This is a genomic window from Pseudomonas sp. KH_050 (genome assembly GCF_057838875.1).
Map to the genome: position 1 here is coordinate 6,495,472 of NZ_CM174478.1, position 56,940 is coordinate 6,552,411.

The following is a 56,940-nucleotide window of genomic DNA, read 5'->3' on the forward strand; positions in this document are numbered from 1 at the left end:
TGTGGCGAGGGGGCTTGCCCCCTCGCCACAAGAGCCTTTTGCATATCCATCCCCGCCAAACATGCATTGCAGAGTGTCGTAGTCACCTCTCTCTCTGATAACGTGCGTCTATCGATTGCAGCCGGTATGCTTGGCCTGCAACCTCATGGACGCCGCTATGACTCTCACAGAATTACGTTACATCGTTACCCTCGCTCAAGAGCAGCACTTCGGCCACGCGGCCGAGCGTTGCCATGTCAGCCAGCCGACCCTGTCGGTCGGCGTGAAAAAGCTTGAAGACGAACTCGGTGTGCTGATTTTCGAGCGCAGCAAAAGTGCGGTGCGCCTGACGCCCGTCGGCGAAGGCATCGTCGCCCAGGCCCAGAAGGTTCTTGAACAGGCCCAAGGCATCCGCGAATTGGCCCAGGCCGGCAAAAACCAACTGACCGCGCCGCTGAAAGTCGGTGCAATCTACACAGTCGGGCCGTATCTGTTCCCGCATCTGATTCCGCAACTGCACCGGGTCGCCCCGCAGATGCCGTTGTACATCGAAGAAAACTTTACCCACGTATTGCGTGACAAACTGCGCAACGGCGAGCTGGACGCGATCATCATCGCCCTGCCGTTCAACGAAGCGGACGTGCTGACCCTGCAGCTGTACGACGAGCCGTTCTACGTACTGATGCCAAGCGGGCACCCCTGGACCCAGAAGAACACCATCGACGCCAGCCTGCTCAACGACAAGAGCCTGCTGCTGCTCGGCGAAGGTCACTGCTTCCGCGATCAGGTACTCGAGGCTTGCCCGACCCTGGCCAAAGGCAGCGACGGCGCCAAGCACACCACGGTCGAGTCCAGCTCCCTGGAAACCATTCGGCACATGGTCGCTTCCGGCCTCGGCATCTCGATCCTGCCACTCTCGGCGGTGGACAGCCATCACTACTCTCCAGGCGTGATCGAAGTTCGCCCGCTGACGCCGCCAGCGCCGTTCCGCACTGTAGCGATCGCCTGGCGCGCCAGCTTCCCACGGCCCAAAGCCATTGAAATCCTCGCCGACTCGATCCGCCTGTGCTCGGTGGCCAAGCCGCCAGCAGCGGCCTGAGCAGGCGCAATGACTGAGCTGTCGAAGGTGCCGGTCACGGCGCTCAAGGGCGTCGGTGAAGCCATGGCCGAGAAACTGGCCAAGGTCGGCCTGGAGAATCTCCAGGACGTCCTGTTTCACCTGCCATTGCGCTATCAGGACCGCACCCGCGTGGTGCCGATCGGCCAATTGCGGCCGGGCCAGGATGCCGTCATCGAAGGTACCGTCAGCGGCGCCGACGTGGTCATGGGCAAGCGTCGCAGCTTGCTGGTGCGCCTGCAGGACGGTACCGGCGGGCTCAGTCTGCGCTTCTATCATTTCAGCAACGCGCAAAAGGAAGGCCTCAAACGCGGTACCCGTGTGCGCTGTTATGGCGAGGCCCGGCCCGGCGCCTCGGGCCTGGAAATCTATCACCCGGAATACCGCGCCATTAACGGCGACGAGCCACCACCGGTTGACCAGACCCTGACGCCGATCTACCCGCTCACCGAAGGCCTGACCCAGCAGCGGCTGCGCCAGCTGTGTCAGCAAACCCTGGCCCTGCTGGGCCCGCAAAGCCTGCCCGACTGGCTGCCGGAAGAACTGGCGCGTGACTACCAGCTGGCGCCGCTGGACGACGCCATTCGTTACCTGCACCACCCACCGGCGGATGCCGACGTCGACGAACTCGCCCTGGGTCATCACTGGGCGCAGCACCGCCTGGCGTTTGAAGAGCTGTTAACCCATCAGCTGTCCCAACAGCGCCTGCGCGAGAGCCTGCGCTCCCAGCGAGCGCCGGCCTTGCCGAAAGCCACAGTGCTGCCCGCAAAATACCTGGCCAACCTGGGCTTCCCGCCGACCGGCGCGCAGCACCGGGTGGGCAACGAAATCGCTTACGACCTCAGTCAGCCCGAGCCGATGCTGCGGCTGATCCAGGGCGATGTCGGCGCCGGCAAAACCGTGGTCGCCGCCCTCGCCGCCCTGCAAGCGCTGGAGGCTGGCTATCAGGTCGCACTGATGGCGCCGACCGAGATTCTCGCCGAACAGCACTTCATCAACTTCTCCCGCTGGCTCGAACCGCTGGGCATCGAAACTGCCTGGCTGGCCGGCAAACTCAAAGGCAAAAACCGCGTAGCGGCGCTGGAGCAGATTGCCAACGGCACACCTATGGTGGTCGGCACCCATGCGCTGTTCCAGGACGAAGTGCAGTTCAAGAGCCTGGCCCTGGCAATCATTGACGAGCAGCACCGCTTTGGCGTGCAGCAACGCCTGGCGTTGCGTCAAAAGGGTGTGGGTGGGCGGATGTGTCCGCATCAGCTGATCATGACCGCCACGCCGATTCCGCGCACCCTGGCCATGAGCGCCTACGCCGACCTCGACACCTCGATCCTCGACGAACTGCCGCCCGGCCGGACTCCGGTGAACACCGTGCTGATCACCGATACCAGGCGCATTGAAGTCATCGAACGGGTACGCGCTGCCTGCGCCGAGGGGCGCCAGGCTTACTGGGTGTGCACGCTGATTGAAGAGTCCGAAGAGCTTACCTGCCAGGCCGCCGAAACCACCTATGAAGACCTCACCAGTGCGCTTGGTGAATTGCGGGTTGGACTGATTCACGGGCGGATGAAGCCCGCCGAAAAGGCCGCAGTCATGGCCGAGTTCAAGGCCGGCGCCCTGCAACTGCTGGTGGCGACCACGGTGATCGAAGTCGGCGTCGACGTGCCCAATGCCAGCCTGATGATCATCGAAAACCCCGAACGCCTGGGCCTTGCCCAACTGCACCAGTTGCGCGGGCGGGTGGGCCGCGGCAGCGCCGCCAGTCACTGCGTGCTGCTCTACCATCCTCCACTGTCGCAGATCGGTCGCCAACGCCTGGGCATCATGCGCGAGACCAACGACGGCTTCATCATCGCCGAGAAAGACCTCGAACTGCGCGGCCCCGGCGAGATGCTCGGCACCCGGCAAACCGGTCTGTTGCAGTTCAAGGTCGCCGACCTGATGCGCGACGCCGATCTGCTTCCGGCAGTGCGCGATGCTGCGCAAGCCTTGCTCGAGCGCTGGCCGCAACACGTGAGCCCGCTGCTGGAACGCTGGCTACGACATGGGCAGCAATACGGCCAAGTGTGAGCAGCGTTTCAGTTTTTGAACCAATGGCGTAACCAAGCTGGTTATACTCTTGAAATTGTTCGAAAACGGATACAGGCCATGACTGCCCTCGCTCCAGCAACCCCGCACACTCCGTCTGTTATCCGGCTGCTGCTCGGCAAGCTGGCCATCAGCTACACCGAAGTGCTCGACCATCCCGGCCTTCCCGTCGCGCGCAAGGTTCAGGCGGTTCTGCTGGACGACGCCGTCGGCACCATGATGGTGCTGTTTCCACAAAGCCAATTGCTCGATCTCAACCGTCTCGCCGAGCTGACCGGCCGACGTTTGACAGCGGTGCCGCAGGATCGCCTGGAGCGCATGCTCGGCAAACATAACCTGAGCCTGCTGCCGGGCTTGCCGAGTCTCGCCAGTTCACCGTGCCTGTATGAAGAAAGCCTGCTGCGTGAACCGAGCCTGCTGATCAACTCCGGCGAGCCAGAGTTGCTGCTGGAAGTTTCCCGGCAAGACTTCAAAAACATGCTGAACAAGGCCAGCGCCGCGAACTTCGGCGAAGCCTTGCACAGCATCCGCCCGAACCTCGATCGCCCCCACGATGACCGCGAGGAAATCACCCAGGCGGTGCAGGCCTTTACCGCCAGAAGGATTCAGCAGCGCCTCGAAGAGACCATCGAGATCCCACCGCTGGCCGAAACTGCGCAAAAAATCATCAAACTGCGAGTCGACCCCAACGCCACCATCGACGACATTACCGGTGTGGTGGAAACCGATCCGGCCCTGGCCGCGCAAGTGGTGAGCTGGGCGGCGTCACCGTACTACGCCTCGCCGGGCAAGATTCGCTCAGTGGAAGATGCAATCGTTCGCGTGCTCGGTTTCGATCTGGTGATCAACCTGGCGCTGGGCCTGGCGCTGGGTAAAACCCTGAGTCTGCCCAAGGACCGTCCGCAACACACCACGCCCTACTGGCAGCAGTCGATCTACACGGCCGCAGTCATTGAAGGCCTGACCCGCGCCATGCCCCGGGCCCAGCGTCCGGAAGCCGGCCTGACCTACCTGGCAGGCCTGCTGCACAACTTCGGCTATCTGCTGCTGGCCCACGTCTTTCCGCCGCACTTCTCGCTGATCTGCCGCCACCTGGAAGTCAATCCGCACCTGTGCCACAGCTATGTCGAACAACACCTGCTGGGCATCACCCGTGAACAGATCGGTGCCTGGCTGATGCGCTACTGGGACATGCCGGAAGAACTGTCCGCCGCCCTGCGCTTCCAGCACGACCCGGGCTACGACGGCGACTACGCCGCCTATCCGAACCTGGTGTGCCTGGCCGTACGCCTGCTGCGCAGTCGCGGCATCGGCTCCGGCCCCGAGGAAGAAATCCCCGACGCTCTGCTCGAACGCCTGGGCATGAGCCGCGACAAAGCCGAAGACGTGGTCGGCAAAGTGCTCGAAGCCGAGGTGATGCTGCGCGAACTGGCTTCGCAGTTCAGCCAGCACTGATGCGGCGCCGGTAATACCACTATCGCGAGCAAGCCCGCTCCCACCGTGCAGAACCTGTGGGAGCGGGGCTTGCCCGCGAAGAAATCGATACAGTCTAAACCCTCAAACCTTCGGCTTTTTCTTCGGCTTCAAGTACTTGGTCAACCCCTGGAACCAGATCACCAGCGCCGGGTTGCCCTTGATCTGGATCGACTTGTCCTGAATCCCGGTCATGAATGCCAGTTGCTTGTTCTTCGCCTGCATCGTCGCAAAACCGTATGCAGCGTCTTTAAAGGCAATGGCAAACGCCGGCGTTGGGTAAACACCCGAACTGCTGGTAATTCGCTGGTTTTTGACGAAGAAGTGACGAGCAACCTTGCCGTCCAGGGTCTGCAACTGGAATACCAGTTCTTTATCAGCCAACTGTTGCTGAAACGCCGGGTTGTTACGACTGGCTTTGCCCATTAGCAAGCCCAGCATCCAGAGAAGAAAACGAAATTTCATGCACACGGCCTCAGTGGAGTTTTTGGATGACCCTGGGAGTTTAACGATTTAAAAGTTGAACGCCACCGTTTGAAGGAGATCGACCGTCTTTTACTGCTTATAGCAACAAATTACTACAAACCGGAACGCTTGGAGATTCGGGCAAGGCACCGGCGCCCAAGCGAAACAATGGCTGGATCACTGTGTCGGTGTAGCGCGTACCGGTCACCCGGGTGTCGATGTCCCTTTTCGCATAATTGCCAAGCCCATCGAATACGGGTGCGGGCCTTGCCAGAGCATCGAGCACAAAAGGTTATAAAGTCAGACCACATCGATATAAGTGGTTATAAAAAAAATCGTTATGCTGCCGGCCTCGTGTTTGTGTGGTCACGCTTGATTTGCAGGTCTTGATAATGGATTTCGGTAATTTGGGTTTTGTCGTTGCAGGCTTGATTGTCGGGTTTATTGTCGGCATGACCGGCATAGGGGGTGGTTCTTTAATGACGCCCATTCTTTTATGGTTTGGCATTAATCCAGCCACTGCCGTCGGCACAGACTTGCTGTATGCAGCAATCACCAAATCTGGCGGTGTTTTGGTTCATAAAAAGAACGACAACATTGACTGGAAAATTACTGGCTGGCTAACACTGGGCAGTGTGCCGGCGGTTCTGCTTACATTGTGGTTTTTGAAAAATCTGGACACTGACCCCCAAGCGATGAATTCAGTTATCAAACAGGCATTAGGCTTTGTTTTGTTGCTGACCGCACTGGCCATTTTTTTCAAGAAGCAATTGCTGGCATTTGCCCACAAGCATGCGGGCGACCACTATAAGCTCAGTGACTCGAGCCTGAACATGCTGACGGTAGTCACTGGCGCGATACTCGGCACAATGGTGGCACTCACCTCCATCGGTGCCGGCGCATTGGGTACTGTGGCGCTTTTTGTCTTGTACCCTTTTCTTGCGACCAAGCGTTTAGTCGGGACAGAAATCGCCCACGCAGTGCCCCTGACATTAGTCGCCGGTTTGGGCCATGCGAGCATGGGCAATATGGATTGGCATTTATTAGGCTACTTACTGATAGGATCACTGCCAGGAATTTACGTTGGCAGTCATTTATCCGGCCGCGTTTCTGACGAAATATTGCGTCCTTGCCTGGCCGTAATGCTGATTTTCATTGGTTCCAGGTTGGCGTTTTGATCCAGCTGTAATACCACTACGAACATCGCCCAGGCGCCTGCTCTTCATTCATAACTTGTAGCCGATCTGTCGCAGGAAATTCTTGCGCCACACAATGTCTTCATCACCTTCAATCTCAGTCGCACACAAGCCATCCACCACGCCAAGCACAGCCCGCCCCTGCGCGGTCTCAGACAGAATCACTTCAGTGGGGTTGGCTGTTGCACAAAAGATCCGGCAGACCTCTGGAACCATCTTGATGGTGTTGAGCAGGTTCAACGGATAAAAACCGTCCCCGAGAAAAATAATGAAGCTATGCCCGGCGGCAATGGCTTTCGCATTCTTCTGGGCCAGTTCGATCATGGCCATATCGGTGCCGGACCAGCGCACCAGACATTTGCCAGAGGCTTCGCAGAAGGCCACGCCAAACTTGATGCCCGGCACGGCACCGACCAACGCTTCGTGGATGTCCTCGACGGATTTGATGAAGTGCGTCTGACCGAAAATGAAGTTCGTCTCTTGCGGCTTATCGATTCTCACAGTGAAAAGTTGCATCTCATTCTCCTTTCCCGAAGTTGCCTGATGGTGCAGAGGCCAAGTGACGTTTTCCGGGTCTGGCGCCTTGAAAAAGAGGCAGAGTTATTCCGCGAAAATAAGCCTGCCCCTTTTTCCTCAGCGCTATTGGGGTGCCGACTATTGCTTGCCGACCGCGGCCGCCAGTAGCGGTCCTAGCTGTTCATCGGTCATCGCCGGGTGAATCTCCATACTCATGAGGTCACTCCAGTCGAGCACCCATTTCTGGATCAGTGCCACATCACTGGCCTCTGCGACACCAAAGCCGCTTATGCGTCCTACCGCATGCCAGCGTCCCAGCATCTTCACACCTGCGGGTGGGGCTCCACCGGTCTTGAGAAAACGCTCGATCGCGCTGTTACGCCGCTCGGGACTGATTGACCAACTGACAATGAATAACATCTGCCACCTCCAAAGAGGAATGGGCACCTGCTGTTCTTTTCGCGCACCTGGCTGGCGCCGCGGCCACGGCCACGCGTCTGTTCCGGTCCGCCTGCTGGCCGGCCGCAAACGACTTCACCCAAGGGAAGGAATAGCAGCCTCCTGCCCCTCGCGTATGACCACTGATCACGTTTTCGCCACCTATACTCAAGACAATATCGTCGGATTCGCCGGACGTTCCGTTCGGATAGGAGCGGGAAAAGCTGCAACAGCACCACACGCCGCTCCTGGGGAGGAAGCGAGCAGCCCATTGAGATTCGCGGGGCCAACAAACCGGTATGAGCAGTGTGAAGCGCTTGGTTGGAACCTATCCGATGCCGGGTGGGCGAGCACTGTCGAATCTTTTTTAGGGGGGACTGCGATCGTGAGTCTGCGCTCCCTGATCGTTACCCTGCTCGTCGCCTTGACGGTGGCGTTGAGTGGTTGTGCCACGAAAGAGCGCCCCCCCGAGCCGAAGCCGCAGGTGCTGATCTCGGAAAACACCTGGCGGCGGGTCGATCAGGACCTGGTCGCCGCCTCCAAAGACGCGACAGACCAAGCCAGGATCTACACACGCGGCTCCATGGACCATTGGCGGCTGCGCGTCTACCAGCGCACCGAGGAAGACTTCATTCCGTGGTTCAGCAACTACTGGACCCAGGAATGGCTGTCCATGAAGGTGACCTGGTACACCATAAGCGCTGGAAAAGATGAAAAAGACCGTTCGACAAAACGATTGGCGGCCTATCTGCAGGAGCAATACCACGATCGAGTGCTCGCCCCCGTCGCCGTGGAGATCGATCCCGATGCGATCATGGGGCAGGCGGCGGAGTTCTACGTTCAACTCCTGAGCACCCAACTTCAGGCTATAGCCCGGCGCTATGGTGTCCCCGCGGAACAACTCAATCGCCGGCTCAAGGACATTCCAGCGATCACCCTCGCGCCGCCACCCGCCAACAACGCTTCGCTCTACCAAGTGCTCCACACTGAGCCCATCGCCACGCTGCCAGCCTATGCGGCCCTGACCGATCAGATCCATACTGTCGCGGCCAAAACCGGCGCCAACACATCGGATGCAGCCATATCGACAGTGGCGAAACGCACCAGCGAAAAATTCGAGGCCCAATTCGCCAGCCGAGGGATCGCCAGCGCCGCCGCCGCGGCGGCCGGTCGGGTGGCTGGCATGATGATCTCCATGGGCGCGGCAGGGTTTCGCGCCATGGCCCACGAGAGCGACCGGCCGGAAATGGAAGCGCAGGTTCGGCAAAACCTCGGCACAGCCTTTGACCAGGCGTGGCTCAAGCTGGTCAAGAGTCCCACCACCGGGGTCATGGCACCGGTCCTTTACCTGGCCGGGCAAATCGAAGGCAGCCTCACCAAAGCCATTGAAATGCCGGTCAGGTTCGGACCGGTGCCGCGAGAAGTTCCCTTGCCGGGCCAGGAGTCCGTGCAGGACGAAAGAACTGACGAACCAGTTCCTGTCGACGATGGGAACGCACCTGAACAACCCGACATGGGCGCTGACAGCATGGATCACGCCGCAGGTGAATGATGAGTGAGCAGCCTGGCGGCGGTGTTTTAACGGATCGGGCAAGCGAAAACTGTCCTACAGTCTAGTGGCAGTCGGCCATCTGACACGACTCTCCCCCGACCTTAAAACAAGAGACTCGACCCATGACCTTCGAACCCCTTGCCAAATCGCTTCTTGCGACGGTATTCGTCCTTGGTTTCACCTGCGCGCAGGCGGCTTCGCAAGCTCCGGCGGCTGCCGAAAACGGCATGGTAGTCACGGCACAGCATATTGCCACCCGCATCGGTGTCGATATCCTCAAGGACGGCGGCAACGCCATCGATGCCGCGGTGGCAGTCGGCTATGCGCTGGCCGTGGTCTACCCCGCAGCAGGCAACATTGGCGGCGGCGGTTTCATGACGATCCAGTTGGCCGATGGCCGCAAGACCTTCCTCGACTTCCGTGAAAAGGCGCCCCTGGCCGCCACCGCGAACATGTACCTCGACAAGGATGGCAATGTCGTTCCGGAGTTGAGCTCCAGAGGGCAGCTGGCAGTCGGCGTCCCGGGGACCGTGTCCGGCATGGAGCTGGCGCTGGAGAAGTACGGCACGATGAGGCGCGGCCACGTCATCGCGCCAGCCATCAGGTACGCCGAGGACGGCTTCGTGCTGGATCAGGGCGACGTCGACCTGCTCGGACCCGCGACCGAGGTGTTCAAGAAAGACATGAACGACTCGGGCTCGATCTTTTTGAGCAACGGCGAGCCGCTCCAGGTCGGCCAGAAACTGGTGCAAAAGGACCTGGCCAAGACACTGCGGGAAATTTCCAGCAAAGGTGCTGACGGTTTCTACAAGGGCTGGGTCGCCGAGGCCATCGTCGCCTCAAGTCAGGCCGGCAAGGGCATCATCACTCAGGCCGATCTCGACAAGTACAAGACCCGCGAGCTTACGCCGATCGAGTGCGACTACCGTGGCTACCACATCATTTCTGCTCCGCCGCCGAGTTCGGGAGGGGTGATTATTTGCGAAATCATGAACATCCTCGAAGGCTATCCGATGCCAAGCCTGGGTTATCACTCGGCTCAGGGGCTGCACTATCAGATCGAAGCCATGCGCCACGCCTATGTCGACCGCAATAGCTACCTGGGCGACCCGGACTTCGTCAAAAACCCGGTGGAGCATCTGCTGAACAAGGATTACGCGGCCAAGCTGCGCGCAGCCATCGACCCGCAAAAGGCCGGCGTTTCCCAAGAAATCAAACCCGGGGTCGCGCCTCACGAGGGCAGCAACACCACCCACTACTCGATCGTCGACAAATGGGGCAATGCGGTGTCGGTGACCTACACCCTCAACGATTGGTTTGGTGCCGGGGTCATGGCCAGCAAGACCGGCATCATCCTCAACGACGAAATGGACGACTTCACCGCCAAGGTCGGTGCGCCCAACATGTACGGGCTGGTGCAAGGGGAAGCAAACGCCATCGCCCCGGGCAAAGCCCCGCTGTCGTCAATGAGCCCGACCATCGTCACCAAGGACGGCAAAACCGTGATGGTCCTGGGCACGCCAGGCGGCAGCCGGATTATCACCGCGACCTTGCTGACCATGCTCAACGTCATCGATTACGGCATGAACATCCAGGAAGCGGTCGATGCACCGCGATTCCACCAACAGTGGATGCCGGAAGAGACCAACCTCGAAACCTTCGCCGTCAGCCCCGACACCCAGAAAATCCTCGAGAGCTGGGGCCAGAAATTCACCGGCCCACAGGACGCCAACCACCTCGCGGCAATTCTGGTCGGAGCACCGTCGCTCGGCGGCAAACCAGTGGGTAAAAACCGCTACTACGGCGCGAACGATCCGCGGCGTGGGTCGGGGTTGTCGCTGGGGTATTGAGTGAGGTGAGGGCCTGTTTCAGGGCTTCGTTGAGCGGCGCAGGTTCATCCTGACGCGTTGAAACTGCGCCGTGCAATAGCGAAAAAAAGGCGGCGAAACAGGCCCTTTTCTTCTTGTATCGAGTCTTAGAAAGGTCGTGCTGCAATAACCGCACGTGCCTGCTGCTCAGCCATCAGCCCTCTTACTGAAAAACCCGCATCGCTGCGGGCGTCTTATTCCAGATCTTCAGGCCTCCCCCATCAACCAGGCACTAGGCGGCGCTGTTCCCTGTGGCGAGGGGGCTTGCCCCCGTTGGGTCGCGCAGCGGCCCTAATTCGGTCACTGCGCTGTATCTGGAAGAACGCACCTTCAGGTTTTACGACTGCTTCGCAGCCGAGCGGGGGCAAGCCCCTCGCCACAAATGCATCATTCCCACAGGTATTGCGGATACGGGGAAATGTGCAAAGCCAGAAACTCATTCAGTAAAACCCACGCCCACAAAAAATGGGCACCCAACCTGGTTGGCGTGCCCATCTTAAATACCGCTCTCCCCACTATCCGGGGAGTCCGCATCCGTTACGGATTGACGCTATCTTTAAGCGATTTGCCCGGTTTGAAGGCAACGGTGTTGCTTGCCTTGATTTTCACAGGCTCACCGGTCTGCGGGTTTTTGCCGGTACGGGCGCCACGATGGCGTTGCAGGAAGGTGCCGAAGCCCACCAGGGTGACACTGTCTTTACGGTGCAGAGCGCCGGTGATTTCTTCGAGAACGGCGTTGAGAACGCGATTGGCCTGTTCTTTAGTGAGATCAGCTTTTTCAGCAATGGCAGCTGCGAGATCTGGTTTACGCATAGTGAAGCCTCTTTGACGGTTTTTTGTTGTTATGTCCGTGCTGTTCTTCCGGAACAGCGCCCAAGGCGCCGCAGGCTCTACTCTGCGGCAGACGGGAGTGAGGATGGCACGCCGACAGCAGTGACGCCAGTCTCCCCGCGACCTTTGTAGGGCCAAAAGCGTGGTGTATCCGACAGAACGACCAGCATTTATGCCAGCAGTGCTGGAAGCTCCCTGTTTAGAGCGAGTTTTTCCATAACGGCGCTGCCGGTAAGGGCATAACCCAGCAGTTTGCCGTTGGCGTCACGGCACAGCGCCTTGATATCGCCGCCCTCGCCTTCGACCGTCCAGAGACCCTCCGAACCCCGTGGTGGCGGGGAGACAACCAGTGGGCAGACCGGCGTTTTCACGGTGATCGGCATGGGGCCATAGTTGACGATCGTCGGCTTGCCGGCCAGGGTCTGGGCCAACGCCCGGGCGCAGCTCATCAATGGCATGACGTACAGCAGGTTCAGCCCGTCGACTTCGGCGCAGTCGCCCAGGGCATAGATATTGGCGTGGGAGGTCTGCAGATGACGATCGACCACCACCCCGCGATTGACCACCAAACCGGCCGCTGCCGCCAGGTCGATGCGCGGGCGCAGGCCGATGGCTGAAACCACCACATCGCAAGGGATGACCTGACCGTTGGAAAGGTGAGCCTCAAGCCCGTCTGCGGTGTGCTGCAAACTATTGAGCACCGGCCCGAGGTGGAAACGTGCGCCGAGGCTTTCCAGCCCGGCCTGGACAGCCGCGGCGGCAGCCGGATGCAGCAAGGTCGGCATCACCTGCTCGCACGGCGCCACCAGTTGCACTTCATAGCCGCCGAGGATCAGGTCATTGGCGAATTCACAGCCAATCAGCCCGGCGCCAAGCAGCAGCACCCGGTGCTTATCGGCGGCCGCTGCGCGAAAGCGCGCGTAGTCTTCAAGATCGTTGATCGGGAAGATTGCCTCGGGCGCATCGCCTTGCACCGGCACCCGCACGGTTTCCGCGCCCCAGGCCAGGATCAAGTCACGATAAGTCACCGCCTCTTCGCCGATCCACAGGCGCTTGTGGCCCGGATCGATGCCGCTGATGCGGGTATGAGTGCGGATCTCGGCCTTGAGTTGCTCGGCCATGGCCCCGGGTTCGGCCATGCTCAGGCCGTCGGCGTCCTTGTTTTTGCCGAAGCCGGTGGACAGCATCGGCTTGGAGTAGGAGCGACCATCATCTGCGGTAATCAGCAGCAGCGGAGTTTCGCCATCAAGTTTGCGAAACTCCCGGGCCAGGTTGTAGCCAGCCAGGCCGGTGCCGACGATCACGACAGGTGTGTTCATGCCTTTGTCCTTTTTTAAAGTGATTCGAAAAGCTGCAATTAACCGATTTCGATCATTTCGAAATCCATTTTGCCCACGCCGCAGTCCGGGCACAGCCAGTCTTCGGGAACATCTTGCCACAGGGTACCGGGCGCGATGCCCTCGTCTGGCCAGCCGTCAGCCTCGTTGTAAATCAGGCCGCAGACCACACATTGCCACTTCTTCATTACGTGTTTCCTCAGGTTCTCAGGCTATCGCTGGCGCGGACGGTCGATGGGGTCATCACAGAGACACTTTGGTTGCCGTCCGGCTCAGGGGCGTTTTGTACTGATCGGGATCGCCAGATGCAAGCTCGTTCGATACCTGGACCGCAGCCGATCAGGCTAAATCGCCTGTCGACATGGTAAGCTCGCCGCCTCATTTGCTGCCAATAATGACTCACTGTGCCGCACTCAATACCCCTCCCCCCTGCTCCCGTCTGGTTGCCGCAAAGCCGGTTGACGCCCCTCCCCGACGCGAAAACCCTCGACTGGCTGTTCGATGAAGGCTCACTGACCCGCCGCCTGACTCGGCTGTCGAATGACGGCTTCAGTGTTACTCCGCTGTTCGAAGGCTGGCAAACCTTGCGTGACGACGAATGCGCTGCGCTGGATCTGCCCGCCAAGAGCGAGGGCTGGGTCCGTGAAGTGTATTTGCGCGGTCATGGCCAGGCCTGGGTGTATGCCCGCAGTGTGGCGGCGCGCAGCGCCTTGCAGGATGGCGGATTAAACATGGATGAACTCGGCAGCCGCTCGCTGGGCGAGCTGTTGTTCTGCGACCAGGCGTTTCAACGCCGCGCCATCGAGGTCTGTCACTACCCGCTGCAATGGTTACCCGTCGAATCCCGGGCCCCCGGGCTTTGGGGGCGGCGCTCACGTTTTGACCGAGGGGCCTTGAGCGTGCTGGTGGCCGAGATATTCCTCCCGACCCTTTGGCTCGCCGCGAGCGCACATTCGGAGAACCGTTGATGTACCTGAGCCTGCTCAAATCGCTGAATCGCCTGAACCCACGGGCCTGGGACTTCATTCAGCTGACCCGGATGGACAAGCCGATCGGCATTTACCTGCTGCTGTGGCCGACTCTCTGGGCGCTATGGATTGCCGGCAAGGGTTCGCCATCACTGAGTAACATTGTGATTTTCGTTCTCGGTGTGGTGCTGACCCGTGCCGGTGGTTGCGTAATCAACGATTGGGCCGACCGCAAGGTCGACGGCCACGTCAAACGCACCGCGCAGCGTCCGCTGGTCAGCGGCAAGATCAGCTCCAAAGAGGCGCTGGTGTTCTTTGCCGTGCTGATGAGCCTGAGCTTTTTGCTGGTGCTGTGCACCAACTCGACGACCATCTGGCTGTCGTTCGGCGGGCTGGCGCTGGCGTCCTGCTACCCCTTCATGAAGCGTTACACCTACTACCCGCAAGTGGTGCTGGGCGCGGCGTTCTCCTGGGGCATGCCGATGGCGTTCACCGCCGAGACCGGTGACCTGCCGGCTGCCGCGTGGCTGCTGTATATCGCCAACCTGCTGTGGACCGTGGGTTACGACACCTATTACGCCATGACCGATCGCGACGATGACCTGAAGATCGGCGTGAAGTCCACGGCGATCCTGTTTGGCGATGCGGATCGGGTGATCATCCTCACCCTGCAGGGGCTGGCCCTGGGTTGCCTGTTGCTGGCGGGGGCGCGCTTCGAGCTGGGCGGCTGGTTCCACCTTGGGCTTGTGGCGGCCGCGGCGTGTTTTGTCTGGGAATACTGGTACACCCGCGGGAAAGATCCGCAGCGCTGCTTCAAGGCGTTTTTGCACAACCATTGGGCAGGGTTGGCGATCTTTGTCGGGATCGTGCTGGATTACGCGGTGCGCTAACCGCGCCGGACAACAACCCTGTGGGAGCGGCGGTGCGACGATCCGACTTGCCCGCGAAGCGAACACCGCGGTTACAGGCATTACGCATTCTTCGCAGGCAAGTCACGCGCCCACAGACGGCTTGAGTCGGCTATTTCTGCGACTCGCGCATCACGTGCCAGACGCTCTTCATGCCGTCGCCCTTCATCTCTCCCGGTTTTTCGTCCTTCACGAAGGTGTACAACGGCTTGCCGTCGTAAGCCCATTGCATCATGCCGTCATCACGCTTGATGGTGGTCCACTTGCCTTCGGCTTTGGCGCCCGCCGGGGCCATCAATGGTGGCCAGTTCTTGGCACAGTCATCGTTACACATCGACTTGCCAGCACTGTCTTTGTCGAACGTGTATACCGCCATGCCTTTATGGTCGACCCCTATGCCGTCTTTCATCGTTACTGGCTCTGCGGCAAACGTCAGCCCCGGCAGGGCCAGTGCGGCAGTGACCAATAGCGCTTTCCAGGAAATAGTGCTGTGAGACATGGAAACCTTCCTTTTGTGGTTGTCAGGATTCGGACTTAGAGCTTAGTTCAGGAACACGCGGATCGCCGGGGCGCTAAAATACTGTCACACGACTGCAATAATTCCGTTATCTAATGCGGCGCAAGACAGTTAAATGACAAGAGGACTGAGCATGGTTGGCAGGAGCATTCTGATAGTCGACGACGAAGCGCCCATCCGCGAGATGATCGCCGTTGCGTTGGAAATGGCCGGCTACGACTGCATGGAGGCGGAAAACTCCCAGCAGGCCCATGCCATCATCGTCGACCGCAAGCCCGACCTGATTCTGCTCGACTGGATGCTACCCGGCACCTCGGGCATCGAATTGGCCCGACGCCTCAAGCGCGATGAGCTGACCGGGGATATCCCGATCATCATGCTCACCGCCAAGGGCGAAGAGGACAACAAGATCCAGGGCCTGGAAGTCGGCGCCGATGACTACATCACCAAACCCTTCTCTCCGCGCGAACTGGTCGCCCGCCTCAAGGCCGTACTGCGCCGCGCCGGCCCGACCGAAGGCGAATCGCCGATCGAAGTCGGCGGCCTGCTGCTCGACCCGATCAGCCACCGCGTGACCATCGACGGCAAACCGGCCGAGATGGGGCCCACCGAATACCGCCTGCTGCAGTTTTTCATGACTCACCAGGAACGCGCCTATACCCGCGGGCAACTGCTCGACCAGGTCTGGGGCGGCAACGTGTACGTCGAGGAGCGCACCGTTGACGTGCATATTCGTCGGCTGCGCAAAGCCCTCGGAGAGGCTTATGAGAATCTGGTACAAACCGTGCGCGGCACCGGCTATCGCTTTTCCACCAAAGCCTGAGCTGCTTTTCACCCCGCCAGACAAGCTGACAAGGACGCGTGTTTAAGTGAACCAAAACTGGCATGGCACCCTGATTCGCCACATGCTGCTCCTGGTCACCGGCTGTTTGCTGGTCGGCTTGATCAGCGGCTACTACGGCTGGAGCCTGGCCATTGGCCTGGCGATTTATCTGGCCTGGACTCTCAAGCAGTTGCTGCGCCTGCACGAATGGCTACGCCTGCATAAACCCGACGAAGCACCACCCGATGGCTATGGCCTGTGGGGTGAAGTGTTCGACAGCATTTACCACTTGCAACGCCGCGACCAGCGGGTACGCGGGCGGCTGCAAGCGGTCATCGACCGGGTCCAGGAGTCCACTGCCGCGTTGAAAGACGCAGTGATCATGCTCGACACCGACGGCAACCTGGAATGGTGGAACCGCGCCGCGGAAACCCTGCTCGGCCTGAAAACCCCGCAAGACAGCGGCCAACCGGTGACCAACCTGGTGCGTCACCCACGCTTCAAGGAATATTTCGAACAGGACAGCTACGCCGAACCACTGGAAATCCCTTCGCCGATCAACGATCGGCTGCGCATCCAGTTGTACATCACCCGCTACGGCAACAATGAACACTTGATGCTGGTGCGCGATGTCACGCGCATTCATCAGCTCGAACAGATGCGCAAAGACTTCATCGCCAACGTCTCCCATGAGCTGCGCACGCCGCTGACGGTGATCTGCGGTTACCTGGAAACCCTGCTCGACAACGCCGAAGAAGTGAACCCGCGCTGGGTCCGCGCCTTGCAGCAAATGCAGCAGCAAGGCGGACGGATGCAGACCCTGCTCAATGACTTGTTGCTGCTGGCCAAGCTGGAAGCCACCGATTACCCGTCGGACAACCAGCCAGTGGCGATCGACAGCCTGCTGCAATCGATCAAGAATGATGCTCAGGCATTGTCCGGGCAACGCAATCAACGGATCACGCTGGAAGCCGACCCGTCGATTCTGCTCAAGGGCAGCGAGGCCGAATTGCGCAGTGCGTTCTCTAATCTGGTGTTCAACGCCGTGAAGTACACCCCGGCCGAAGGCAACATCCATATTCGCTGGTGGGGTGATGAGCAAGGCGCGCACCTCAGCGTGCAGGATTCCGGCATCGGCATCGACAGTAAACACTTGCCACGTCTGACCGAGCGCTTCTACCGCGTCGACTCCAGCCGCAACTCCAATACCGGCGGGACCGGCCTGGGCCTGGCCATCGTCAAACACGTGCTGCTGCGCCACCGCGCACGGATGGAGATCAGCAGCGTGCTGGGTCATGGCAGTACCTTCACCTGCCATTTCGTACCCGCCCAGGTAACGAAATCCAGGGCCAGTAGCCTGACCGACTAGCCACACAGACCACTACCCACTAGGCAATCGCCCTGTCAGCCGCTACATTGGCTGACTTGGGCCTGCCTTTGAGGCACAGTAATCCTCCTTCCTTTCGAATATACGGAACCCGCAAAACTCCACCATGGACCCTTCCCCTAGTTTCACCCTCGCGACACTCTTCGCCGATTTCGGCATGATCCTTTTTGCACTGGTCCTGGTTTTGCTCAACGGCTTTTTCGTTGCGGCCGAATTCGCGATGGTCAAACTGCGCTCGACCCGGGTCGAGGCCATCGCTGATACCAATGGCTGGCGCGGGCAGATCCTGCGCACCGTACACAGCAAGCTCGACGCCTATCTGTCCGCCTGTCAGCTGGGTATTACCCTCGCTTCCCTGGGCCTGGGCTGGGTCGGTGAGCCCGCGTTCGCGCACCTGCTGGCGCCGCTGCTCAGCGCAGTCGGAGTGGATTCCGACGAAGTCGTCAAAGGCGTGTCGTTCTTTACCGCCTTCTTCATCATTTCCTACCTGCACATTGTGGTGGGTGAACTGGCGCCGAAATCCTGGGCGATTCGCAAGCCCGAGCTGCTGTCGCTGTGGACCGCGGTGCCGCTGTACCTGTTCTATTGGGCGATGTACCCGGCCATTTACCTGCTCAACGCCAGCGCCAACACCATCCTGCGGATCGCCGGCCAAGGCGAACCCGGCCCCCATCACGATCATCATTACAGCCGTGAAGAACTGAAACTGATCCTGCACTCCAGCCGCGGCCAGGACCCGAGTGACCAAGGTATGCGTGTACTGGCCTCGGCCGTGGAAATGGGTGAGCTGGAAGTGGTCGACTGGGCCAACTCCCGCGAAGACCTGGTGACCATCGAGTTCAATGCACCGCTCAAGGAAATCCTTGCACAGTTCCGCCGTCACAAATTCAGCCGCTATCCGGTCTACGACACCGAGCGCAATGAGTTCGTCGGCCTGCTGCACATCAAGGATCTGCTGCTGGAACTGGCGGCGCTGGACCATATCCCCGAGTCGTTCAACCTCGCCGAACTGACCCGGCCGCTGGAGCGCGTATCCCGGCACATGCCGCTGTCGCAATTGCTCGAGCAGTTCCGCAAGGGCGGTTCACACTTCGCCCTGGTGGAAGAAGCCGACGGCAACATCATCGGCTACCTGACCATGGAAGACGTGCTGGAAGTACTGGTCGGCGACATTCAGGACGAACACCGCAAGGCCGAACGCGGCATCCTCGCCTACCAGCCGGGCAAACTGCTGGTACGCGGCGACACACCGCTGTTCAAGGTCGAGCGCCTGCTGGGCATCGACCTGGACCACATTGAAGCCGAAACCCTCGCCGGGCTGATCTATGAAACCCTGAAACGGGTGCCGGAAGAAGAGGAAGTGCTGGAAGTCGAAGGCCTGCGGATCATCATCAAAAAAATGAAAGGCCCGAAAATCGTGCTGGCCAAGGTGTTGATGCTGGATTAAGCAAAAGGCGGGCGACCGGTATGTGCATCCGAAAGATCGCAGCCTCGCTTCTAAAAGATCGCAGCCTCGCTCTGCTCGACAGCTCCTACGGGGGGGATCGCGTTCACCTTGATCACGGGTGCGTAGGAGCTGCCGCAGGCTGCGATTTTTTGCTTTTCAGCATCACTGCTTGCCCAATGCAAAATTCGGCAGGTTGCCCACTGGCTGATTGAACTGGTACGGAATCGACACCAACCCCAACCCGGTATTGCGCTGCACCACGAAGTGCAGATGCGGGCCGCTGCTGTTGCCGGTGTTGCCCGACAGCGCCAGCGGACTGCCCACTGCCACCCGTTGCCCTTCCCGAACACTCACCGAACCTCGCTTGAGGTGCAGATAGACGCCCATGGTGCCGTCGTCGTGCAGAACCCGAACGAAATTGCCGGACGGGTCGGTACCGCGCCCGGTCTGGGCATTCTCGGTCTTCACCACCACCCCGCCACGGGCAGCGATGATCGGTGTGCCTACCGGCATGGCGATGTCCATGGCGTAACGATTCTTGACCCCGAAATGGCTGTACTTGCCATTCGCGCCTTGCGTCAGGCGAAACGGCCCACCTTGCCAGGGTAACGGATAACGATAGGCCCGGGCAGCTCCTGAAGGGTCTCCCAGCGAATAACGGAAGCTTGGGGTATAGGCCAGCGGTTTGCCGGCTCGCGTTGCCGTGAGCAGCGCCAGACGCAAGTTGCTGCGCGCCGGCAAAACCCGGCGGATCGGCCGACTCGGCGCGCCGCTGACATTCTTCAGCCCGGCGAAACTCAGCTCGATCTCCACCGGGGCATATAAATCGTTGCGCACAAAGACGCTATCCGCACCCTTGTGCTTCTTGATATCGAGACGTACCTGACGATCCAGTTGCTCGACCATTCGATCGCGAAACACGAACACCTTCGAGGCGCCGTTGGGGCGGTCACTGTAGGAGACCGCACCATTGATATCGATGGTTTTGTAGATCGTCGCAGCCACGGTCGCAGTGGCGACCATGAAAAGGCCACAGAAAAGCAGTAATCGCGCAAGCATAGGCAAGAATCTGTCGTGTAAGGCGTGGAAGGCAGACTAGCAGCTGAAATGGACCCTCGTAGTCGCGAGATGTTTCAAAAAGCGGGAAGTGATAGGCCAGATTCAAAGAGGGCAAGATCAAAAGATCGCAGCCTGCGTAGGAGCTGCCGCAGGCTGCGATCTTTTAAAAGCGACGCTTATGCACCTGGGACAAAATGCTTCTGCGCCGTCCCACGCGCAATCAACCGGGAGATGTAGTCGAGTTTCTGCGTGTCCTGATCGACGAAGCGGAAGGTCAGTTGCAGCCAGTCACTGTCCGGCTTCGGCTCATAGGCCACGACCGCGTGCAGGTAACCATTAAGGCGTGCGATTTCGGCGTTGTCGCCCTGCTCCAGGTCGAGCACGGCGCTGTCGAGTACCTGTGGCAGGATTTCAGTGCGACGGACCACCAACAACGCCTCCTTGAGGCTCAGGGCTTTGATCGCGCATTGTTGAATGCCATTGGGCAGGCGCAATTGACCTTGGCCACGGCCACCCGTCGACGAGGCCGCAGTCTTGATCGGCGGGCTGTTGAGCAGGCCGTGGGAAGGTGCGGCAGGCGCCGCGACGGGCTTGACCACTTCGGCCTTGCCGCCGGTCAGGGCGTTGAGGGAATCATTGCCGAACGCCGGGTTCATTTTGGTCGGGGCGCTGGCGAGCAAAGTCTCGAGTTTACCGACCTTGTGCAGGGCCTGTTTGACCTTGGTCAGCAACTGCTCGTTGGTGAAGGGCTTGCTGACGTAGCCGGAAACCCCGGCCTGAATCGCCTGAACCACATTTTCCTTGTCGCCACGGCTGGTGACCATGACAAACGGCATGCTCTTGAGGTGATCTTGTTCGCGGCACCAGGTCAAGAGTTCGAGGCCGGACAATTCCGGCATTTCCCAGTCGCACAGGACCAGGTCGAAGGCTTCACGCACGAGCAAGGTCTGAGCCTTCTTGCCGTTGACCGCCTCTTCAATCTTGATACCCGGAAAGTAGTTGCGCAGGCACTTCTTCATCAGGTCGCGAATGAACGAAGCGTCATCTACCACCAACACACTGACCTTACTCATCGACCACCCCTTCAAAAATCCCGGCAAGCATAATGCTTGGCTGATGGCAATTTGCCAAAACTCTTCAATCACTCCGGGACTTTTTTCGTTCGCGGGTGCTATGAATTCGAAAACCACAAACAAAAACGCCCGGCCACAAGGCCAGGCGTTTTTCTCGGGGCAATCTTACTTATCGTCAGCTTTACCCGGAACATTAGCGCTTTCGGCGCTGGTGCCTTCAACTTCTTCTTTCATGCGCTTGAGGCCAAGGTGCCGCACGTCGGTGCCGCGCACCAGGTAAATCACCAGTTCCGAAATGTTGCGGGCGTGATCGCCGATCCGTTCCAGCGAACGCAGGACCCAGATGATGCTCAAGACCCGCGAGATAGAGCGCGGGTCTTCCATCATGTAGGTGGCCAGCTCACGCAGTGCGGTCTTGTACTCGCGGTCGATGATCTTGTCGTACTGCGCCACCGACAGCGCCAGGTCGGCGTCGAAGCGGGCAAACGCGTCCAGTGCGTCGCGGACCATGTTGCGCACCTGGTCACCAATGTGCCGGACCTCGACGTAGCCGCGTGGGGCTTCGCCTTCTTCGCACAACTGGATGGCACGACGGGCAATTTTGGTCGCTTCGTCGCCGATGCGCTCCAGGTCGATCACCGACTTGGAGATGCTGATGATCAAGCGCAAATCGGACGCGGCAGGCTGACGACGGGCCAGAATACGCAGGCACTCCTCGTCGATGTTGCGCTCCATCTGATTGATCTGGTCGTCGATCTCACGCACTTGCTGGGCCAGACCCGAGTCGGCTTCGATCAGCGCGGTCACCGAGTCGTTGACCTGTTTCTCTACCAGACCGCCCATGGCCAAAAGGTGGCTGCGCACCTCCTCGAGCTCGGCATTGAACTGCTGGGAGATGTGGTGGGTTAAGCCTTCCTTCGAAATCATGATTTGCTCCGCAAAAGCTGTGAGCTGCAAGCTACAAGCTGCAAGCTATCTGTGTCATTACGCTGAACCGCTCCTGTTTGCCGCGTGAAGCGTGCGACTTGCAGCTGCTTCCTAGCCATACCGACCAGTGATGTAGTCTTCTGTCTGTTTTTTGGCCGGATTGGTGAACAGGGTATCGGTATCGCCGAACTCCACCAGTTTGCCCATGTACATGAACGCCGTGTAGTCGGAAACCCGGGCGGCCTGTTGCATGTTGTGGGTAACGATGACGATGGTGAACTTGGACTTCAATTCGTAGATCAGCTCTTCGACCTTCAGTGTCGAGATCGGGTCCAGCGCCGAGCACGGTTCATCGAGCAGCAGGACTTCCGGCTCCACGGCAATCGTGCGGGCAATCACCAGACGCTGCTGCTGACCACCGGACAGGCCGAGTGCCGACTCATGCAGGCGGTCCTTGACCTCATCCCACAGGGCTGCGCCCTTCAACGCCCATTCGACCGCTTCGTCGAGCACGCGTTTCTTGTTGATGCCTTGAATACGCAGACCGTAGACCACGTTTTCATAGATGGTTTTCGGGAACGGGTTGGGCTTCTGGAACACCATCCCGACCCGGCGACGCAGCTCGGCGACATCCTCGCCCTTGCGGTAGATGTTATTACCGTACAGATTGATTTCGCCTTCCACGCGGCAACCGTCGACCAGATCGTTCATCCGGTTGAACGTGCGCAGCAGGGTCGACTTGCCACAGCCCGACGGACCGATAAAGGCGGTCACACGCTGCTTGGGAATGTTCAGGCTGACATCGAACAACGCTTGCTTGTCACCGTAGTACAGGCTCAGGCCAGGGACTTCGATGGCAACGGTTTCTTGCGCCAGGCTCAGGCTTTGCTTGTCGCGACCCAGGGCGGACATGTTGATGCCGTGGCTATGTGCTTCGTGCTGCATGGGAGGCTCCCTGTGCTAACAAATTCGTTTCGGTTGTGTGGGAGCGGGTTTGCCCGCGATTCACCGACTCGGTTTAGCTTGAAACCGCGGTGATGCCATCGCGAGCAAGCTCGCTCCCACAAAAAAATCAGTACCGCATGAAAATCAGCTATCCAAAGCTTTGTACTTCTCGCGCAGGTGGTTACGAATCCACACTGCCGACAGGTTGAGCGTGGCGATCACCACTACCAGCAGCAGTGCCGTGGCGTATACCAGCGGTCGCGCGGCTTCAACGTTCGGGCTCTGGAAGCCGACGTCGTAGATGTGGAAGCCCAGGTGCATGATTTTCTGGTCCAGGTGCAGGTACGGGTAGTTGCCATCCACCGGCAGCGACGGCGCCAGTTTCACCACACCCACCAGCATCAGCGGTGCCACTTCACCGGCGGCGCGAGCCACGGCGAGGATCATGCCGGTCATCATCGCCGGGCTGGCCATCGGCAGGACGATCTTCCACAGCGTTTCCGCCTTGGTCGCGCCGAGCGCCAACGAACCTTCACGCACGGTGCGAGGAATCCGCGCCAGGCCTTCTTCTGTGGCGACGATCACCACCGGCACCGCCAGCAATGCCAGCGTCAGAGATGCCCAAAGCAGGCCCGGAGTACCGAAGGTCGGTGCCGGCAAGGCCTCAGGGAAGAACAACCGGTCGACCGAGCCACCCAGTACGTAGACGAAGAATCCCAGACCGAATACCCCGTAAACGATTGCCGGAACACCCGCGAGGTTGTTCACGGCAATACGGATCAACCGGGTCATCGGACCCTGGCGGGCATATTCACGCAAGTAGACCGCCGCCAGCACGCCGAACGGGGTGACGATCATCGCCATGATCAGGGTCATCATCACGGTGCCGAAAATGGCCGGGAAGATCCCGCCTTCGGTGTTGGCTTCACGTGGATCGTCGCTGAGGAATTCCCAGACCTTGCTGAAGTAGAAGCCGACCTTGGTCGGGGTGCCCATGGCGTTCGGCTGATAGGCATGCACCACTTTGCCGATGCTGATTTCCACTTCTTTGCCGTTGGCATCACGGGCCGTAAGGCTGTCGCGGTTGAACTGGGCATGCAGGTCATCGAGCTGTGCTTCGATCGCCTTGTAGCGATTGTTCAGTTCGGCGCGTTCGCCGTCCATATCCGCCTGAGCAGCGGCATCGAGTGTGCCGGCCAGCTCCAGTTTGCGGGCATGCAGACGCAGACGTTCGAGGCCGGCGTTGATGGCACCGATATCGGATTTTTCGAGGGTTTTCAGTTGCGCGGCGAGCTGGTTGACGCGCTCGACCCGGGCTTGCAGCTCCGGCCAGGCCGCTTCGCCTTCAGCGATGACCTTGCCGTCCTGTTTGACGTTGACCAGGTAGCCGTAAAAGTTACCCCACTCACGCCGTTCAATGGCCATCAGTTCTGGCGGCGTGGTCTGGTTGGTCAGCCACTCGCCGACGATCCAGGTGAAGTCGGTGCCGTTCAGGTCACGGTTGCCGACCTTGATCAGCTCGCGGGTCATGAACTCCGGGCCTTGATCGGGTACTGGCAAGCCAGCACTTTTCAAGCGCTCACGGGGTACTTGTTCTTTCTGCACCACTTCGCCGACGACCAGCTGATTGGCCTGGCCAGGAACGTTGTAATGGGCGTGCACCAGGTCCGCCGGCCAAAAGTGGCCCAAACCGCGCACGGCAATCACGGCCAGCAGGCCAATGGTCATGATGACCGCGATGGACACCGCGCCACCGCTGATCCAGACGCCTGGGGCGCCGCTCTTGAACCATCCTTTCAGGGAGTTCTGTTTCACAGACTTCTACCTTTCTTAAAGCGACGAGTATTTCTTGCGCAGACGCTGACGGATCAGCTCGGCGAGGGTGTTCATGACGAAGGTGAACAACAGCAGCACCAGCGCCGAGAGGAACAGCACGCGGTAGTGGCTGCCGCCGACTTCCGACTCGGGCATTTCCACTGCAACGTTGGCGGCCAGGGTGCGCAGGCCTTCGAACAGGTTCATTTCCATGACCGGGGTGTTACCCGTGGCCATCAGCACGATCATGGTTTCACCCACCGCGCGGCCCATGCCAATCATCAACGCCGAGAAAATGCCCGGGCTGGCGGTAAGGATCACCACGCGAGTCATGGTCTGCCATGGCGTGGCGCCGAGGGCCAGCGACCCGAGGGTCAGGCCACGCGGCACGCTGAACACGGCGTCCTCGGCGATCGAGTAGATGTTCGGGATCACCGCAAAACCCATTGCCAGACCGACCACCAGAGCGTTGCGCTGGTCGTAGGTGATGCCCAGGTCGTGGGAAATCCACATGCGCATGTCGCCGCCGAAGAACCAGGCCTCCATGTACGGGCTCATGTACAGCGAGAGCCAGCCGACGAACATAATCACCGGAATCAGGATCGCGCTCTCCCAGCCGTCCGGTACCCGCAGGCGCAGCGACTCAGGCAGGCGACTGAAGGTGAAGCCGGCGACCAGGATGCCGATTGGCATCAACAGCAGCAGACTGAAAATCCCCGGCAAATGCCCTTCCACGTACGGTGCCAGGAACAAACCGGCGAAGAAACCGAGGATCACCGTCGGCATCGCTTCCATCAACTCGATCACCGGCTTGACCTTGCGGCGCATGCCCGGGGCCATGAAGTAAGCGGTGTAGATCGCGGCGGCAACGGCCAGCGGGGCGGCCAGCAGCATGGCGTAGAACGCGGCCTTGAGCGTACCGAACGTCAGCGGCGAGAGGCTCAGCTTGGGTTCGAAGTCGGTATTGGCGGCGGTCGATTGCCAGACGAATTTAGGTTCGTCGTAGTTCTCGTACCAAACCTTGTTCCACAACGCGCTCCAGGACACTTCCGGGTGCGGGTTTTCCAGCAGCAGCGGTTGCAGTTTGCCGCCCTCTTCGACGATCACCCGGTTGGCCCGTGGCGACAGACCGAAGATGCCGGTGCCCTCGACCACTTGATCAACCAGCAAGGTGCGGTGTGCGGTGCTGTGGAATACCCCGAGCTTGCCCGAGGCGTCCAGGGCGACGAAGCCTTTGCGGCGCTCTTCGGCGGTGATCTCGATGATCGGCGTGGTGCCCATCTGGAAGGTGCGGATCTGTTTCAGACGCTGCTCGCCATCCGGGTCGCGGGCCATGAACCACTGGGCCAGGCCGCCCTTGGAGTCACCGATAATCAGCGAGATACCGCCCACCAGCTGGGTGCTGGCGGTCACTTCGGTTTCGCCGTTGTCGAGCAGTTTGTAGCGACCGTTGAGGCTTTTTTCGCGCAGACTGAAGACGTCGGCCTGGGCACGACCATTGAGCACGTACAGCCATTGCTGGCGCGGGTCGATGAAGATGGCTTTGACCGGTTCGGTCATTTGCGGCAGATCGATACGCACCTGATCACTGGTGATCTCACCGGTCATCAGGTTTTCTTCGCGGGTCAGCGACATAACATGCAGTTGCGGCCCCGTGGAACCGGCGACCACCAGGGCCGAATCGGTAGCATTGAGGCTGACGTGCTCCAGGGCACGACCTTGCTCATCGAGAGCGATCGGCGTTTCGCCGTAAGGGTATTCGATGGCCGGAGAGATGGTTTTCTTGCCGTCCGGGTAACTGACCTTATAGGTGTGGCGGAACATCAGCGCCTGGCCATTGGACAGGCCGACGATCACCAGCGGGCTGCCAGGTTGATCTTCACCGATGGAGGAAACACTGACACCGGCCGGGATCGGCAGGTCGACGCGGCGCAGTTCGGCGCCACTGTCGATGTCGAAGAACAGCGCCTGGCCTTTGTCGGAAACCCGCATGGCGACCTGGTTCTGTTCTTCAAGGGAAATCATCAGCGGCTTGCCGGCATCCTGCATCCAGGCCGGCGTGACGGCGTCTTTCGCGGTCAGGTCTGCGCCCTGGAACAGCGGCATCACCACGTAACCGAGGAAGAAGAAGATCAAGGTGATTGCGCCGAGGACGGCGAGACCGCCGATCAGCACGTACCAGCGGGTCAGGCGGTCTTTGAGCGCGCGGATGCGACGCTTGCGTTGCAGCTCAGGCGTATTGAAGTCAATTCGCTTGGGGGGATTTGTAGTCATGGTGGAATTGGCCAGATCATTCATTCGCACACCCTAGCGATCCTGTATGACAGAAAGATGACAATGCAGTGACGCAACTAATCCGCCGCCGAGCAAAGCTGGCAGCGGACCGAAAATGAGTGGCTGGGGTCCTGGTCGATCAGACCCCGCCGAAGTGGTGCAGCCTGGGTCAGGACCCAGGCTCAGGTGTTACTTTTTTACGACTGCAGCGCCTTCCTGCAGACCGAGGTCAGCCAGTGCTTTTGCAGCAACCTTGGCTGGCAGCGGGATGTAGCCGTCTTTCACCACCACTTCCTGACCCTGTTTGGACAGAATCAGTTTCACGAACTCGGCTTCCAGCGGGGCCAGAGGCTTGTTCGGGGCTTTGTTGACGTAGACGTAGAGGAAACGCGACAGCGGGTATTTGCCGTTCAGCGCGTTTTCTTCGGTGTCTTCGATAAACTCGCCACCTTCCTTCTTGGCCAGAGCGACAGTTTTCACACTTGCTGTCTTGTAACCGATACCCGAGTAGCCGACGCCATTGAGCGAGCTGCTGATCGATTGTACGACCGAAGCCGAGCCTGGCTGTTCGTTCACGTTAGCCTTGAAGTCGCCTTTGCACAGAGCTTCTTCCTTGAAGTAACCGTAAGTACCGGATACCGAGTTGCGACCGAACAGCTGGACCGGTTTGTTGGCCAGGTCACCGGTCACGCCCAACTCACCCCAGGTTTTCACGTCAGCTTTGGCGCCGCACAGACGAGTCGAGGAGAAAATCGCATCGACTTGCGCCATGGTCAGACCCTTGATCGGGTTGTCCTTGTGCACGAATACCGCCAAGGCATCGACCGCAACCGGAATAGCGGTTGGCTTATAGCCGTATTTGGTTTCGAAGGCCTGCAGCTCGTTGTCCTTCATCTTCCGGCTCATCGGGCCCAGGTTAGCGGTGCCTTCAGTCAGCGCAGGTGGCGCAGTAGAGGAGCCGGCAGCCTGAATCTGGATGTTGACGTTCGGGTATTCTTTTTTGTAGTTCTCGGCCCACAAGGTCATGAGGTTGGCCAGAGTATCGGAGCCGACGCTGGACAAGTTGCCCGACACACCGGTGGTCTTGGCGTAGCTCGGGATAGCAGGGTCAACAGCGGCAACCGCATTGGCAGTCGCAACGCCAGCAGCGACAAACGTCATTGCCGCCATCAAACGCTTCAGTTTCATGCCTTACTCCTAGCAGATAGGTGTGTTAAGTCGGGCCAAGTATCTTTGGGCCGTGTGAACACTCTATGACTGGAATATGACAATTAGATGAAAGGCCAGCATTTGGTTAGATGGCTGGCCTTTGAGGGAGAAGTTGATAGTGAAATAGCCAAGATCGCAACCTTCGGCAGCTCCTGCCCAGAGCGGTGTACACCCTGTAGGAGCTGCCGCAGACTGCGATCTTTTAAGGCCAGCCAATAGTTAAATCAACGCCCCTTCTTCCACAAATACAGCCCCACCAACAGCCCCATGCTGCAAATAATCGCTACATAGTAGGCCGGGCCCAACGGGCTTTCCTTGAGCATCCAGGTGACGACCATCGGCGTCAGGCCACCGAAGATTGCATAGGCCAGATTGTAGGAAAACGACAAGCCGCTGAAACGCACGACGGCCGGGAAGGCCTTGACCATCACGTACGGCACCGCGCCGATGGTACCGACGAACAGACCGGTCAACGCGTACAGCGGGAACAGCCAGTCGGGGTGGTTGAACAGACTATGGTAGAAGGTCCAGGAGGTCAGCAACAGCGCGCCGCTGCCAAACACGAACACCCGGCCCGCGCCAAAACGGTCAGCCAGTGCGCCGGCAGCCACGCAGCCCAGGCTCAGGAAGACGATCGCCAGGCTGTTGGCCTGGAGCGCAGTGGTTGGCGAGAAATGATAGATAGTCTGCAGCACCGTCGGGGTCATCAGAATGACCACGATGACACCTGCGGAAAGCAACCAGGTCAGCAGCATGGAGATCGCGATCGCCCCGCGATGATCGCGCAGCACCGCACGCAACGGCACTTCCTCGGCCAGGGCTTTGCGCAGTTGCAGTTCGGCGAACACCGGGGTTTCGTGCAGCCAGCGACGCAGGTACACCGAAAACAGGCCGAATACCCCACCCAGCAGGAACGGGATACGCCAGGCGTAATCCGACACTTGTTCAGGGGTGTAAATGCTGTTGATCGCGGTGGCGACCAGCGAGCCGAGGAGGATCCCGGCAGTCAGGCCGCAGGTCAGCGTGCCGCAGGCGTAGCCGATATGACGTTGCGGCACATGCTCGGATACGAATACCCAGGCGCCAGGCACCTCACCGCCAATGGCCGCGCCCTGGATCACCCGCATCAGCAGCAGGAGAATGGGCGCCCACATGCCGATCTGCGCGTAGGTCGGCAGCAACCCCATGATCAACGTGGGCACGGCCATCATGAAGATGCTCAGGGTGAACATCTTCTTGCGCCCCAGCAAGTCACCAAAGTGCGCCATGACAATGCCGCCCAGTGGCCGCGCCAGATACCCGGCAGCGAAAATCCCGAAGGTCTGCATCAGGCGCAGCCATTCCGGCATGTCCGCCGGGAAGAACAACTTACCGACCACCGTGGCGAAGAACACGAAGATAATGAAGTCGTAAAACTCCAGCGCCCCACCCAGGGCGGACAGCGACAAAGTCTTGTAATCGTTATGGGTCAACGGACGTGCGGTTTGCGCTGGCGGCGCAATGCTCGAGGGCACTGTGGTCATGGCAAGGGCTTCTCTTATAGTCGGATCTGGAAGCCGCAACAGCGCTGGTTGAGGCCTGGCAGGTTCGGCACCATAGCAAATTGTTCGAAAAAGCACATAGATGTGTGTAATAGGCAGTCAAAATGAGAACCGGACGGTCGTCGCGGGGTCTACCGATCGATATACTCGCAGCCTGCAACGACTTGAAAGGGTTGCTGTGCGAAAACGCCGTTGGGCGCCAACCAGCCGGTTTCGCAGAGTTTCCCTTTAGTACGCCTTATGGAAAACGCGACGAACGTAGTATGTTCGGGCTGAATCGTTTTTCCCAAGACGGCTATTCACCTGAAGTACCAGAGAGAGTCACGGGTCAGAGGCACCCCCGGCATGATAGAGCTCGAACAAGAAGATCCTATTCCGCAAGGCGACCTGGCCCTGCAAATCACCGCGCTTCCTCGCGAGACCAATGGTTTCGGCGATATTTTCGGCGGCTGGCTGGTGGCGCAGATGGACCTCGCTGGCACGGCTATGGCCAGTAAAGTGGCCGGTGGGCGCGTAGCCACCGTTGCCATCGACCGCATGGCTTTCCTCGTGCCGGTCGCGGTCGGCGCGCAACTGTCGTTCTATACTCAGGCCCTGGAAATCGGCCGCAGCTCGATTCAGATGATGGTCGAGGTCTGGAGCGACGATCCCTTGTCCAGCGAATGGCGTAAAGTGACTGAAGCGGTATTTGTCTTCGTCGCCATCGATGGCAGCGGACGCACCCGTTCGGTGCCGCCACGACGTTAAACTCCCGGGCCCTTTGCGGGTCCATTGCAGTCAATGTTCCCGAGTGAGATTGCAGCATGCCAACGCCCAACGTTGAAGCCGTGAAAATGGATGAGCTGAACTGCTGGCGCATCCGCCATGGTCAGGCCGAATTGCTGGTGGCCCAGCAAGGCGCGCATATACTCAGCTATCAGTTGAACGGGCAACCGCCGCTGATCTGGCTCAACGATGAGGCCGTGTTCAATACCGGCAAAAGCATTCGTGCCGGGGTTCCGGTGTGCTGGCCGTGGTTTGGCAATCTGGCGCGCAATCCGCAAAGCGTTCAGGACATGCACCAGAGCACTGAACCCGCCACTGCCCACGGCTTGGTCCGGGCGATAGATTGGGAGTTGACCGGGATCGAAGCCGAGGGCGAAAGCCTGAACGTCGAATTCGTCCTGCCACGGCCTGAAGAGGGTTTGCCAGGCTGGCCGCACAAGGTCGAGTTGAAGCTGAATATTCGCCTGGATGAGCAACTGCACATCAGCCTCACCAGCCTCAACCTGAGTACTGAAAGCGTGAGCATCAGCCAGGCGCTGCACAGTTACTTCGCCGTCAGCGATGTGCGCAACGTGCACGTCGAAGGGTTGGACGGGCTGAGCTATATCGAGACCCTGGACGACTGGAAAACCTGCACTCAAGCCGGTGATCTGCGATTTGTCGGGGAAACCGACCGCATCTATCTGGATACGCCCGAACAGCTGAGCATTGTGGACCCGGCCTGGGAACGGCGTATTCAGCTGACCAGCCGTGGTTCACGCTCGGCGGTAATCTGGAACCCCTGGATCGATCGCGCCGCACGCTTCGGCGACATGGCCGACGACGGCTGGCAGCACATGTTATGCATCGAGACGGCGAATGTAATGGATGACGTGGTGACGCTGGTGCCGGGGGCGAGTCATACCTTGGGTGTGAGTGTTGCCAGCAAGGCTCTATAAAGCACCGCAGACAATTTGTGGCGAGGGAGCAAGCTCCCTCGCCACAGGGGTCTGGCGCATGACCTCAGACCTACAAATCCGCCTCTTGCACCACCCTCACCTTCGCCGCATCCAGCGCATAGGCCGCATCAGCCAGGTCGTTGCTGACCTGCTCCACCTTCAGGGTGCCGGTCACCCACAGCGGCGTGTAGATATCGTCCAGCTTCAACCCCTTCGGATAACGCACCAGCACCAGTTGATTGGGCGGTGGTGGCGGTACGTGGATGCAGGCACCCGGGTAAGGCACCAGGAAAAACAGCGTGCTGCGACCCTTGGCATCGGTTTCCAGCGGTACCGGGTAACCACCGAGACGGATGTGCTTGTCGTTCATCGCGACCACGGTTTTGCTCGAGTACATCACCGCGGGCAGGCCTTTGCTCTGCTTCAGGCCACCCTTGTCGGTGAATGTCCCGTTGGCCTCAGGCGAGTCATGGTCGATTTCCGGCATTTGCTCGAGGGCTTTCTGGTCCGACTTGGGCATTAGTTCGAGCCAGTCGGTTTCCGGCAGTTCTGCGGCATGGGCCAAGCCACTGCCCAGCAAGAGGAAAGTCAACAGAAGACGGCGCATGATGTACTCGGCAAAGAGGGGACGGTGGGACGCCGAGCATTCTAGTGCCCTGCCCCGGAAATGCGGAACAGTCATTTTCGAGACAAGGCACCCTTCTCGGCGTGCGGCGCAGAGAGGGCTTGGTCGCTAAATCAGTTCTTTTTGATCAGGCCGTAGATCACCAGCAACACCACGGCGCCTATCAATGCACCGATGAAGCCCGCGCCCTGGCCCGCCTGATAAAAGCCCAATGCCTGGCCACCATAGGTCGCCGCCAGCGAACCGCCGATACCGAGCAGAATGGTCATGATCCAACCCATGCTGTCATCGCCAGGTTTCAGGAAGCGTGCCAGCAGACCCACGATCAAGCCGATAAAGATGGTTCCGATAATACCCATGACATTTCCCTCTGTATGAATTGGCTATGCCAAAGCCTAGACAGACTTTGGCATCCTGCCATCAGAGAACGGCGAGGAACCAAGGTTCCCGCCAGTCATGGAGACTGTTACTCGGCGATCAGCGCTTCGACCTTGAGAATTTGCTGCTCAAGGGTGGCCTTGTCGGCGCAGCGCAGGTTGGCGTGACCGACCTTGCGACCGACCTTGAATGCCTTGCCATAGTGATGCAGATGGCAATCGGCGATGGCCAGGACCTTCTCGACCTCCGGCACCTTGCCGATGAAGTTGATCATCGCGCTTTCACCGACCTTGGCGGTCGAGCCCAGCGGCAGACCGGCTACCGCCCGCAGGTGGTTTTCGAACTGGCTGCACTCGGTGCCTTCGGTGGTCCAGTGACCGGAGTTGTGGACCCGCGGGGCGATTTCGTTGGCCTTGAGGCCGCCGTCGACTTCAAAGAACTCGAACGCCATCACGCCGACGTATTCCAGCTGCTTGAGCACTCGGCTCGAATAGTCCTCGGCCAATGCTTGCAACGGATGCTCGGTACTGGCCACGGACAGACGCAGAATGCCGTTGTCGTGGGTGTTGTGAACCAGCGGGTAAAACCTGGTTTCGCCATCACGGGCACGCACGGCGATCAACGAGACTTCGCCGGTGAACGGCACAAAACCTTCCAGCAGGCAGGCAACGCTGCCCAGTTCGGCGAAAGTGCCAACCACGTCGGCCGGGGTGCGCAGGACTTTCTGGCCCTTGCCGTCGTAGCCCAGGGTGCGGGTTTTCAGCACGGCCGGCAGGCCGATGCTGAGCACGGCCGCATCCAGGTCGGCTTGCGACTGGATGTCGGCGAAGGCCGGGGTGGGGATGCCGAGGTCCTTGAACAGGCTCTTTTCGAACCAGCGATCGCGGGCGATGCGCAGGGCTTCGGCGCTCGGGTAGACCGGCACGAACTGCGACAGGAAGGCCACGGTTTCAGCCGGGACGCTTTCGAACTCGAAGGTCACCAGATCGACTTCATCGGCCAATTGGCGCAAATGATCCTGATCGCCGTAATCGGCCCGCAGGTGTTCGCCCAATGCCGCTGCGCAGGCATCCGGCGCAGGGTCAAGGAAAGCGAAGTTCATCCCCAGCGGTGTACCCGCCAGAGCCAACATGCGACCCAACTGGCCGCCACCGATTACACCGATCTTCATCGTCAACAACCTCAGGCGATGCGTGGGTCTGGATTTTCCAGGACGCTGTCTGTCTGCTCAGCGCGGAATTTTTTCAGCACCGTATGAAATTGCGGGTGCTTGGCGCCGAGGATGCTCGCGGACAACAACGCGGCATTGATTGCACCGGCTTTGCCGATCGCCAGAGTCGCCACCGGAATGCCCGCGGGCATCTGCACGATGGACAGCAGCGAGTCGACGCCCGAAAGCATCGCCGACTGCACCGGCACGCCCAGTACCGGCAGGTGGGTTTTGGCCGCACACATGCCTGGCAAGTGCGCCGCGCCACCGGCGCCAGCAATGATCACCTCGATGCCGCGCTCTTCGGCCTCTTCGGCGTACTGGAACAGCAGGTCCGGGGTGCGGTGGGCAGAGACCACTTTCACCTCGTAAGGGATGCCGAGCTTTTCCAGCATATCGGCGGTGTGGCTAAGGGTGGACCAATCGGACTTCGAGCCCATGATCACGCCAACCAGTGCACTCATCGTCGTGCCTCTTCTCTCTGGGCGCCCGCGGGCGCGTCAAAAAACAACAAGCCACGCGGGAGGACCGGCGTGGCTTGTTGTACGAATTCAAGGCCGGTCGAACCGGCCAAAGGCCGCGCAGTATACCGCAATGGGGCAGATAAACAGCCCCTTGGGCGACCATCTGTCATCAGAGGCGTTCCGGACGCAACCAAAGGGTTTTACTGACTTTCAGGTCAAGCTTGGGGTAGAACACAATTGAGATAACTATCTACTCTGGACAGTGCCCGCGCACCGGTAAAAAGCAGACCCCTCTTCATTTTTGCGTTTGTGCACGACGGCTATAAAGGTAAGGATGGGGTTTCATACAATCGATGGGTTGACCTTGTTTATATTTGCATTGCCGCTCGCCGCCCCACCCTCCAGCTTGCGCCACAGCAACCGCACATTCGCCTTGCGCACCAACGCGCAGCGGTACAAGCGAATCTCCAACGGCACATGCCATTGCGGACCGCCACAGACCACCAGTTCACCGCGGGCGAGTTCGGCCCGCACGCTCAATTGCGGTACCCAGGCGATGCCCAGACCCTCCAGCGCCATGCTTTTCAGGCTGTCGGCCATGGCGGTTTCATAGACAGTGGTGAACCGCAGGGCACGCTGACGCAGCAGCATATTCACCGAACGCCCGAGAAAGGCGCCGGCGCTGTAAGCCAGCAACGGCACGCTGGCTTCGCCTTCCAGATCGAACAACGGCTTGCCGTCCGCGTCGGCGGCACAGACCGGGAGCATTTCGGTATGCCCAAGGTGCAGCGAAGGGAAGATTTCCGGGTCCATCTGCAGCGCCGCATCCGGGTCGTAGAAGGCCAGCATCAGATCGCAACCACCTTCACGCAGCGCATGCACCGCATCGCCGACGTTGGTTGCCACCAGTCGTGTGGCAATGTTCAGACCTTCGTTGCGCAATTGCGCGATCCAGCGCGGGAAGAAGCCCAGCGCCAGCGAATGCGCGGCGGCGACCTGCATTACTTCGCCCTGCCCACCTTCCAGGTGATGCAAATGCCGCAGCACTTCGCCGAGCTGTTCAACCACGGTGCGTGCGGTCACCAGAAACAGTTGCCCTGCCGCCGTCAGCTCGATCGGCGTGCGGGAACGGTTGACCAGGGTCAGGCCTAGCGCGGCTTCGAGACTACGGATCCGCCGACTGAACGCCGGCTGAGTGACAAAGCGTCGCTCGGCAGCCTGGGAGAAGCTGCGGGTGGCGGCCAAAGCACTAAAGTCCTCGAGCCATTTGCTTTCCAGATTCATCACGTCCTCCCGGACACGCACCATTTTAGGTCATACGCTCGACGCCCAAGCGGCGTCACATCGACATTATGCCGTTTATGCATGGGCCAGTGTTTAACAGCATTGGCCCTAAATTGCCCGCAAGCCTAGCATTGCCAGTGTTCCGGCATAGCCCGGGTCCATATCGAGATGATTCCTATCATGTCCTCCGCTGCATCTTTCCGCACAGAAAAAGACCTGCTTGGCGTACTCGAAGTACCTGCTCAAGCGTATTACGGCATCCAGACCCTGCGAGCGGTGAACAACTTCCGTCTCTCCGGCGTTCCGATTTCGCATTACCCGAAGTTGGTTGTCGGCCTGGCAATGGTCAAACAGGCCGCCGCTGACGCCAACCGCGAGCTGGGTCACCTGAGCGAAGCCAAGCACGCAGCCATCAGCGAAGCCTGTGCACGTCTGATTCGCGGCGATTTCCACGAAGAGTTCGTGGTGGACATGATTCAGGGCGGCGCTGGCACTTCAACCAACATGAATGCCAACGAAGTCATCGCCAACATCGCGCTGGAGGCCATGGGCCACAGCAAGGGCGAGTACCAGTACCTGCACCCGAACAACGACGTGAACATGGCGCAGTCGACCAACGACGCTTACCCGACGGCCATCCGCCTGGGTCTGCTGCTGGGTCACGACGCGCTGCTTGCCAGTCTCGACAGCCTGATCCAGGCGTTCGCCGCCAAGGGCACCGAGTTCAGCCACGTCCTGAAGATGGGCCGTACCCAGCTGCAAGACGCCGTGCCGATGACACTGGGCCAAGAATTCCGCGCCTTCGCCACGACTTTGAGCGAAGACCTGGCACGCCTGAAAACCCTCGCCCCCGAGTTGCTGACCGAAGTGAACCTGGGCGGCACCGCGATCGGCACCGGCATCAACGCCGACCCGCGTTACCAGCACCTGGCTGTATCGCGTCTGGCAATCATCAGCGGTCAACCGCTGGTACCGGCCGCCGACCTGATCGAAGCCACGTCCGACATGGGCGCCTTCGTACTGTTCTCCGGCATGCTCAAGCGTACCGCGGTCAAGCTGTCGAAGATCTGCAACGACCTGCGCTTACTGTCTAGCGGTCCACGCACCGGCATCAACGAAATCAACCTGCCAGCGCGTCAGCCAGGCAGCTCGATCATGCCCGGCAAGGTCAACCCGGTCATCCCGGAAGCGGTCAACCAGGTAGCCTTCCAGATCATCGGCAACGACCTGGCGCTGACCATCGCGGCCGAAGGCGGCCAGCTGCAACTGAACGTGATGGAGCCTTTGATCGCCTTCAAGATCTTCGACTCGATCCGCCTGCTGCAACGTGCCATGGACATGCTGCGCGAACACTGCATCGTCGGCATCACCGCCAACGAAGAGCGCTGCCGCGAACTGGTCGAGCACTCGATCGGCCTGGTGACCGCGCTGAACCCGTACATCGGCTATGAAAACGCCACCCGCATCGCCCGCATCGCCCTTGAAAGCGGCCGCGGCGTGCTGGAACTGGTGCGCGAAGAAGGCTTGCTCGACGACGCCATGCTCGCCGACATCCTGCGCCCGGAAAACATGATTGCTCCGCGTCTGGTGCCTCTGAAGGCTTAACCGAACGCCGGCTCTTTTAACCAAGAGCCACGCTCACCAGGTCGAGGGACTAGACACCTCTCACCTTTTGAGGGCTTGGGGATCACTCTCCAGGCCCTTTTTTTTGGATTTTTCGGATACCACCGAACATGTTCAGCGTGTTCAATGCCGCCAAGATCGCAGCCTTCGGCAGCTCCTTGTATCTCGACTATCGCTCCGCCAGGAGCGATAGTCGAGATACAAGATACCGTCTTAACCCTCACCGGCCACGCAAGCCGAGGCCACACCTGCAGTCGCGAGCGCAGCGCAACGCTGATCGCCAAACCGGGCGCAATTCGTTGCGCCCGACGTGACACACCGCACGGTCAGCGTCATGCTCGACCCCACGGTGTACTCGTCCAGGAGATTCCCACATGAACCCCGAAACTTATCCCGCCGCGCAACGCGTCATGGTGCTCTACACCGGCGGTACCATCGGCATGCAAGCCAGTGCCCACGGCCTGGCCCCGGCGTCCGGTTTTGACGCGCGGATGCGCGACTACCTGCACAGCCAGCCAGAGCTGGTGGTACCGGACTGGCGCTTCCGCGAAATGGCTCCGCTGATCGACAGCGCCAACATGACCCCCGCTTACTGGCAGCGCCTGCGTGAAGCGGTCATCGACGCCGTCGACGTTCAGGGCTGCGACAGTGTGCTGATCCTCCACGGCACCGACACCCTCGCCTACAGCGCCGCGGCCATGAGCTTCCAGTTGCTCGGTTTGCATGCGCGCGTGGTGTTTACCGGCTCGATGCTGCCAGCCGGCGTTACCGACAGCGATGCCTGGGAAAACCTTGGCGGCGCGCTGGTTGCCTTGGGCCAGGGCATGGCGCCAGGCGTGCATTTGTACTTCCACGGCGAACTGCTGGAACCGAGCCGTTGCGCGAAAATCCGCAGCTTTGGGCGTCATCCGTTTGCCCGCCTGCAACGTCAGGGTGGCGGAGCCAAGGCGCCTTCGCTTCCGGCCGAGCTGAATTACCATCAAAGCAAGCAACTGGCAAAAGTCGGCGTACTGCCCCTGTTCCCCGGCATTGGTGCAGAGCAACTCGATGGTTTGTTGAATAGCGGCATCCAGGCGCTGGTGCTTGAATGCTTCGGCAGCGGCACCGGGCCAAGCGACAACCCCGAATTCCTCGCCAGCCTGCAACGGGCGCAGGACAGAGGCATCGTGGTCGTGGCGATCACTCAGTGCCATGAAGGCGGGGTGGCGCTGGACGTCTACGAAGCGGGTAGCCGTTTGCGTGGCGTTGGCGTGTTGTCGGGTGGCGGTATGACTCGCGAGGCGGCGTTCGGCAAGTTGCACGCGTTGCTGGGGGCGGGGCTTGAGACGGCTGAGGTTCGGCGGTTGGTTGAGTTGGATCTTTGTGGGGAGTTGAGCTGAGTCTTCGGCTTTAGATCCACCCCACAACCCAACGGCACACAACTTGCTCCCGATCCAGCACTCCCACGCTGGAACCGAGCATGCTCCACTCCCACCTCACCACACTCAATGCGGTCTCCCTGGTACTCAGCACCTTCAAGGATGAAGGTCTGTCCAGTGAAGCGTTGTTGGCCGGCAGCGGTATCAGCGCGGCGGATCTGAGCCGTGCCGACACGCGTATCACCACCCATCAGGAGATGCAGGTCTGCATCAATGCCGTCGCCTTAAAGCGCGAAATTGGCTTGGAACTGGGCAGGCGCATGCACGTTTCCTCCTACGGCATGCTCGGTTATGCCCTGCTCACCAGTGCCACCTTAGGTGACGCTTTGCGTCTTGCGTTGCGTTATCCGGCGCTGTTGGGAACACTTTTCGAGCTGAGCCTCGAGGAGGATGGCGAGCGCATCTGGCTCACGGCCAGCGACTATCGGGAAAACCCGGCGCTGACGGTGTTCAACATCGAGTTCTGCCTGGTCTCGATGAAAGTCATCTGCGACGACCTGCTGGGTCACCCCTTGCCATTGCTCGGTGCCCGCTTCGAGTACTCCGCGCCGGACTACCAGTCCCGCTACAGCGAGCGCTTCGACTGCCCCTTGCAGTTCAATGCCCCGGCCAATGCCTTCGCCTTCGACAAACACTGGCTCGACCAACCCTTGCCACTGGCCGACACGATTACCTATCAGGCCATTGCCGAGCGCTGCCGCAAGCAGAACACCGAGTTCACCGGGCGTCAGGCCTGGCTGGGGCGAATCCGCCAACTGCTTGCCGCACAACTCAACGCCGCACCCGGGCTTGAGGGTCTTGCCGAGCAACTGAACTGTTCGGCGCGCACCCTGCGGCGGCACCTCAAGAACCTGGGTTGCAGTTATCAGGAATTGCTCGACGAACTGCGTTTCGAGCGGGCCAAACAGATGCTTTGCGAGGATCAACTACCGATTTACCAGATCGCCGAAGCCCTGGGTTTCAGCGAAACCGCGAGCTTCCGCCATGCCTTCGTGCGCTGGAGTGGCGTGGCGCCGAGCCAGTTCCGGCCGTAGCAACTGCCGAAGGCTGCGTCCGCCTGCGCAGCAGGCGCAACACGGTGGATGCGTACTCTCTGAACTATCGCGTTTGAAGTGTTTACGTCCGCTACGCGGCCGGAGGCAGCCTTGCGCTTTTCAGGGGCGAATTTCGGACAAACAATTTGGCCATATCGATCCCCTTTTGGCCTTTCCTGCCGTTCTCCCAAACGCCCTGCGCCGCAAGACTGTAAGCAACCGAATCAGCCTGCGGAGAATAAGAAATGCTGACGATTTACTCTGACGACCACCACCTGCACCACGGCCGCTGCGAGTTGATGGATGGGCAATTGATGCCCTGCTTCGAGATGCCTTCACGGGCCGATCACGTTCTGCAGCGGGTTCAGGACCGCAGTCTGGGCCCAGTGCAAGCACCACAGGACTTTGGTCTCGAACCGGTTGCGCGCATCCACAGTCGTGATTATCTGGAGTTCTTCAAAGGCGCCTGGCAGCGCTGGACCGAGTTCGGTCGCGAGGGAGACTTGCTGCCCTACACCTGGCCGGCCCGCACCCTGCGCTCGGTCATGCCGAAAAGTCTCCATGGTCAGCTCGGCTATTACAGCTTTGACGGCGGCGCACCCATTACTGCCGGAACCTGGCAAGCGGCCTACAGCGCAGCGCAAGTCGCACTCACTGCTCAGGCCGTTATCCAACAGGGCGCCCGCAGTGCCTTCGCCCTGTGCCGACCACCAGGACATCATGCCGCCAGCGATTTGATGGGTGGCTATTGCTACCTGAACAACGCCGCCATCGCCGCCCAGGCATTCCTCGATCAAGGCCATAAAAAGGTTGCGATTCTCGACGTCGACTATCACCACGGTAACGGCACTCAATCGATTTTCTACGGGCGTAGCGACGTGCTGTTCGCCTCGATCCACGGCCATCCGGAAGCCGAGTTTCCATTCTTCCTCGGTTACGAGGACGAGCATGGCGAAGGCGCTGGCGAAGGTTTCAACTTCAACTACCCTCTGGCCGCAGGCTCAGGCTGGGACGCCTGGAGCGCGGCACTGGAACTGGCCTGTGAAGAGATCGAACGCTACGGCGCCGATGTCGTGGTGGTTTCCCTGGGCGTCGACACCTTCAAGGACGACCCGATCTCTCAGTTCAAACTCGACAGCCCGGATTACCTGAGCATGGGCGAACGCATCGCACGTCTGGGCAAGCCGACACTGTTCGTGATGGAAGGCGGTTACGCGGTCGAAGAAATCGGCATCAACGCGGTGAACGTTCTCGAAGGTTTCCAGAGCGCCAATGAGGAATCAGCACAATGAACAGTCTCAAGGGATGTATCGCTTCAGCCTTGTGCGCCACGCTGCTCAGCGGCGCTGCCCAGGCGCAAGAGCGCACGTTGCGGGTCTACAACTGGTTCGACTACATCACCCCCAAAGCCCTGGAGGATTTCAAGTCCGAGAACACCCAGGTGAAACTGGTCTACGACATCTTCGATACCAACGAAGCCCTTGAGGCCAAGCTGCTCACCGGCAACTCGGGCTATGACGTCGTTGTGCCGTCCAACGTGTTCCTCGCCAAGCAGATCGAAGCCGGCGTGTTCCAGCCGCTGGACCGCAGCAAGCTGCCGAACTGGAACCACCTCGATCCCAAGCTGATGAAGCTGATCGAAGCCAACGACCCTGGCAACAAACACGCCGTGCCCTATATGTACGGCACCATCCTGATCGGCTTCAACCCGGACAAGGTCAAGGCCGCGCTGGGCGAAAACGCGCCGGTGGACAGCTGGGAGCTGATTTTCAAGGAAGAGAACATCAGCAAGCTCAAACAGTGTGGCGTCGCCCTGCTCGACTCGCCGTCGGAGATCCTGCCGCTGGCTCTGCAACACCTCGGCCTTGACCCCAACAGCAGCAAACCTGCGGACTACGCCAAGGCTGAAGCGCTGCTGTTGAAGATCCGCCCGTACATCACCTACTTCCACTCCTCAAAGTACATGGCCGATATCGCCAACGGTGACATCTGCGTCGCGGTCGGTTATTCCGGCAGCTTCTCCCAGGCCGCCAACCGCGCCAAGGAAGCCAGGAACGGCGTGATCGTCGATATGCGCCTGCCCAAGGAAGGCGCGCCGATCTGGTTCGACATGCTGGCGATCCCCAAAGGCGCCAAGGACCCCGAGGACGCCTACACCTTTATCAACTACCTGTTGCAACCGAAAGTAATCGCGCCGATCAGCGACTTCGTCGGCTACCCGAACCCGAACAAAGACGCCACCGAAATGGTCGACCCGGCGATCCGCAACAACCCCAACCTGTATCCGACCGAAGCGGCGATGAGCACGCTCTATACGCTGCAGCCGTTGCCGCGCGATGCCGAGCGGGCACGGACACGGGCCTGGACCAAGATCAAGTCCGGGACGTGATATGCATGATTGACGAGTTACATCTGTGGTCCAGTGCCCACTGAACAAAACCAGGGCCCGCCATTGTGCGGGTCTTTCACTTCCATACACCCCGCAACCTCATCAACGCCGCTTCAATCGCCACCTCCGGTACCGCGGCAAACCCGAGCACCAATCCCGCTCGCTGGTTTTGCGGGGTACTGGAGTCCGGCAACCAGTAACTGCTCAACCCGTTAACCTCCACATCGACACTCGCGGCTTGTTCGACCAGTTCGCGTTCACGGGCCAGGCTGTCTACCCGTACCGTCAGGTGCAGGCCGGCCGCCACACTCGGCAAACTGCCGACTCCAGGGATATTCTCCGGCCAACCGGCCATCAAGGTATTGCGCCGGCTCAGCGCCGCCCGACGCATGCGGCGGATATGCCGCTGAAAATGCCCGGCCGCGATAAACTCGGCCATCACCGCCTGAGTGCTGACCTCCGAGTGTCGCACATCCACCGCACGGCGCCGGGAGAAGGCCTCGACCAGCCCGATTGGCAATACCAGGTAACCGAGTCTCAGCGCGGGGAATGCAACCTTGCCGAACGTCCCGACATACAGCACTCGCCCCTGCCGATCCAGCGCCGCCAAGGGTGCCAGCGGTGCGCCGCTGTAACGGTATTCGCCGTCATAGTCGTCCTCGACGATCCAGCCTTGGCTGCGCTCGGCCCAGGCCAGCAATTCCAGGCGCCGCGCCAGGCTCATGATCACCCCGGTCGGGTACTGATGAGACGGCGTGACATAGGCCAGTCGGCAATCACTGAAGGTCGCCAGTTCAGCGCAGTCCATGCCCTCGCTGTCCACCGTCACGCCGCGCAACTTCGCCCCCGCCACGGCAAAGGCATGTCCGGCGGCGCGATAGCCGGGGTTCTCCACAGCCACCCCATCACCGGGCTCCACCAGCAGCTGTGCACAAAGGCTGATTCCCTGTTGCGCGCCACTGGTGATCACTATTTGTTCAGCGCTGCACTGCATGCCCCGCGAACTGCGCAAATAGGCCGCGATCAAACCACGCAACCGCTCGTCGCCCTCAGGTGCGCCATAACACAGCTGCTGTAAATCCGGCTTGCGCCAGAAAGCCGCATTCAGCTTGGCCCAAACCTCAAACGGGAACAGATCAAAGGCCGGTACTCCAACCCGAAAAGCCCTTGGTGGACCAGTCGGTGGCTTGGGCAAATGATGCTTCTCGACCCGATCGAGTGCACCGCTGTGGATAACTTTACTGGATGTAATTACAGGTAAATCAAGTTGTTTTGTGGATAACCCTGTGGGTAAGCCTGTTGAAAAGCCTGTGGATACTTTTGTGGATAGTTTTTTCGGCGCCAGAGTATTTTCCGGCAATTGCGCCACATAAGTGCCGTCTCCCACCCGCCCCTCGATAAACCCTTCGGCATACAGCTGATCGTAGGCTCGAACTACGCTGTTACGAGAAATCGACAACGCCGCAGCCAAATCCCGGCTGGCCGGCAAACGCGTGCCGCCGGCCAGACGCCCATCGAGTACCCGCACCCGTAGCGCTTGATACAGCTGACGGCTCAAGCCCTGACGACGATCCAGCTCAATCCCGGCAGGGTTGAACGACAAGGACAGCGGTGAGTTGCTCATCACAATGGCCCTATGAAATTGGCTATTAATGGCTCTTACAACAGACCAATAGCCTGCCTAGGATGCAGGCATTCGCCAAGGAAAATTTCCCATGTACACACCCAGCGCTTTTGCCGACCAAGACCTGCCACACCTTCACCAGCAGATCCTCAGCACTCGTCTGGCGACGCTGGTCACCTATGGCGAGCAAGGCTTGCAGGCCAGCCACCTGCCGTTGCTGCTGAACCCCGGTCAAGGACCCAATGGCACCCTCTACGGACATCTGGCCAAGGCCAATCCACAGTGGCGGGAGCTGGAGACCGGGGCCCAAGCGCTGGTGATCTTTGCCGGTGCCGACGCCTATGTCAGCCCGTCGTTCTATCCGAGCAAAGCCGAGCATGGCAAAGTCGTACCCACCTGGAACTACCTCGCCGTGCATGCCTATGGCAGCGCCGAAGTGTTCAGCGATGCACAGCGTTTGCGCGACCTGGTCAGCGCCCTGACCGATCGCCACGAAGCCGGCCGCGCCCAACCGTGGAAAGTTGCCGACGCACCTGCCCACTACATCGACGGTATGCTCAAGGCTATCGTCGGCTTCGCCCTGCCAATCCAGCGCCTGGAAGGCAAACGCAAGCTCAGCCAGAACCGCAGTACCGCAGACATCGCCGGTGTTCGTGAAGGGCTGGCAGCCAGCCCCGACATCCACGACCAGGCCCTCGCCCACTTGATGCGTTAAGGAATGACCATGAGTCAGATTGAGATCCGCCGAGTCACCGCCGACGACCACGTCGCCTGGCTGCCGTTGTGGCAAGCCTACCTGCGGTTTTACAACACCGAACTGGCCGACGCTGTCACCCAAAGCACCTGGCAGCGTTTTCTCGACCCGAGCGAGCCGACCCACGCGGCCCTCGCCTGGGACGGTGAAAAAGCCGTGGGCATGGTGCATTTCATCTACCACCGCTCCAACTGGAGCATCGAGAATTCCTGCTACCTGCAAGACCTGTTGGTAGTCCCCGAAACACGCGGCACCGGCGTCGGTCGGCAGCTGATCGAGTTTGTCTACGACACCGCCCGCAAAGACGGCTGCGCCAAGGTTCATTGGCTGACCCACGAAACCAACGCCACGGCCATCCAGCTCTACGAGCGCATCGCCGAACGCCCTGGTTTCATCCAGTTTCGCAAAGGCCTTCTTTAAGGTTCAAGGAGAACAGCATGTCGACCTCACTCGCCGACTGGAAAGGCGTCCCGGCGCCCTCGGTCAAACTCATCGAAGGGCGTTTCATACGCCTGGAAAAACTCGACCCGGCACGCCACGGCGATGGCCTGTGGCAAGCCCTTGAAGGGCCCGATGCCGACCCGAAACTCTGGGACTATCTGCCTTATGGGCCGTTCACCGAGCGCAATGCGTTCAATGACTGGCTGAACAACCACGCAGCCAATAGCGACCCGTACTTCTTCAGCGTCATCGACCGTGCCAGCGGCGAGGTTCAGGGCCTTCTCAGCCTGATGTCGATCGTGCCAGCCCAAGGCCGGATCGAAATCGGCCACGTCACCTTCGGCGCGCCGATGCAACGCTCGCCGAAAAGTACCGAGGCGGTTTACCTGCTGGCCAAAGAGTCTTTTGCCTTGGGCTACCGTCGCCTGGAGTGGAAATGCAACAACGACAACGCCCGCTCCAAATACGCGGCTGAGCGCCTGGGCTTCAGCTTTGAAGGCGTGTTCCGCCAGCACATGGTGGTCAAGGGTCAGAACCGTGACACGGCGTGGTACTCGATTCTGGATTCGGAGTGGCCGGCAATTGGCGCGGGGTTTGAAGAGTGGTTGAGCGAGGAAAATCAAACGGGGTCTGGCCAGGTGAAGACATTGGTTGAGTGTCGGGGATAAACCATCGGTTCATCGGCGCCTGGCAGGCCGCCTTCGCAGGCAAGCCCCAAAGCCGGTCAGTTAATCGCACCTGTGGCGAGGGAGCCTGCTCCCGCTCGGCTGCGCAGCAGTCGTAAATCCAGCAAATGCATTCTCCCTGTCACAATGCGGTGCCCGGCTTTTAGGGCCGCTGCTTACCAGCGGGAGCAAGCTCCCTCGCCACAATTGATCGCCAGTCTCCGGATGTTGATCGCTCCCACGCTCAACTAATGTTCCTGCGAATCCTCACCACCCCCATCTGCAACCCGAACGGTCGAAACACCGCGTTCAGCGACTTGAGGGTCTGATTCCCTTCCCCATGCTCGATATGCACCAGGGTTCGCACCGAGATTTTGCACATCTTGGCGAACTGGCTTTGATGCAGGCCGGTGACCTCCACCCGCAACCGGCGGACGGCTTCGCCGATTTCCAGAGTACCGTGGGCGAGCCCCTCTTGAATGCTTTCAATCAGCTGAGCGCGAACATCAATGGAAAGCGTCATTTCAGCCCCCAGTTTTTCAAGCGCTGCTCAAGGTTTTTCAAAGCGATACTCGGGTGGTTCAGGGTGACGTCGGGTAAGCCGCTGGCGACCAGAATGTCCGGCAACGCCAGTAAAGGGTCGGCGTCTTGTCGAAGACGCTCGAATGCGTCCGCTGGATTGATAATCCCCACCAACGCACCACACACACCACGCCAATCAATCTCCTCCGCCACCTCCAACTCTTTAGGCCATTTTGTGGTACGCGTAACACCCTCTTCGTCCATCACCATCGGCGTTCTTGTTTCTGTGTTTCCCGGGATTCCGTGAAGAACCAAAAAAAAAAGGGGAGCACATGCCCCCCCGAGGTTTAAAGCGTTTCAGTCAAAGGCTGTAGATCAGCCCTCGATCTCGATCAGGACTTCACCCGGGTTGACCCGGTCGCCTTTGGCCACGTGGATGGCGGTAACTTTGCCGGCGATGGCCGATTGAACTTCGGTTTCCATCTTCATCGCTTCGGTGATCAGCACAGCCTGGCCGGCTTTCACGATGTCGCCTTCCTTGACCAGCACATCGACGATGTTGCCCGGCATGTTGGTGCTGACGTGGCCTGGAGCAGTAGCTTGCTTGCGCTTGCTGCTACCGCCGCTGACGAATTCGTTGAGCGGCTCGAACACCACTTCTTCCGGCATGCCATCAATGGACAGGTAGAAGTGACGCTTGCCTTCGGCCTTGACGCCGACACCGGTGATGTCGACGCGGTAGGTTTCGCCGTGGACGTCGATAACAAATTCGGTCGGTACGCCTTCGCCACCGGCCGAGGTCACACCACCCGCTTCCGGAATCGGCAGCAGCACTTCTGGAGTCAAGGTGCCGGCTTCACGCTCTTCGAGGAATTTACGGCCGATGTCCGGGAACATGGCGTAAGTCAGCACGTCCTCTTCAGACTTGGCCAGCGCACCGATATCGCTACGCAGCTTGGTCATTTCCGGTTTGAGCAAGTCGGCCGGACGCACGTCGATCACGTCTTCGCTGCCGATGGCCTGGCGACGCAGGTTCTCGTCAACCTGGCCCGGCGCCTTGCCATAGCCGCCTTGCAGGTACAGCTTCACTTCGTTGGTGATGGTCTTGTAACGCTCGCCGGCGAGCACGTTGAAGAACGCCTGGGTGCCGACGATCTGCGAGGTCGGGGTGACCAGCGGCGGGTAGCCGAGGTCTTTACGGACCCGCGGGATCTCCGCCAGCACTTCGGCCATGCGATTCAGCGCGCCCTGCTCCTTCAACTGGTTGGCCAGGTTGGAAATCATCCCGCCCGGCACCTGGTTGACTTGTACACGGGTGTCGACCGCGGTGAATTCGCTTTCGAACTGGTGATACTTCTTACGCACTGCGTAGAAGTACAGGCCGATTTCCTGCAACAGCTCCAGGCTCAGTCCGGTATCGAATTCGCTGCCTTTAAGCGCGGCGACCATCGACTCGGTACCCGGGTGGCTGGTGCCCCAGGCGAAGCTGGAGATCGTGGTGTCGATATGGTCGGCACCGTTCTCGATGGCCTTGAGTTGGCACATGGATGCCAGGCCAGCCGTGTCATGGGAGTGGATGAACACTGGCAGCGACTGCTCGCTTTTCAGTGCCTTGACCAGCTCGCCAGTGGCGTACGGGGTCAGCAGGCCGGCCATGTCCTTGATCGCAACGGAGTCGCAACCCATGGCTTCCATCTGCTTGGCCTGGGCCACAAACGCCTCGATGGTATGCACCGGGCTAGTGGTGTAGGCGATGGTGCCCTGTGCGTGCTTGCCGGCAGCTTTCACCGCTTCAATGGCCACACGCAGGTTACGTACGTCGTTCATCGCGTCGAAGATGCGGAACACGTCGATACCATTGACCGCCGCCTTGGCGACGAAGGCCCGGACCACGTCATCGCTGTAGTGGCGATAACCCAGCAGGTTCTGCCCGCGCAGGAGCATTTGCAGACGGGTGTTAGGCAAAGCGGCGCGCAGTTTGCGCAGACGCTCCCACGGATCTTCCTTGAGGAAACGCACGCAGGCGTCGAAGGTCGCGCCGCCCCAGACTTCCAGCGACCAGTAGCCGACTTTGTCGAGCTTGTCGCAGATCGGCAGCATGTCGTCGGTGCGCATGCGGGTCGCCAGCAGCGATTGGTGGGCGTCACGCAGGATGGTGTCAGTTACATGGATCTTGGACATTGTTGTATTCCTCACAGGCCTGCGTGGGCGGCAATGGCGGCGGCGATGGCCAGAGCCAGCTCTTCGGGTTTGCGCTTGATCGAGTAATTGGTCAGTTCCGGATGGCTTTCAACGAAACTGGTGTTGAACTGACCACTACGGAATTCCGGGTTACGCAGAATTTCCTGGTAATAGGCGGCAGTGGTCTTGACCCCTTGCAGACGCATGTCGTCCAGGGCGCGCAAGCCACGGTCCATCGCTTCTTCCCAGGTCAACGCCCACACCACCAGTTTCAGGCACATCGAATCGTAGTACGGCGGAATGGTGTAACCGGTGTAGATCGCCGTGTCGGTACGAACGCCGGGGCCGCCGGGTGCGTAGTAACGGGTGATCTTGCCGAAGCTCGGCAGGAAGTTGTTTTTCGGGTCTTCGGCGTTGATCCGGAATTGCAGCGCGAAACCGCGATGCTGGATATCTTCCTGCTTGACCGAAAGCGGCAGACCGGAGGCGATGCGGATCTGCTCGCGAACGATGTCGATGCCGGTGATTTCTTCGGTGATGGTGTGCTCCACCTGCACCCGGGTGTTCATCTCCATGAAGTACACCTCGCCCTCGGCGAGCAGGAACTCCACAGTACCGGCGTTCTCGTAACCCACGGCCTTGGCTGCGCGCACCGACAGGTCACCGATATAAGCGCGCTGTTCGGGGGTCAGTTGCGGGCTTGGAGCAATTTCGATGAGCTTCTGGTTGCGGCGCTGGATCGAGCAATCACGCTCGAACAAGTGCACGACGTTGCCAAAGCTGTCGCCGAGGATCTGCGCTTCGATATGCTTGGGATCGACGATGCATTTTTCCAGGAACACTTCCGCCGAGCCAAAGGCCTTGGTCGCTTCGGAGATCACCCTTGGGAAAGCTTGTTCCAGCTCTTCGCGGCTGTTGCAGCGGCGAATACCGCGGCCGCCACCACCGGAAGTGGCCTTGAGCATCACCGGGTAACCGATGCGCTCGCCTTCGACCAAGGCTTCGGCGATGTCCGCGACGTTGCCTTCGGTGCCCGGAGTCACCGGCACACCGGCCTTGATCATGCTGCGGCGGGCTTCGGTCTTGTCGCCCATGCGGCGAATCACTTCAGCCGATGGACCAATGAATTTGATTCCGCGTTCGAGGCAGATATCTGCCAGCTCGGCGTTCTCCGAGAGGAAGCCGTAGCCGGGATGTAGTGCATCACAACCGGTTTCCACTGCGAGGTTCACCAGCTTGCGCGGGTTCAGGTAGCCGGCCAGAGGTTCGGCACCGATACTGTGGGCTTCATCCGCGCGCTTCACATGCAGGGCATGGCGATCGGCGTCGGAATAGATCGCGACTGAGCGAATGCCCATCTCGGCGCAGGCACGCACGATTCGTACGGCGATTTCCCCACGGTTGGCGATCAGGATCTTTTTTATCACTTGGAATTTCCCTTGAGCCGATTGCACCAACGACCCGCTAGGCCGAGTCGACGAGTGACCAAATGTTTCAAGTCAGTCGCGGCCCCACACTAGCCCTCTCAAGGAATTAACAAAAATCAATAATAATTGGGTCGCTCATAAGTAAAGACTTATAGTTGACTGATCAGCTTGCAGTGAGGGTCCTCATAAAATGCGTAAGTCATTGATGCGTATGACATTGCGTCAGCTTCAGATTTTCAATGAGGTGTGCGATTTACGGTCCTACAGCCGCGCGGCCGAGGAAATGTCTCTCACGCAGCCGGCCGTCAGCCTGCAAATTCGTCAGCTGGAAGAGCTGATTGGTCAGCCATTGTTCGATTATGTCGGCAAAAAACTCTACATGACTGAGGCCGCGGAAGCCTTGCAACGGGCCAGTCGGGACATTTTCGGGCGCCTGGAAAACCTCGACATGCAGCTGTCGGACATGCAGGGTTCGCTGCAGGGGCAACTGAAGCTGGCAGTCGAATCCAGCGCCAAGTACTTCGTACCGCACTTGTTCGCCGCCTTCAAGCGACAGCACCCGGAGGTCAATCTGCAACTGATAGTGATCAACCGGGCGCAGGCCATTCGGCGCCTGTCGGACAACCGCGACGATCTGGTGATCATGTCCATGGTCCCCCAGGAAATGGGCCTGGAGTTCCTGCCGTTCCTCAACAACCCGATCATCGCCGTGGCACCGCCCGACCATCCGCTGTGCCATATGGGGCCGTTGCGCTTGCAGGATCTCGAGCCTTATACGCTGCTGTTGCGCGAGCAAGGCTCGGGCACGCGACTGGCGTGCGAGGAATACTTCAAGGAGAAGCGCGTGCACTTCACGCAAACCCTGGAAGTGGCTTCGGCGGAGGCCCAGCGCGAGTGCGTGGTGGCGGGTCTGGGCGTAGCGCTATTGACGCGCCACGCCCTGAACCTGGAATTGGCCACCGGCACGCTCAAGGAGCTGCCGGTGGAAGAGCTGCCGCTGTACCGTAGCTGGTGCGTGGTGCAGGCCAAAGCCAAGCGTCTGTCACCGGTGGCACATGCGTTCCTCGGGTTTATCCGTAGCGAACGGATACAGATCAGCGGGCTGGTTGAGCGTTTCGACGGGAAGCTGCCGGTGCCGCCTGCCAGTAATTGAGTTCCATCGAATCGGACAAGTCGCCAATCTCGGCGAGCAATTGACGCTGCTCACAACGGTGCTCGATCGCGCGGCGAAATTCCATGCGGCGCTGATCTTCTTGCTGGCGGCGGGTTTTGACGGCGCTAGTGCGTGGATCGTAGGACTGGGCCATTTCGAGTCTCCCAAGACGATTACGGGAGTTACACGATGGACGTCGGGGATGACGGTTTGGCGGCGCGGGGGTTACAGGGATGTGAAAGTTGCCATATGACGAGAGTCTTGAAGGGTATGCCCGATTGCTAAAAGATCGTCCGAACGCGGCCCGAGCCTTCGGCAGCTCCTACGGGATTGTCGTTCACCTACAATTTCGCGGGTGAACCGGATCGGCGTAGGAGCTGCCGCAGGCTGCGATCTTTTGCTCTTATCAATCGTCCAGCGCTTTGACCGACTTGGGCGACAGACGCAAGCTGCGCAGGCTGCGTTTGACGCTCTTGAGATGATTGACCAGGCTCGGACCGCGCGCCATGGCCACGCCCATGGCCAGCACGTCGATCACCACCAGGTGAGCGATACGCGAAGTCAGCGGTGTGTAGATCTCGGTGTCTTCATGAACGTCGATCGCCAGGTTGACGGTCGACAGCTCGGCCAGCGGCGTCGCGCTCGGGCATAGGGTAATCAGCGTCGCGCCGCTTTCACGAACCAGATTGGCGGTGATCAGCAGGTCTTTGGAGCGCCCGGACTGGGAAATACAGATCGCCACATCCGTGGGCTTGAGCGTCACCGCCGACATCGCCTGCATGTGCGGATCGGAATAAGCCGCCGCGGTCAGCAGCAAGCGGAAGAATTTGTGCTGGGCATCTGCCGCCACCGCACCAGACGCGCCAAAGCCGTAGAACTCGACGCGCTGGGCCTGGGACATGGCAGTCACTGCACGCTGCAAGGCCACCGGGTCGAGATTCTCGCGCACCTCCATCAGCGTGTGCAGGGTGGTGTCGAAGATTTTCAGGCTGTAATCGGCAACCGAATCGTCTTCATGGATTGCAAACTGGCCGAAGCTCGCGCCGGCTGCCAGGCTTTGCGCCAGTTTCAGCTTCAGGTCCTGGAAACCCGAGCAACCAATGGCGCGGCAGAAGCGCACGATGGTCGGTTCGCTGATACCCACATTGTGGGCAAGATCGGCCATGGAACTGTGCATCACAGCCGCAGGGTCAAGCAGCACGTGATCGGCAACCTTGAGTTCCGACTTGCGCAACAGGTGGCGTGACTGGGCGATGTGTTGCAACAGATTCAAAGGGCTGGACTCATTGTTATTGGCAAACGCCAGGGATGTAGCACGCTTGTAGTTATACTACATGAATGGGCTTTTTGCCCGTCCGATGCGTAACTGAATCACCTTATTGACCCCCGTTTTGGCCGGGCGCGCTCTATGTAGTCGCTATGAAGAGCCCGTCTGCACTCGTAACAGTTCAGCCAGACCATCAGCTTCTATGGGGCGACTGATGAGATAACCCTGCACCTCATCACACTGCTCGGCCTTGAGGAATTCCAGCTGCTGCGCACTCTCGACCCCCTCAGCCACCACCTTGAGCGACAACCCATGGGCCATGGCGATGATCGCCCGGGTGATCGCCGCATCCTCGCTACCTTCGGCCAGGCCACGTATGAACGCCTGATCGATTTTCACATAGTCCACCGGAATGCGTTTGAGGTAGCTCAACGACGAATACCCGGTACCAAAGTCGTCAATTGCCAGTTTCACCCCCAGATCACGCAATTGCTGGAAGGTCGCGATGATGTGCTCGACGCTGTCCAGCAGCTGGCTTTCGGTCAGCTCCAATTCGAGGTAGTGCGGCGCAAGCCCGGTTTCCTCCAGCACATGGCGGACCAGACTGACCAGCTTGCCCTGGCGCAATTGATGCACCGACAGATTGACCGAAACCCGAATCGGCTCCAGCCCCTGGCGTTGCCATTCGCAGGCTTGCCAGCAGGCCTGGCGCAATACGAACTCGCCGATCGGGCCGATAAGACCGGTTTCTTCGGCCAGGCCGATAAAGTCGCCTGGCGGCACCCGACCCATGGTCGGGTGATCCCAGCGCACCAAGGCCTCGGCGGCATTCAACCGGCCAGTGGCCAGGCATAGTTTTGGTTGGTAGAAGACCTTCAACTGCCGGTCCTCAATGGCCTTGCGCAGCTGGTTTTCCAGCTGCAGGCGCTCCAGAGTGCTGGCTTGCAGGCTGTCGGTGTAGAACTGGAAATTGTTACCACCCAAGTGCTTGGCATGTTGCATGGCAATATTCGACTGGCTGAGCAATGCCGAAATCTCTCGCGCGTTATCCGGCAACATGCTGATGCCCATCGATGCACTGACCACCAACTCATACCCATCCACCGTCAATGGCAAGCGCAGCTTGCTTGCCAGCCGGGTCGCGACCCGTGCCAGGCTGGACAGGTTGGCATAGGCGTCGAACAGCACCGCAAACTCATCGCCGGATAAGCGCGCGATGGTGTCGGCCTCTGGCAGTGCATTGACCAGCCGCCGCGCCATTTTCTGCAATAACTGGTCGGCGACCTCATGCCCCAGGCTGTCATTGAGCAACTTGAAGCGGTCCAGATTGATGTGCAGCAATGCCAGGCTACGACCACCCTGGCGTACTCGCTGATGGGCCTCATGCAGACGTTCGCGGAACAGTGAGCGATTGGCCAGGCCGGTGAGCTCATCGTAATGGGTCAGGTAGCGCATCCGTTCTTCGGACTCACGTCTGGCGGAGAGATCGGCGAAGAAACCCACAATATGACTGACATTTCCTCGCATATCGCGCACGATATTCAGCTGCAACCATTGCGGATACAATTCGCCGCTCTTCCGAGTCTCGACCAGCTCGCCCTGCCAACTGCCGTGTTGCTTCAGCGCCTGATGAATCGCCGGGTAGTGCCGGCGTGCATCCCGGCTACAGGGTAACTCGACGACATTGCGCCCCAACAAGTCCTCGATCTGGTAGCCGGTGACCTGGCTGAACGCCTGATTGACCGCGATCAAGGCGTAATCAGGGTTGAAAATCACGATGCCTTCGCTGGCGGCCTCGAATACCGTGGCCGCCAGCCGGCGCTGCTCTTCCAGCTCCTTGTTGGTGCTGATATCACGCCGAGTGCCGACCATACGGATCACCCGACCGCTGTCGCTACGCTCCACGGCCCGCCCACGGTCCTCGATCCATACCCAATGCCCGTCGCCATGGCGTACGCGGTACTCGATCTGGTAATCCTCGGTGCGACCTTTCAAGTGTTCGACCAGGGCGCGCTTGAGCGGCAGCAGGTCCTGCGGATGCAAACGCGGCTTGAGATGGCTGAGCACCGCCGTCACGTCCTCAGGACCCAGGCCAAACAGCTCCTTGAGCTGTGTGTGATGGACCTCGTCGGTTTGCAGATTCCAGTCCCACAGGCCCAGCTCACTGGCCTTTAACGCCAGGTCCAGACGCGCTTCGCTTTTGCTCAAGGCCTGATTCGCCGCATCCAGCTCCAGGCTGCGCTGCGCTACGCGGCTTTCCAGACCTACCTGAGCCTCACGCAATTGCTCTTGCGCACAGCGACGCTGCTCGATTTCCCGGGCCAGTTCCTGATTGAGCTGTTCGCTGCGGCTTTGGGCCTGCTGCAGATGCTCGATCAACGCCTGGTTCTGGAAACGTCGGAGCAAACCACGCTGGATCAACCGATTGACCTGCCAGGCAACAACGCTCAAGGAGCCCAGCAGAATCAGTCCCAGCCAGCCCCAGCCTTGCTGCTGTTCGTCGCCCCCCCAGAACAAAAAACCTATCGCCGGCAACAGGCACGGCAGCGTAAAGGACAGGAATGCCGGCAGACTGACGGCATAAGCGACGCTGGCCGACAACGTCGCCGCACCGATCAAGCCGAAGACCCAGGCTTGTTGCAGGAAACTGTCGGTGGGCACCAGGGCGATGCCGGCGCCGGCCAGGGTCAAGCCGCTCATGGCCGAGCCGAGCAAGAACATTCGCTGCCAGATCGGCTGTGCCTGGCGACCCGGTATCGCCGAATCGAACGCTGCGACCTGGATGACTCGCATGGCGACCAGCGTCAGTAGCCAGACCAGCCAAATGCTGACCAGGAAAGAGCGCTGCGGGCTCCAGAGTAACCAGGCGCAGACCAAACCGTTGAGCAACATGAATAACGTCGGCAGCAGCGAACCCTGGTAAAGCAGACGCGTACGTTCGACCGCCATCTCCATGGCGTAGTGCTTGCGTATAACCCGTGGCTCCACAGAGGGGCCGGTCAGGCTAGTGCTGAGTGTCATAGGCAGTATTCTTATAATGGTGAGCCCGAAACGTCGACGGAGCATACACAAGCAATTGCCCGGACCAAACTGCTCCAGATCATTAAACTGATAAAAGAAATAGCCCCCAGGCCCGGCGCCAGACTGCTCGAGCGAGCTCCGCCAACGCCTGCAGTGAATGACTGACCGGTCGTCCCAGCGATTCTTTTTATCGGCTAAACCAAAGCTCGGTTTGCCCGGTGTGGCCCGGCACCCTAGAATGCTCCAATGCGCGATGATCTCTCCCTTCTGCTGAACTCCCTCAACGATGCCCAACGCCAGGCCGTAGCTGCCTCCGTGGGTCGTCAGTTGGTCCTGGCCGGTGCTGGTTCCGGTAAAACCCGTGTGCTGGTGCACCGCATCGCCTGGTTGATCCAGGTCGAGCAGGCCTCGTCACACTCGATCCTGTCGGTGACCTTCACCAACAAGGCCGCTGCCGAGATGCGTCAGCGTATCGAGCAGTTGATGAACATCAGCCCGGCCGGTATGTGGGTCGGTACCTTCCACGGCCTGGCGCACCGCCTGTTGCGGGCGCACTGGCAGGAAGCCGGGCTCAGCCAGACCTTCCAGATCCTCGACAGCGATGACCAGCAACGGCTGGTCAAGCGGGTGATCCGCGAGTTGGGTCTGGACGAGCAACGCTGGCCGGCCCGGCAGGCACAGTGGTTCATCAACGGGCAGAAAGACGAAGGTCTGCGCCCGCAGCACATTCAAGCCAGCGGCGATCTGTTCCTGGCCACCATGCGCAGCATCTATGAAGCCTACGAGGCCGCATGCCTGCGCGCCGGGGTGATCGACTTCTCCGAGTTGCTGCTGCGCGCCCTCGATCTGTGGCGCGACCACCCGGGTTTGCTGGCGCACTATCAAAAGCGTTTCCGCCATGTGCTGGTGGACGAGTTCCAGGACACCAACGCCGTGCAGTACGCCTGGTTGCGGCTGCTGGCCAAGGGCGGCGACAGCCTGATGGTGGTCGGCGATGACGACCAGTCGATCTACGGTTGGCGCGGCGCGAAAATCGAGAACATCTATCAGTATTCCGAAGACTTCCCGGACGCTGAAACCATTCGTCTGGAACAGAACTACCGTTCCACCGCCGGGATCCTCAAGGCCGCCAACGCCTTGATCGCCAACAACACCGGACGCCTGGGCAAAGAGTTGTGGACCGATGGCGGCGAAGGCGAAGCGATCAACCTGTATGCAGCCTTCAACGAACACGACGAAGCGCGCTATGTGGTGGAAACCATCGAAAGCGCCCTGAAAACCGGCATGGCTCGCAGCGATATCGCCATTTTGTATCGCTCCAACGCCCAATCCCGGGTCCTGGAAGAAGCGTTGCTGCGCGAACGCATCCCTTACCGGATCTACGGCGGCCAGCGCTTCTTCGAACGTGCCGAAATCAAAAACGCCATGGCCTACCTGCGTTTGCTCGAAGGTCGCGGCAACGATGCAGCGCTGGAGCGGGTGATCAACGTCCCGGCCCGTGGCATCGGCGAAAAAACCGTCGAAGCGATCCGCGAGCACGCACGCCACAGCGATGTGTCGATGTGGGAAGCCATGCGCCTGCTGGTGGCCAATAAAGGCCTGACCGGTCGCGCAGCCGGTGCTCTGGGAGCATTCGTCGAACTGATCGAGAACCTCGCGGCGAAAACCGTGGATATGCCGCTGCACCTGATGACCCAGACGGTCATCGAGCAGTCCGGGCTGATTGCCTATCACGAGGCGGAAAAAGGCGAGAAAGGCCAGGCTCGGGTAGAAAACCTTGAGGAACTGGTCAGCGCCGCACGCAACTTTGAAAACGCCGAAGAAGATGCCGACCTGTCGCCACTGGCGGCTTTCCTTGGCCATGCGTCACTGGAAGCCGGCGATACCCAGGCCGACGAACACGAAGACAGCATTCAGCTGATGACGCTGCACAGCGCCAAAGGCCTGGAATTCCCTTACGTGTTCCTGGTGGGCATGGAAGAAGGCCTGTTCCCGCACAAGATGAGC

50 protein-coding genes and 1 pseudogene (1 of these 51 only partly in view) are annotated in these 56,940 nt (G+C 59.9%); 23 read left to right on the forward strand and 28 right to left on the reverse strand.

Annotation, left to right across the window (positions count from 1 at the left end; translation table 11 throughout):
- Positions 1–157 precede the first annotated feature (157 nt).
- The 3 genes from AC3IUA_RS29955 (at position 158) to AC3IUA_RS29965 (ending at position 4,636) form a co-directional block, all read left to right on the forward strand.
- The gene (locus AC3IUA_RS29955; protein ID WP_489358379.1) at positions 158–1,078 is read left to right on the forward strand and encodes a hydrogen peroxide-inducible genes activator; all 921 of its coding nucleotides are present in this window, start codon (positions 158–160) and stop codon (positions 1,076–1,078) included.
- 9 nt (positions 1,079–1,087) lie between these two features.
- Positions 1,088–3,163 (forward strand): ATP-dependent DNA helicase RecG, encoded by a 2,076-nt coding sequence (recG, locus tag AC3IUA_RS29960; protein ID WP_489358380.1) that lies wholly within the window; start codon positions 1,088–1,090, stop codon positions 3,161–3,163.
- Between the two features lie 78 nt (positions 3,164–3,241).
- Positions 3,242–4,636: an aminoacyl-tRNA deacylase and HDOD domain-containing protein gene (locus AC3IUA_RS29965; RefSeq protein WP_489358381.1), complete on the forward strand. Its 1,395-nt coding sequence runs from the start codon at positions 3,242–3,244 to the stop codon at positions 4,634–4,636.
- Positions 4,637–4,738: 102 nt separating this feature from the next.
- Here the strand turns inward: AC3IUA_RS29965 and AC3IUA_RS29970 are convergent, their stop codons facing one another.
- Positions 4,739–5,119 (reverse strand): helicase, encoded by a 381-nt coding sequence (locus AC3IUA_RS29970; protein ID WP_489358382.1) that lies wholly within the window; start codon positions 5,117–5,119, stop codon positions 4,739–4,741.
- Positions 5,120–5,511: 392 nt separating this feature from the next.
- On the opposite strand from AC3IUA_RS29970, the gene AC3IUA_RS29975 reads away from it, so the two are divergent.
- On the forward strand, positions 5,512–6,297 hold the full coding sequence (locus tag AC3IUA_RS29975; RefSeq protein ID WP_489358383.1) for a sulfite exporter TauE/SafE family protein: 786 nt from the start codon (positions 5,512–5,514) through the stop codon (positions 6,295–6,297).
- Positions 6,298–6,345: 48 nt separating this feature from the next.
- On the opposite strand, the gene AC3IUA_RS29980 is transcribed toward AC3IUA_RS29975, so the two are convergent.
- Entirely contained in the window at positions 6,346–6,831 is a 486-nt protein-coding gene (locus AC3IUA_RS29980; protein WP_489358384.1) for an adenosine-specific kinase, read from the reverse strand.
- Between the two features lie 138 nt (positions 6,832–6,969).
- Complete coding sequence (locus AC3IUA_RS29985) at positions 6,970–7,251, reverse strand: DUF3303 domain-containing protein (protein ID WP_489358385.1); 282 nt, start codon at positions 7,249–7,251, stop codon at positions 6,970–6,972.
- Positions 7,252–7,654: 403 nt separating this feature from the next.
- Between AC3IUA_RS29985 and AC3IUA_RS29990 the strand changes: the two genes are divergently transcribed.
- Both AC3IUA_RS29990 and ggt read left to right on the forward strand, forming a co-directional pair.
- Positions 7,655–8,821: a hypothetical protein gene (locus AC3IUA_RS29990; protein WP_489358386.1), complete on the forward strand. Its 1,167-nt coding sequence runs from the start codon at positions 7,655–7,657 to the stop codon at positions 8,819–8,821.
- 122 nt (positions 8,822–8,943) lie between these two features.
- Positions 8,944–10,671 carry a gamma-glutamyltransferase gene (ggt, locus tag AC3IUA_RS29995; protein WP_489358388.1) on the forward strand — a complete coding sequence of 576 codons (1,728 nt, stop codon included), beginning with the start codon at positions 8,944–8,946 and terminating at the stop codon, positions 10,669–10,671.
- A 555-nt stretch (positions 10,672–11,226) separates the two neighbouring features.
- Here the strand turns inward: ggt and AC3IUA_RS30000 are convergent.
- The 3 genes from AC3IUA_RS30000 to AC3IUA_RS30010 all read right to left on the reverse strand — a co-directional run bounded on the left by AC3IUA_RS30000 (position 11,227) and on the right by AC3IUA_RS30010 (position 13,045).
- Positions 11,227–11,502, reverse strand: a complete 276-nt coding sequence (locus AC3IUA_RS30000; RefSeq protein ID WP_003195589.1) for an HU family DNA-binding protein — start codon at positions 11,500–11,502, stop codon at positions 11,227–11,229.
- Between the two features lie 188 nt (positions 11,503–11,690).
- Positions 11,691–12,839: an NAD(P)/FAD-dependent oxidoreductase gene (locus AC3IUA_RS30005; protein WP_489358389.1), complete on the reverse strand. Its 1,149-nt coding sequence runs from the start codon at positions 12,837–12,839 to the stop codon at positions 11,691–11,693.
- 38 nt (positions 12,840–12,877) lie between these two features.
- On the reverse strand, positions 12,878–13,045 hold the full coding sequence (locus AC3IUA_RS30010) for a rubredoxin (RefSeq protein ID WP_489358390.1): 168 nt from the start codon (positions 13,043–13,045) through the stop codon (positions 12,878–12,880).
- A gap of 216 nt (positions 13,046–13,261) precedes the next feature.
- Here AC3IUA_RS30010 and AC3IUA_RS30015 point away from each other — a divergent pair, with 216 nt between their 5' ends.
- Positions 13,262–13,825, forward strand: a complete 564-nt coding sequence (locus AC3IUA_RS30015) for a chorismate--pyruvate lyase family protein (protein ID WP_489358391.1) — start codon at positions 13,262–13,264, stop codon at positions 13,823–13,825.
- Positions 13,825–14,715 (forward strand): 4-hydroxybenzoate octaprenyltransferase, encoded by an 891-nt coding sequence (ubiA, locus tag AC3IUA_RS30020; protein WP_489358392.1) that lies wholly within the window; start codon positions 13,825–13,827, stop codon positions 14,713–14,715. Before AC3IUA_RS30015 ends, ubiA begins: the two co-directional genes overlap by 1 nt.
- Positions 14,716–14,845: 130 nt before the next feature.
- On the opposite strand, the gene AC3IUA_RS30025 is transcribed toward ubiA, so the two are convergent.
- On the reverse strand, positions 14,846–15,232 hold the full coding sequence (locus AC3IUA_RS30025) for a COG4315 family predicted lipoprotein (RefSeq protein ID WP_489358393.1): 387 nt from the start codon (positions 15,230–15,232) through the stop codon (positions 14,846–14,848).
- Positions 15,233–15,383: 151 nt separating this feature from the next.
- On the opposite strand from AC3IUA_RS30025, the gene phoB reads away from it, so the two are divergent.
- From phoB to AC3IUA_RS30040, 3 genes are all read left to right on the forward strand, one after another.
- On the forward strand, positions 15,384–16,073 hold the full coding sequence (phoB, locus tag AC3IUA_RS30030; protein WP_489362523.1) for a phosphate regulon transcriptional regulator PhoB: 690 nt from the start codon (positions 15,384–15,386) through the stop codon (positions 16,071–16,073).
- Between the two features lie 82 nt (positions 16,074–16,155).
- Positions 16,156–17,442: a phosphate regulon sensor histidine kinase PhoR gene (gene phoR, locus AC3IUA_RS30035; RefSeq protein ID WP_489362525.1), complete on the forward strand. Its 1,287-nt coding sequence runs from the start codon at positions 16,156–16,158 to the stop codon at positions 17,440–17,442.
- Positions 17,443–17,566: 124 nt separating this feature from the next.
- The gene (locus AC3IUA_RS30040) at positions 17,567–18,907 is read left to right on the forward strand and encodes a hemolysin family protein (protein ID WP_489358395.1); all 1,341 of its coding nucleotides are present in this window, start codon (positions 17,567–17,569) and stop codon (positions 18,905–18,907) included.
- Between the two features lie 162 nt (positions 18,908–19,069).
- Here AC3IUA_RS30040 and AC3IUA_RS30045 read toward each other — a convergent pair whose 3' ends face one another.
- The 8 genes from AC3IUA_RS30045 to AC3IUA_RS30080 all read right to left on the reverse strand — a co-directional run bounded on the left by AC3IUA_RS30045 (position 19,070) and on the right by AC3IUA_RS30080 (position 29,723).
- The gene (locus AC3IUA_RS30045) at positions 19,070–19,966 is read right to left on the reverse strand and encodes a peptidoglycan DD-metalloendopeptidase family protein (protein ID WP_489358396.1); all 897 of its coding nucleotides are present in this window, start codon (positions 19,964–19,966) and stop codon (positions 19,070–19,072) included.
- Between the two features lie 176 nt (positions 19,967–20,142).
- Complete coding sequence (locus AC3IUA_RS30050; RefSeq protein WP_489358397.1) at positions 20,143–21,039, reverse strand: response regulator; 897 nt, start codon at positions 21,037–21,039, stop codon at positions 20,143–20,145.
- A gap of 165 nt (positions 21,040–21,204) precedes the next feature.
- Positions 21,205–21,966: a phosphate signaling complex protein PhoU gene (gene phoU / locus AC3IUA_RS30055; RefSeq protein ID WP_489358398.1), complete on the reverse strand. Its 762-nt coding sequence runs from the start codon at positions 21,964–21,966 to the stop codon at positions 21,205–21,207.
- Positions 21,967–22,077: 111 nt separating this feature from the next.
- Positions 22,078–22,911, reverse strand: a complete 834-nt coding sequence (gene pstB, locus AC3IUA_RS30060; protein ID WP_150640789.1) for a phosphate ABC transporter ATP-binding protein PstB — start codon at positions 22,909–22,911, stop codon at positions 22,078–22,080.
- 144 nt (positions 22,912–23,055) lie between these two features.
- Positions 23,056–24,726 (reverse strand): phosphate ABC transporter permease PstA, encoded by a 1,671-nt coding sequence (gene pstA, locus AC3IUA_RS30065; protein ID WP_489358399.1) that lies wholly within the window; start codon positions 24,724–24,726, stop codon positions 23,056–23,058.
- A gap of 15 nt (positions 24,727–24,741) precedes the next feature.
- A complete protein-coding gene (locus tag AC3IUA_RS30070) occupies positions 24,742–27,024 on the reverse strand; it encodes an ABC transporter permease subunit (RefSeq protein ID WP_489358400.1) in 2,283 nt (760 codons plus the stop codon).
- Between the two features lie 165 nt (positions 27,025–27,189).
- Positions 27,190–28,188, reverse strand: coding sequence for a phosphate ABC transporter substrate-binding protein PstS (locus tag AC3IUA_RS30075; protein WP_489358401.1), 999 nt, complete (start codon positions 28,186–28,188; stop codon positions 27,190–27,192).
- Between the two features lie 245 nt (positions 28,189–28,433).
- Complete coding sequence (locus AC3IUA_RS30080; RefSeq protein ID WP_489362527.1) at positions 28,434–29,723, reverse strand: MFS transporter; 1,290 nt, start codon at positions 29,721–29,723, stop codon at positions 28,434–28,436.
- A gap of 372 nt (positions 29,724–30,095) precedes the next feature.
- On the opposite strand from AC3IUA_RS30080, the gene AC3IUA_RS30085 reads away from it, so the two are divergent.
- On the forward strand, positions 30,096–30,497 hold the full coding sequence (locus AC3IUA_RS30085; RefSeq protein WP_150640794.1) for an acyl-CoA thioesterase: 402 nt from the start codon (positions 30,096–30,098) through the stop codon (positions 30,495–30,497).
- Positions 30,498–30,553: 56 nt separating this feature from the next.
- On the forward strand, positions 30,554–31,453 hold the full coding sequence (locus tag AC3IUA_RS30090; protein WP_489358403.1) for a D-hexose-6-phosphate mutarotase: 900 nt from the start codon (positions 30,554–30,556) through the stop codon (positions 31,451–31,453).
- A gap of 70 nt (positions 31,454–31,523) precedes the next feature.
- Here the strand turns inward: AC3IUA_RS30090 and AC3IUA_RS30095 are convergent, their stop codons facing one another.
- The 5 genes from AC3IUA_RS30095 to AC3IUA_RS30115 form a co-directional block, all read right to left on the reverse strand.
- Positions 31,524–32,060, reverse strand: coding sequence for a DUF3299 domain-containing protein (locus tag AC3IUA_RS30095; RefSeq protein ID WP_489358404.1), 537 nt, complete (start codon positions 32,058–32,060; stop codon positions 31,524–31,526).
- Between the two features lie 131 nt (positions 32,061–32,191).
- Positions 32,192–32,437: a GlsB/YeaQ/YmgE family stress response membrane protein gene (locus AC3IUA_RS30100; protein WP_489358405.1), complete on the reverse strand. Its 246-nt coding sequence runs from the start codon at positions 32,435–32,437 to the stop codon at positions 32,192–32,194.
- A gap of 107 nt (positions 32,438–32,544) precedes the next feature.
- The gene (locus AC3IUA_RS30105) at positions 32,545–33,627 is read right to left on the reverse strand and encodes a 5-(carboxyamino)imidazole ribonucleotide synthase (protein ID WP_489358406.1); all 1,083 of its coding nucleotides are present in this window, start codon (positions 33,625–33,627) and stop codon (positions 32,545–32,547) included.
- 11 nt (positions 33,628–33,638) lie between these two features.
- On the reverse strand, positions 33,639–34,130 hold the full coding sequence (purE, locus tag AC3IUA_RS30110) for a 5-(carboxyamino)imidazole ribonucleotide mutase (RefSeq protein WP_150803825.1): 492 nt from the start codon (positions 34,128–34,130) through the stop codon (positions 33,639–33,641).
- Positions 34,131–34,472: 342 nt separating this feature from the next.
- Complete coding sequence (locus tag AC3IUA_RS30115) at positions 34,473–35,414, reverse strand: LysR substrate-binding domain-containing protein (RefSeq protein ID WP_489358408.1); 942 nt, start codon at positions 35,412–35,414, stop codon at positions 34,473–34,475.
- Positions 35,415–35,594: 180 nt separating this feature from the next.
- Between AC3IUA_RS30115 and AC3IUA_RS30120 the strand changes: the two genes are divergently transcribed.
- The 5 genes from AC3IUA_RS30120 to AC3IUA_RS30140 all read left to right on the forward strand — a co-directional run bounded on the left by AC3IUA_RS30120 (position 35,595) and on the right by AC3IUA_RS30140 (position 41,878).
- Positions 35,595–37,019 (forward strand): aspartate ammonia-lyase, encoded by a 1,425-nt coding sequence (locus AC3IUA_RS30120; RefSeq protein ID WP_489358409.1) that lies wholly within the window; start codon positions 35,595–35,597, stop codon positions 37,017–37,019.
- Between the two features lie 392 nt (positions 37,020–37,411).
- Positions 37,412–38,416 carry an asparaginase gene (locus AC3IUA_RS30125; RefSeq protein ID WP_489358410.1) on the forward strand — a complete coding sequence of 335 codons (1,005 nt, stop codon included), beginning with the start codon at positions 37,412–37,414 and terminating at the stop codon, positions 38,414–38,416.
- Positions 38,417–38,496: 80 nt separating this feature from the next.
- Positions 38,497–39,489, forward strand: coding sequence for an AraC family transcriptional regulator (locus AC3IUA_RS30130; RefSeq protein WP_489358411.1), 993 nt, complete (start codon positions 38,497–38,499; stop codon positions 39,487–39,489).
- Positions 39,490–39,734: 245 nt separating this feature from the next.
- Complete coding sequence (locus tag AC3IUA_RS30135; RefSeq protein ID WP_489358412.1) at positions 39,735–40,781, forward strand: histone deacetylase family protein; 1,047 nt, start codon at positions 39,735–39,737, stop codon at positions 40,779–40,781.
- Entirely contained in the window at positions 40,778–41,878 is a 1,101-nt protein-coding gene (locus AC3IUA_RS30140; protein WP_489358413.1) for a polyamine ABC transporter substrate-binding protein, read from the forward strand. The genes AC3IUA_RS30135 and AC3IUA_RS30140 overlap by 4 nt, the downstream gene beginning before the upstream one ends.
- Positions 41,879–41,954: 76 nt before the next feature.
- Here AC3IUA_RS30140 and pdxR read toward each other — a convergent pair whose 3' ends face one another.
- The gene (gene pdxR, locus AC3IUA_RS30145) at positions 41,955–43,502 is read right to left on the reverse strand and encodes a MocR-like pyridoxine biosynthesis transcription factor PdxR (protein WP_489358415.1); all 1,548 of its coding nucleotides are present in this window, start codon (positions 43,500–43,502) and stop codon (positions 41,955–41,957) included.
- 91 nt (positions 43,503–43,593) lie between these two features.
- On the opposite strand from pdxR, the gene AC3IUA_RS30150 reads away from it, so the two are divergent.
- The 3 genes from AC3IUA_RS30150 to AC3IUA_RS30160 are packed head-to-tail and all read left to right on the forward strand — an operon-like array spanning position 43,594 to position 45,365.
- Positions 43,594–44,217 (forward strand): FMN-binding negative transcriptional regulator, encoded by a 624-nt coding sequence (locus tag AC3IUA_RS30150; protein WP_489358416.1) that lies wholly within the window; start codon positions 43,594–43,596, stop codon positions 44,215–44,217.
- Between the two features lie 9 nt (positions 44,218–44,226).
- Positions 44,227–44,676, forward strand: coding sequence for a GNAT family N-acetyltransferase (locus AC3IUA_RS30155; protein ID WP_489358418.1), 450 nt, complete (start codon positions 44,227–44,229; stop codon positions 44,674–44,676).
- Between the two features lie 17 nt (positions 44,677–44,693).
- Positions 44,694–45,365: a GNAT family N-acetyltransferase gene (locus tag AC3IUA_RS30160; protein WP_489358419.1), complete on the forward strand. Its 672-nt coding sequence runs from the start codon at positions 44,694–44,696 to the stop codon at positions 45,363–45,365.
- Positions 45,366–45,606: 241 nt separating this feature from the next.
- On the opposite strand, the gene AC3IUA_RS30165 is transcribed toward AC3IUA_RS30160, so the two are convergent.
- The 4 genes and pseudogenes from AC3IUA_RS30165 to AC3IUA_RS30180 all read right to left on the reverse strand — a co-directional run bounded on the left by AC3IUA_RS30165 (position 45,607) and on the right by AC3IUA_RS30180 (position 49,492).
- On the reverse strand, positions 45,607–45,885 hold the full coding sequence (locus AC3IUA_RS30165) for a helix-turn-helix domain-containing protein (RefSeq protein ID WP_489358420.1): 279 nt from the start codon (positions 45,883–45,885) through the stop codon (positions 45,607–45,609).
- Positions 45,882–46,157: pseudogene (locus AC3IUA_RS30170) on the reverse strand (type II toxin-antitoxin system HipA family toxin); the annotation flags it as partial. The gene AC3IUA_RS30165 and the pseudogene AC3IUA_RS30170, both read right to left, overlap by 4 nt.
- Positions 46,158–46,259: 102 nt before the next feature.
- Positions 46,260–48,065, reverse strand: a complete 1,806-nt coding sequence (gene oadA, locus AC3IUA_RS30175) for a sodium-extruding oxaloacetate decarboxylase subunit alpha (RefSeq protein WP_489358421.1) — start codon at positions 48,063–48,065, stop codon at positions 46,260–46,262.
- Positions 48,066–48,076: 11 nt separating this feature from the next.
- Positions 48,077–49,492 (reverse strand): acetyl-CoA carboxylase biotin carboxylase subunit, encoded by a 1,416-nt coding sequence (locus AC3IUA_RS30180; protein WP_489358422.1) that lies wholly within the window; start codon positions 49,490–49,492, stop codon positions 48,077–48,079.
- A 190-nt stretch (positions 49,493–49,682) separates the two neighbouring features.
- Between AC3IUA_RS30180 and AC3IUA_RS30185 the strand changes: the two genes are divergently transcribed.
- Entirely contained in the window at positions 49,683–50,645 is a 963-nt protein-coding gene (locus AC3IUA_RS30185; RefSeq protein WP_489358423.1) for a LysR family transcriptional regulator, read from the forward strand.
- On the opposite strand, the gene AC3IUA_RS30190 is transcribed toward AC3IUA_RS30185, so the two are convergent.
- The 3 genes from AC3IUA_RS30190 to AC3IUA_RS30200 form a co-directional block, all read right to left on the reverse strand.
- Positions 50,587–50,799: a PA3496 family putative envelope integrity protein gene (locus AC3IUA_RS30190; protein WP_489358424.1), complete on the reverse strand. Its 213-nt coding sequence runs from the start codon at positions 50,797–50,799 to the stop codon at positions 50,587–50,589. The two genes, AC3IUA_RS30185 and AC3IUA_RS30190, sit on opposite strands and share 59 nt — an antisense overlap.
- Before the next feature lie 252 nt (positions 50,800–51,051).
- Positions 51,052–51,918 carry a transcriptional regulator HexR gene (hexR, locus tag AC3IUA_RS30195; RefSeq protein ID WP_489358425.1) on the reverse strand — a complete coding sequence of 289 codons (867 nt, stop codon included), beginning with the start codon at positions 51,916–51,918 and terminating at the stop codon, positions 51,052–51,054.
- A 144-nt stretch (positions 51,919–52,062) separates the two neighbouring features.
- The gene (locus AC3IUA_RS30200) at positions 52,063–54,933 is read right to left on the reverse strand and encodes a putative bifunctional diguanylate cyclase/phosphodiesterase (protein ID WP_489358426.1); all 2,871 of its coding nucleotides are present in this window, start codon (positions 54,931–54,933) and stop codon (positions 52,063–52,065) included.
- 246 nt (positions 54,934–55,179) lie between these two features.
- Here AC3IUA_RS30200 and uvrD point away from each other — a divergent pair, with 246 nt between their 5' ends.
- A protein-coding gene (uvrD, locus tag AC3IUA_RS30205) for a DNA helicase II (RefSeq protein WP_489358427.1) crosses the window boundary here: on the forward strand, positions 55,180–56,940 show its 5' portion. It continues 420 nt past the right edge of the window; the window shows 1,761 of its 2,181 coding nt (coding positions 1–1,761); its start codon is at positions 55,180–55,182; the stop codon falls past the right edge of the window.

What these genes read in the sequence shown, in the direction of transcription:
- AC3IUA_RS30100 (WP_489358405.1), bottom strand. Translation starts at nt 32,437, where the DNA reads ATGGGTATTATCGGAACCATCTTTATCGGCTTGATCGTGGGTCTGCTG.
- AC3IUA_RS30045 (WP_489358396.1), bottom strand. Translation starts at nt 19,966, where the DNA reads ATGCTTGCGCGATTACTGCTTTTCTGTGGCCTTTTCATGGTCGCCACT.
- AC3IUA_RS29955 (WP_489358379.1), top strand. Translation starts at nt 158, where the DNA reads ATGACTCTCACAGAATTACGTTACATCGTTACCCTCGCTCAAGAGCAG.
- pstB (WP_150640789.1), bottom strand. Translation starts at nt 22,911, where the DNA reads ATGCAGCACGAAGCACATAGCCACGGCATCAACATGTCCGCCCTGGGT.
- AC3IUA_RS30070 (WP_489358400.1), bottom strand. Translation starts at nt 27,024, where the DNA reads ATGAATGATCTGGCCAATTCCACCATGACTACAAATCCCCCCAAGCGA.
- AC3IUA_RS30165 (WP_489358420.1), bottom strand. Translation starts at nt 45,885, where the DNA reads ATGACGCTTTCCATTGATGTTCGCGCTCAGCTGATTGAAAGCATTCAA.
- phoU (WP_489358398.1), bottom strand. Translation starts at nt 21,966, where the DNA reads ATGATTTCGAAGGAAGGCTTAACCCACCACATCTCCCAGCAGTTCAAT.
- ubiA (WP_489358392.1), top strand. Translation starts at nt 13,825, where the DNA reads ATGTACCTGAGCCTGCTCAAATCGCTGAATCGCCTGAACCCACGGGCC.
- AC3IUA_RS30085 (WP_150640794.1), top strand. Translation starts at nt 30,096, where the DNA reads ATGATAGAGCTCGAACAAGAAGATCCTATTCCGCAAGGCGACCTGGCC.
- AC3IUA_RS30115 (WP_489358408.1), bottom strand. Translation starts at nt 35,414, where the DNA reads ATGAATCTGGAAAGCAAATGGCTCGAGGACTTTAGTGCTTTGGCCGCC.
- AC3IUA_RS30095 (WP_489358404.1), bottom strand. Translation starts at nt 32,060, where the DNA reads ATGCGCCGTCTTCTGTTGACTTTCCTCTTGCTGGGCAGTGGCTTGGCC.
- AC3IUA_RS30075 (WP_489358401.1), bottom strand. Translation starts at nt 28,188, where the DNA reads ATGAAACTGAAGCGTTTGATGGCGGCAATGACGTTTGTCGCTGCTGGC.
- phoR (WP_489362525.1), top strand. Translation starts at nt 16,156, where the DNA reads ATGCTGCTCCTGGTCACCGGCTGTTTGCTGGTCGGCTTGATCAGCGGC.
- AC3IUA_RS30160 (WP_489358419.1), top strand. Translation starts at nt 44,694, where the DNA reads ATGTCGACCTCACTCGCCGACTGGAAAGGCGTCCCGGCGCCCTCGGTC.
- AC3IUA_RS29975 (WP_489358383.1), top strand. Translation starts at nt 5,512, where the DNA reads ATGGATTTCGGTAATTTGGGTTTTGTCGTTGCAGGCTTGATTGTCGGG.
- AC3IUA_RS30090 (WP_489358403.1), top strand. Translation starts at nt 30,554, where the DNA reads ATGCCAACGCCCAACGTTGAAGCCGTGAAAATGGATGAGCTGAACTGC.
- ggt (WP_489358388.1), top strand. Translation starts at nt 8,944, where the DNA reads ATGACCTTCGAACCCCTTGCCAAATCGCTTCTTGCGACGGTATTCGTC.
- AC3IUA_RS30000 (WP_003195589.1), bottom strand. Translation starts at nt 11,502, where the DNA reads ATGCGTAAACCAGATCTCGCAGCTGCCATTGCTGAAAAAGCTGATCTC.
- AC3IUA_RS30010 (WP_489358390.1), bottom strand. Translation starts at nt 13,045, where the DNA reads ATGAAGAAGTGGCAATGTGTGGTCTGCGGCCTGATTTACAACGAGGCT.
- purE (WP_150803825.1), bottom strand. Translation starts at nt 34,130, where the DNA reads ATGAGTGCACTGGTTGGCGTGATCATGGGCTCGAAGTCCGATTGGTCC.
- AC3IUA_RS30125 (WP_489358410.1), top strand. Translation starts at nt 37,412, where the DNA reads ATGAACCCCGAAACTTATCCCGCCGCGCAACGCGTCATGGTGCTCTAC.
- recG (WP_489358380.1), top strand. Translation starts at nt 1,088, where the DNA reads ATGACTGAGCTGTCGAAGGTGCCGGTCACGGCGCTCAAGGGCGTCGGT.
- AC3IUA_RS30025 (WP_489358393.1), bottom strand. Translation starts at nt 15,232, where the DNA reads ATGTCTCACAGCACTATTTCCTGGAAAGCGCTATTGGTCACTGCCGCA.
- AC3IUA_RS30120 (WP_489358409.1), top strand. Translation starts at nt 35,595, where the DNA reads ATGTCCTCCGCTGCATCTTTCCGCACAGAAAAAGACCTGCTTGGCGTA.
- AC3IUA_RS30005 (WP_489358389.1), bottom strand. Translation starts at nt 12,839, where the DNA reads ATGAACACACCTGTCGTGATCGTCGGCACCGGCCTGGCTGGCTACAAC.
- AC3IUA_RS29970 (WP_489358382.1), bottom strand. Translation starts at nt 5,119, where the DNA reads ATGAAATTTCGTTTTCTTCTCTGGATGCTGGGCTTGCTAATGGGCAAA.
- AC3IUA_RS30040 (WP_489358395.1), top strand. Translation starts at nt 17,567, where the DNA reads ATGGACCCTTCCCCTAGTTTCACCCTCGCGACACTCTTCGCCGATTTC.
- AC3IUA_RS30150 (WP_489358416.1), top strand. Translation starts at nt 43,594, where the DNA reads ATGTACACACCCAGCGCTTTTGCCGACCAAGACCTGCCACACCTTCAC.
- AC3IUA_RS29985 (WP_489358385.1), bottom strand. Translation starts at nt 7,251, where the DNA reads ATGTTATTCATTGTCAGTTGGTCAATCAGTCCCGAGCGGCGTAACAGC.
- AC3IUA_RS30130 (WP_489358411.1), top strand. Translation starts at nt 38,497, where the DNA reads ATGCTCCACTCCCACCTCACCACACTCAATGCGGTCTCCCTGGTACTC.
- AC3IUA_RS30155 (WP_489358418.1), top strand. Translation starts at nt 44,227, where the DNA reads ATGAGTCAGATTGAGATCCGCCGAGTCACCGCCGACGACCACGTCGCC.
- oadA (WP_489358421.1), bottom strand. Translation starts at nt 48,065, where the DNA reads ATGTCCAAGATCCATGTAACTGACACCATCCTGCGTGACGCCCACCAA.
- phoB (WP_489362523.1), top strand. Translation starts at nt 15,384, where the DNA reads ATGGTTGGCAGGAGCATTCTGATAGTCGACGACGAAGCGCCCATCCGC.
- AC3IUA_RS30190 (WP_489358424.1), bottom strand. Translation starts at nt 50,799, where the DNA reads ATGGCCCAGTCCTACGATCCACGCACTAGCGCCGTCAAAACCCGCCGC.
- AC3IUA_RS30200 (WP_489358426.1), bottom strand. Translation starts at nt 54,933, where the DNA reads ATGACACTCAGCACTAGCCTGACCGGCCCCTCTGTGGAGCCACGGGTT.
- AC3IUA_RS29965 (WP_489358381.1), top strand. Translation starts at nt 3,242, where the DNA reads ATGACTGCCCTCGCTCCAGCAACCCCGCACACTCCGTCTGTTATCCGG.
- AC3IUA_RS30105 (WP_489358406.1), bottom strand. Translation starts at nt 33,627, where the DNA reads ATGAAGATCGGTGTAATCGGTGGCGGCCAGTTGGGTCGCATGTTGGCT.
- AC3IUA_RS30185 (WP_489358423.1), top strand. Translation starts at nt 49,683, where the DNA reads ATGCGTAAGTCATTGATGCGTATGACATTGCGTCAGCTTCAGATTTTC.
- pdxR (WP_489358415.1), bottom strand. Translation starts at nt 43,502, where the DNA reads ATGAGCAACTCACCGCTGTCCTTGTCGTTCAACCCTGCCGGGATTGAG.
- AC3IUA_RS30050 (WP_489358397.1), bottom strand. Translation starts at nt 21,039, where the DNA reads ATGAGTAAGGTCAGTGTGTTGGTGGTAGATGACGCTTCGTTCATTCGC.
- AC3IUA_RS30135 (WP_489358412.1), top strand. Translation starts at nt 39,735, where the DNA reads ATGCTGACGATTTACTCTGACGACCACCACCTGCACCACGGCCGCTGC.
- AC3IUA_RS30140 (WP_489358413.1), top strand. Translation starts at nt 40,778, where the DNA reads ATGAACAGTCTCAAGGGATGTATCGCTTCAGCCTTGTGCGCCACGCTG.
- AC3IUA_RS29980 (WP_489358384.1), bottom strand. Translation starts at nt 6,831, where the DNA reads ATGCAACTTTTCACTGTGAGAATCGATAAGCCGCAAGAGACGAACTTC.